Source organism: Oceanobacillus sp. FSL W8-0428, assembly GCF_038004405.1.
Lineage (GTDB): Bacteria > Bacillota > Bacilli > Bacillales > Amphibacillaceae > Oceanobacillus > Oceanobacillus sojae.
Map to the genome: position 1 here is coordinate 4,785,100 of NZ_JBBORB010000001.1, position 57,671 is coordinate 4,842,770.

At 36.6% G+C, this 57,671-nt stretch carries 54 protein-coding genes, 1 pseudogene and 1 riboswitch (2 of these 56 only partly in view); of the genes and pseudogenes, 7 read left to right on the forward strand and 48 right to left on the reverse strand.

Annotated features, from left to right (window positions below; genetic code table 11):
• Together MKY30_RS23030 and MKY30_RS23035 are read left to right on the forward strand one after the other, a co-directional pair.
• A protein-coding gene (locus MKY30_RS23030; RefSeq protein WP_147211617.1) for an amidase crosses the window boundary here: on the forward strand, positions 1–319 show its 3' portion. The gene continues 1,112 nt to the left of window position 1, outside the view; 319 of the gene's 1,431 nt are visible here — the last part of the coding sequence; the start codon falls outside the window, past its left edge; the stop codon is at positions 317–319.
• Between the two features lie 62 nt (positions 320–381).
• Positions 382–627 carry a hypothetical protein gene (locus MKY30_RS23035; RefSeq protein ID WP_147211618.1) on the forward strand — a complete coding sequence of 82 codons (246 nt, stop codon included), beginning with the start codon at positions 382–384 and terminating at the stop codon, positions 625–627.
• 75 nt (positions 628–702) lie between these two features.
• Here the strand turns inward: MKY30_RS23035 and MKY30_RS23040 are convergent, their stop codons facing one another.
• Complete coding sequence (locus MKY30_RS23040; protein ID WP_077602125.1) at positions 703–978, reverse strand: YutD family protein; 276 nt, start codon at positions 976–978, stop codon at positions 703–705.
• Positions 979–1,182: 204 nt separating this feature from the next.
• On the opposite strand from MKY30_RS23040, the gene MKY30_RS23045 reads away from it, so the two are divergent.
• Together MKY30_RS23045 and MKY30_RS23050 are read left to right on the forward strand one after the other, a co-directional pair.
• Complete coding sequence (locus MKY30_RS23045) at positions 1,183–1,728, forward strand: YhcN/YlaJ family sporulation lipoprotein (protein ID WP_341085486.1); 546 nt, start codon at positions 1,183–1,185, stop codon at positions 1,726–1,728.
• A 68-nt stretch (positions 1,729–1,796) separates the two neighbouring features.
• Positions 1,797–2,744: a M23 family metallopeptidase gene (locus MKY30_RS23050; protein ID WP_341085673.1), complete on the forward strand. Its 948-nt coding sequence runs from the start codon at positions 1,797–1,799 to the stop codon at positions 2,742–2,744.
• Between the two features lie 82 nt (positions 2,745–2,826).
• On the opposite strand, the gene MKY30_RS23055 is transcribed toward MKY30_RS23050, so the two are convergent.
• The 7 genes from MKY30_RS23055 to MKY30_RS23085 form a co-directional block, all read right to left on the reverse strand.
• Positions 2,827–2,928 carry a methionine/alanine import family NSS transporter small subunit gene (locus tag MKY30_RS23055; RefSeq protein WP_147211620.1) on the reverse strand — a complete coding sequence of 34 codons (102 nt, stop codon included), beginning with the start codon at positions 2,926–2,928 and terminating at the stop codon, positions 2,827–2,829.
• A 14-nt stretch (positions 2,929–2,942) separates the two neighbouring features.
• The gene (locus MKY30_RS23060) at positions 2,943–4,466 is read right to left on the reverse strand and encodes a sodium-dependent transporter (RefSeq protein WP_147211621.1); all 1,524 of its coding nucleotides are present in this window, start codon (positions 4,464–4,466) and stop codon (positions 2,943–2,945) included.
• 273 nt (positions 4,467–4,739) lie between these two features.
• The gene (locus tag MKY30_RS23065; protein ID WP_147211622.1) at positions 4,740–6,302 is read right to left on the reverse strand and encodes a Na+/H+ antiporter NhaC family protein; all 1,563 of its coding nucleotides are present in this window, start codon (positions 6,300–6,302) and stop codon (positions 4,740–4,742) included.
• Positions 6,303–6,540: 238 nt separating this feature from the next.
• Positions 6,541–6,716, reverse strand: a riboswitch (Lysine riboswitch).
• Between the two features lie 45 nt (positions 6,717–6,761).
• On the reverse strand, positions 6,762–7,553 hold the full coding sequence (gene yunB / locus MKY30_RS23070) for a sporulation protein YunB (RefSeq protein WP_246145195.1): 792 nt from the start codon (positions 7,551–7,553) through the stop codon (positions 6,762–6,764).
• A gap of 216 nt (positions 7,554–7,769) precedes the next feature.
• Positions 7,770–8,078 (reverse strand): YunC family protein, encoded by a 309-nt coding sequence (locus tag MKY30_RS23075; RefSeq protein WP_077602119.1) that lies wholly within the window; start codon positions 8,076–8,078, stop codon positions 7,770–7,772.
• Positions 8,079–8,160: 82 nt separating this feature from the next.
• Complete coding sequence (locus MKY30_RS23080; protein ID WP_147211623.1) at positions 8,161–9,555, reverse strand: bifunctional metallophosphatase/5'-nucleotidase; 1,395 nt, start codon at positions 9,553–9,555, stop codon at positions 8,161–8,163.
• A gap of 13 nt (positions 9,556–9,568) precedes the next feature.
• A complete protein-coding gene (locus tag MKY30_RS23085; protein ID WP_246145196.1) occupies positions 9,569–10,399 on the reverse strand; it encodes a sulfite exporter TauE/SafE family protein in 831 nt (276 codons plus the stop codon).
• A gap of 294 nt (positions 10,400–10,693) precedes the next feature.
• Here MKY30_RS23085 and MKY30_RS23090 point away from each other — a divergent pair, with 294 nt between their 5' ends.
• On the forward strand, positions 10,694–11,725 hold the full coding sequence (locus MKY30_RS23090; RefSeq protein ID WP_156988556.1) for an aldose epimerase family protein: 1,032 nt from the start codon (positions 10,694–10,696) through the stop codon (positions 11,723–11,725).
• A gap of 71 nt (positions 11,726–11,796) precedes the next feature.
• Here MKY30_RS23090 and MKY30_RS23095 read toward each other — a convergent pair whose 3' ends face one another.
• The 13 genes from MKY30_RS23095 to MKY30_RS23155 all read right to left on the reverse strand — a co-directional run bounded on the left by MKY30_RS23095 (position 11,797) and on the right by MKY30_RS23155 (position 29,090).
• Entirely contained in the window at positions 11,797–12,948 is a 1,152-nt protein-coding gene (locus MKY30_RS23095) for an ROK family transcriptional regulator (RefSeq protein ID WP_147211625.1), read from the reverse strand.
• A gap of 306 nt (positions 12,949–13,254) precedes the next feature.
• The gene (gene ebgA / locus MKY30_RS23100; RefSeq protein ID WP_341085490.1) at positions 13,255–16,335 is read right to left on the reverse strand and encodes a beta-galactosidase subunit alpha; all 3,081 of its coding nucleotides are present in this window, start codon (positions 16,333–16,335) and stop codon (positions 13,255–13,257) included.
• 48 nt (positions 16,336–16,383) lie between these two features.
• Positions 16,384–18,075 (reverse strand): amylo-alpha-1,6-glucosidase, encoded by a 1,692-nt coding sequence (locus MKY30_RS23105; protein WP_341085491.1) that lies wholly within the window; start codon positions 18,073–18,075, stop codon positions 16,384–16,386.
• Positions 18,076–18,204: 129 nt separating this feature from the next.
• A complete protein-coding gene (locus tag MKY30_RS23110; RefSeq protein ID WP_156988549.1) occupies positions 18,205–19,029 on the reverse strand; it encodes an ABC transporter permease subunit in 825 nt (274 codons plus the stop codon).
• Between the two features lies 1 nt (position 19,030).
• Positions 19,031–19,984: a carbohydrate ABC transporter permease gene (locus tag MKY30_RS23115; protein WP_147211629.1), complete on the reverse strand. Its 954-nt coding sequence runs from the start codon at positions 19,982–19,984 to the stop codon at positions 19,031–19,033.
• A 221-nt stretch (positions 19,985–20,205) separates the two neighbouring features.
• A complete protein-coding gene (locus MKY30_RS23120; RefSeq protein WP_341085494.1) occupies positions 20,206–21,618 on the reverse strand; it encodes an ABC transporter substrate-binding protein in 1,413 nt (470 codons plus the stop codon).
• A gap of 48 nt (positions 21,619–21,666) precedes the next feature.
• Complete coding sequence (gene gcvPB, locus MKY30_RS23125) at positions 21,667–23,244, reverse strand: aminomethyl-transferring glycine dehydrogenase subunit GcvPB (RefSeq protein WP_341085496.1); 1,578 nt, start codon at positions 23,242–23,244, stop codon at positions 21,667–21,669.
• 18 nt (positions 23,245–23,262) lie between these two features.
• Entirely contained in the window at positions 23,263–24,648 is a 1,386-nt protein-coding gene (gene gcvPA, locus MKY30_RS23130) for an aminomethyl-transferring glycine dehydrogenase subunit GcvPA (RefSeq protein WP_186813689.1), read from the reverse strand.
• Between the two features lie 19 nt (positions 24,649–24,667).
• Complete coding sequence (locus MKY30_RS23135) at positions 24,668–25,447, reverse strand: SDR family NAD(P)-dependent oxidoreductase (protein WP_339282544.1); 780 nt, start codon at positions 25,445–25,447, stop codon at positions 24,668–24,670.
• Positions 25,448–25,678: 231 nt separating this feature from the next.
• Positions 25,679–26,725: an SPFH domain-containing protein gene (locus MKY30_RS23140; RefSeq protein WP_339282545.1), complete on the reverse strand. Its 1,047-nt coding sequence runs from the start codon at positions 26,723–26,725 to the stop codon at positions 25,679–25,681.
• 36 nt (positions 26,726–26,761) lie between these two features.
• Positions 26,762–27,544, reverse strand: coding sequence for a TPM domain-containing protein (locus MKY30_RS23145; RefSeq protein WP_339282546.1), 783 nt, complete (start codon positions 27,542–27,544; stop codon positions 26,762–26,764).
• Positions 27,541–28,569 carry a TFIIB-type zinc ribbon-containing protein gene (locus MKY30_RS23150; protein WP_147211634.1) on the reverse strand — a complete coding sequence of 343 codons (1,029 nt, stop codon included), beginning with the start codon at positions 28,567–28,569 and terminating at the stop codon, positions 27,541–27,543. Before MKY30_RS23150 ends, MKY30_RS23145 begins: the two co-directional genes overlap by 4 nt.
• 11 nt (positions 28,570–28,580) lie before the next feature.
• Complete coding sequence (locus tag MKY30_RS23155) at positions 28,581–29,090, reverse strand: hypothetical protein (protein WP_147211635.1); 510 nt, start codon at positions 29,088–29,090, stop codon at positions 28,581–28,583.
• A 578-nt stretch (positions 29,091–29,668) separates the two neighbouring features.
• On the opposite strand from MKY30_RS23155, the gene MKY30_RS23160 reads away from it, so the two are divergent.
• Both MKY30_RS23160 and MKY30_RS23165 read left to right on the forward strand, forming a co-directional pair.
• Complete coding sequence (locus MKY30_RS23160; RefSeq protein WP_147211636.1) at positions 29,669–30,595, forward strand: C40 family peptidase; 927 nt, start codon at positions 29,669–29,671, stop codon at positions 30,593–30,595.
• Positions 30,596–30,811: 216 nt separating this feature from the next.
• Positions 30,812–31,360, forward strand: a complete 549-nt coding sequence (locus MKY30_RS23165; protein ID WP_156988608.1) for a GNAT family N-acetyltransferase — start codon at positions 30,812–30,814, stop codon at positions 31,358–31,360.
• Positions 31,361–31,397: 37 nt separating this feature from the next.
• On the opposite strand, the gene MKY30_RS23170 is transcribed toward MKY30_RS23165, so the two are convergent.
• From MKY30_RS23170 to MKY30_RS23300, 27 genes and pseudogenes are all read right to left on the reverse strand, one after another.
• The gene (locus MKY30_RS23170; protein ID WP_339282547.1) at positions 31,398–32,069 is read right to left on the reverse strand and encodes a Crp/Fnr family transcriptional regulator; all 672 of its coding nucleotides are present in this window, start codon (positions 32,067–32,069) and stop codon (positions 31,398–31,400) included.
• Between the two features lie 71 nt (positions 32,070–32,140).
• Positions 32,141–32,371, reverse strand: coding sequence for a heavy-metal-associated domain-containing protein (locus MKY30_RS23175; protein ID WP_147211638.1), 231 nt, complete (start codon positions 32,369–32,371; stop codon positions 32,141–32,143).
• Between the two features lie 31 nt (positions 32,372–32,402).
• Entirely contained in the window at positions 32,403–34,304 is a 1,902-nt protein-coding gene (locus MKY30_RS23180; protein ID WP_341085502.1) for a heavy metal translocating P-type ATPase, read from the reverse strand.
• A 398-nt stretch (positions 34,305–34,702) separates the two neighbouring features.
• Entirely contained in the window at positions 34,703–35,011 is a 309-nt protein-coding gene (locus MKY30_RS23185; protein WP_156988537.1) for a hypothetical protein, read from the reverse strand.
• A gap of 70 nt (positions 35,012–35,081) precedes the next feature.
• The gene (locus MKY30_RS23190) at positions 35,082–35,786 is read right to left on the reverse strand and encodes a hypothetical protein (RefSeq protein ID WP_147211641.1); all 705 of its coding nucleotides are present in this window, start codon (positions 35,784–35,786) and stop codon (positions 35,082–35,084) included.
• An 11-nt stretch (positions 35,787–35,797) separates the two neighbouring features.
• Entirely contained in the window at positions 35,798–36,631 is an 834-nt protein-coding gene (locus tag MKY30_RS23195; RefSeq protein WP_147211642.1) for an ABC transporter ATP-binding protein, read from the reverse strand.
• An 81-nt stretch (positions 36,632–36,712) separates the two neighbouring features.
• Entirely contained in the window at positions 36,713–37,435 is a 723-nt protein-coding gene (gene uppS / locus MKY30_RS23200; RefSeq protein WP_341085505.1) for a polyprenyl diphosphate synthase, read from the reverse strand.
• Positions 37,436–37,498: 63 nt separating this feature from the next.
• A pseudogene (locus MKY30_RS23205) lies at positions 37,499–38,250 on the reverse strand (phosphotransferase family protein).
• Between the two features lie 150 nt (positions 38,251–38,400).
• Positions 38,401–38,730 carry a helix-turn-helix domain-containing protein gene (locus tag MKY30_RS23210; RefSeq protein ID WP_147211645.1) on the reverse strand — a complete coding sequence of 110 codons (330 nt, stop codon included), beginning with the start codon at positions 38,728–38,730 and terminating at the stop codon, positions 38,401–38,403.
• 304 nt (positions 38,731–39,034) lie between these two features.
• Positions 39,035–39,217, reverse strand: a complete 183-nt coding sequence (locus MKY30_RS23215) for an anti-repressor SinI family protein (RefSeq protein WP_186813690.1) — start codon at positions 39,215–39,217, stop codon at positions 39,035–39,037.
• 272 nt (positions 39,218–39,489) lie between these two features.
• On the reverse strand, positions 39,490–40,098 hold the full coding sequence (locus MKY30_RS23220; protein WP_445667727.1) for a TetR/AcrR family transcriptional regulator: 609 nt from the start codon (positions 40,096–40,098) through the stop codon (positions 39,490–39,492).
• Positions 40,099–40,630: 532 nt separating this feature from the next.
• Positions 40,631–41,626 (reverse strand): metallophosphoesterase, encoded by a 996-nt coding sequence (locus tag MKY30_RS23225; RefSeq protein ID WP_339282551.1) that lies wholly within the window; start codon positions 41,624–41,626, stop codon positions 40,631–40,633.
• Between the two features lie 32 nt (positions 41,627–41,658).
• Complete coding sequence (locus tag MKY30_RS23230) at positions 41,659–43,452, reverse strand: ABC transporter ATP-binding protein (RefSeq protein WP_341085509.1); 1,794 nt, start codon at positions 43,450–43,452, stop codon at positions 41,659–41,661.
• Positions 43,453–43,464: 12 nt separating this feature from the next.
• A complete protein-coding gene (locus MKY30_RS23235; RefSeq protein WP_147211649.1) occupies positions 43,465–44,637 on the reverse strand; it encodes a nucleotidyltransferase domain-containing protein in 1,173 nt (390 codons plus the stop codon).
• 5 nt (positions 44,638–44,642) lie between these two features.
• Complete coding sequence (locus MKY30_RS23240) at positions 44,643–45,101, reverse strand: lasso peptide biosynthesis B2 protein (RefSeq protein WP_147211650.1); 459 nt, start codon at positions 45,099–45,101, stop codon at positions 44,643–44,645.
• A 15-nt stretch (positions 45,102–45,116) separates the two neighbouring features.
• Entirely contained in the window at positions 45,117–45,407 is a 291-nt protein-coding gene (locus tag MKY30_RS23245; RefSeq protein ID WP_147211651.1) for a lasso peptide biosynthesis PqqD family chaperone, read from the reverse strand.
• A gap of 17 nt (positions 45,408–45,424) precedes the next feature.
• Entirely contained in the window at positions 45,425–46,387 is a 963-nt protein-coding gene (locus tag MKY30_RS23250; protein ID WP_147211652.1) for an aldolase, read from the reverse strand.
• Between the two features lie 216 nt (positions 46,388–46,603).
• Positions 46,604–46,747, reverse strand: coding sequence for a paeninodin family lasso peptide (locus tag MKY30_RS23255; protein ID WP_147211653.1), 144 nt, complete (start codon positions 46,745–46,747; stop codon positions 46,604–46,606).
• Positions 46,701–48,683 (reverse strand): asparagine synthase-related protein, encoded by a 1,983-nt coding sequence (locus MKY30_RS23260; RefSeq protein WP_339282554.1) that lies wholly within the window; start codon positions 48,681–48,683, stop codon positions 46,701–46,703. The genes MKY30_RS23255 and MKY30_RS23260 overlap by 47 nt, the downstream gene beginning before the upstream one ends.
• Positions 48,684–48,944: 261 nt before the next feature.
• On the reverse strand, positions 48,945–49,574 hold the full coding sequence (locus tag MKY30_RS23265) for a hypothetical protein (protein WP_341085513.1): 630 nt from the start codon (positions 49,572–49,574) through the stop codon (positions 48,945–48,947).
• Between the two features lie 71 nt (positions 49,575–49,645).
• The gene (locus tag MKY30_RS23270; protein WP_341085515.1) at positions 49,646–50,611 is read right to left on the reverse strand and encodes a PIG-L deacetylase family protein; all 966 of its coding nucleotides are present in this window, start codon (positions 50,609–50,611) and stop codon (positions 49,646–49,648) included.
• A gap of 41 nt (positions 50,612–50,652) precedes the next feature.
• On the reverse strand, positions 50,653–51,786 hold the full coding sequence (locus MKY30_RS23275; RefSeq protein ID WP_341085517.1) for a GNAT family N-acetyltransferase: 1,134 nt from the start codon (positions 51,784–51,786) through the stop codon (positions 50,653–50,655).
• Between the two features lie 29 nt (positions 51,787–51,815).
• Positions 51,816–53,579: an ABC transporter ATP-binding protein gene (locus MKY30_RS23280; RefSeq protein WP_341085519.1), complete on the reverse strand. Its 1,764-nt coding sequence runs from the start codon at positions 53,577–53,579 to the stop codon at positions 51,816–51,818.
• Positions 53,580–53,630: 51 nt separating this feature from the next.
• On the reverse strand, positions 53,631–54,809 hold the full coding sequence (locus MKY30_RS23285; RefSeq protein WP_341085521.1) for a glycosyltransferase: 1,179 nt from the start codon (positions 54,807–54,809) through the stop codon (positions 53,631–53,633).
• Between the two features lie 37 nt (positions 54,810–54,846).
• Entirely contained in the window at positions 54,847–55,977 is a 1,131-nt protein-coding gene (locus tag MKY30_RS23290; RefSeq protein WP_147211660.1) for a glycosyltransferase, read from the reverse strand.
• Positions 55,978–56,010: 33 nt separating this feature from the next.
• Positions 56,011–57,201 carry a glycosyltransferase gene (locus MKY30_RS23295; RefSeq protein ID WP_341085523.1) on the reverse strand — a complete coding sequence of 397 codons (1,191 nt, stop codon included), beginning with the start codon at positions 57,199–57,201 and terminating at the stop codon, positions 56,011–56,013.
• 57 nt (positions 57,202–57,258) lie between these two features.
• Positions 57,259–57,671 carry the end of a polysaccharide pyruvyl transferase family protein gene (locus MKY30_RS23300; protein WP_341085525.1) on the reverse strand. 712 nt of this gene lie beyond the right edge of the window, so only the last 413 of its 1,125 coding nucleotides appear in the window; the start codon falls outside the window, past its right edge — the gene reads right to left on this strand; its stop codon occupies positions 57,259–57,261.

A 57,671-nucleotide genomic window follows, 5' to 3' on the forward strand; every position in this document is an offset into this window, starting at 1 on the left:
TGAACTGTTAAAGACATATTTAGATAAGCGCCTGCTGATTCTACCTGTTTATTATCAATCTGCGCTGGAGCATGGCCAGGTTTTTAAAGAAATCTTTTCTATCCGGAAAACATATTTGCAATATATGCCGTATACAGCATACGCAAATGTATGGGGACTTCCTTCACTTACTGTGCCTGTTGGTGAAGATGAGAAAAACATGCCGATAGGAGTACAGATAATCAGTGGGACTGGAAATGAAGACGCCATTTTCCGGCTTGGAAAATTACTTACTAAGCGTTTTCGCGGATATAAAATAGCTCCGGTGGAAGAACGGTAATTATTAGTAGGCGTTATTTCCCTCCATCTGTACAAAATGAAATTATAAGGAGGGAAATGAAGATGCCGAAAAAAGATTATCAAGAGCTCTCAACAGTTCAAAAACAGCATGATGCTTTAATTCCAGAGGAGTTTCCAGAAGGATCTTATGGATCAGATATTCGTGAAAATGATTTAGTTTCCGGAAAATCGACAGATTGGGAAGAAGGCCAGCAGCGGACCAGTGCATTTACCTATGCGGATAAAGAACAGCATAAAAAGCTGCAGAGAAGAGCGCCCGGGGCGCATCCATTAGGGAAAGAAGATTAACGTTTATTACGGTATAAAAAAAAGAAGTTCAAGAAGCCTTCTTATTCCATCATAAGAAGATATATTGAACTTCTTTTATTTCTGCACTTTTTTCAAAACAAAATAGGCACAGCCAAAATTGCAATATTCATACATATAATCCTGAAAACAGCTGATTTTAGCATCAATGGGGGCTTTGGCGTGATTATCATGATAAAACCCTTTTAGGCGCAGCTGTTCATAAGCCCAATCTCCGACAATAAAATCATATTTCGATAAAACCTCAGAATAACGTTCCTTGATAGCCTCTGCTTCAAAGCCATTTTTATTTTCTTCAATTAATTCATATGTTTTCCCATTTAATTCAATCATGAGAGGACACCTACATTCCTTTTCAATTATTCTTAGTTTATCACAGAAACAGTTAGAAAAACCAGAAAAAATTACCTGCATGAATTACGCTTCTTTTCTAAAACTAACATATAAAGAAAATCCAAAAAAAACGGCAGCAAAAGAAAATATGTCTGTTCTCTTTGCTCAACCGCGTTCAAAAAATCTTAGAAAGGATAAATGAATATGAACAAAGGAATAGGAATTATCGTATTAACTGTTTTTATGACACTTGCAGGCTGTGCAGCTGACCAAAACAATACAGAATCAGATCCATTAGATCCAAAAAACAGAAGGCCGGAGATGGAATCAAATACTAACTCGCCATCACGTGATCAGCTTGGTTTTGTCCGCTATACACAGGATGAATTTGAGCAGAATAATCAATCCGAACCAAAAGCAATTCATGTTGACAGAAATGAAATGGCTGATATGATTACCCGTATTTTACTACAAAACCCTGATTTTAAAGAAGTGGCGACATTGGTGACGGATGAAGAAGCTTTAATCGCATTTGAAGCATCTAATAATATTTCTAAACAGGAAGCTATTAAAAATGCAGAAAAAACAGCACTATCCATCCTTCCCGGCTACTATACAATTCATGCTTCTGACGACAAAAGCTTAATTCAAAATATTGAAACACTGCATTATTCCGTTATGGAGGATGACAACTTAGATATTGATCCATTGGTTCAGACAATCGTTGATTCCATGAAGAAAGACGACTAAAGAGAAATAAAATATCTATATTTTATAAGGAGGTGATTCATCTGGTTAGAATTCGCAATGTTACACTGATGATGCTTTGTTTCTTTTTTATTTTTCAAACAGCCTCTTTGGTACAAGCAGATCCAGAAAATCAAATATATACAGACAGAATGGCTTTATTTAAAAAAATAGAAACAATTACACAAGTCCCGTGGTACTATTTCGCAGCGATGGACAATTACGAGCGGAATACACTCCCTTCCACTGAAGAAGAAAAAGTTATTTCAATTCAATTCGATGAGACAGAATGGTTTGGTTTAGGAAACGCTGCTAAATCAACGGAACAGGATATTATAAAGCAATTCGGCGGAATTGGTAAGGACGGGAATGACGATAATCAAGCAGATTCTAATGATCCAGAAGACATCCTCTATACGATGGCAAATCACATTTTATCCTATGGCTTACAGGAGGATGATATAAAAATTGCAATTTGGGAGCATTATAAACGTGATTTAACTGTACAGACTATCATGAATACCGCAAAAGTGTTTCAAAAATTTGGTGATATTCATTTAACAAACCGGGCTTTCCCCCTGGATACGAATTATAATTACAGCTACCGAAGTACATGGGGAGACCGCCGTGGATTTGGCGGCTTACGAATTCATGAGGGTACAGATATTTTCGCTTCCTATGGGGTTCCGGTACGCTCAACAACGTATGGGGTTGTTGAAATGATGGGCTGGAACTTATATGGAGGCTGGCGTATCGGAATTCGTGACATTTATAATATTTATCATTACTATGCACATATGAGCGGATTTGACGAAGAGATAAAAGTTGGTCAGGTCGTGCAGCCTGGCGATATACTGGGCAGTGTCGGATCGACAGGTTACGGCCCGCCGGGGACATCCGGTAAATTTCCTCCGCATCTTCATTACGGCATGTATAAAGATAATGGGTACAGTGAATTTTCATTTGATCCCTATCCTTTTATTTCGAAATGGGAACGTATGGAGAAAAATAACAATTAAATTTGTATTGGCAATATGGTGTGTATCCCATTTTTAACGGAGTACACACCATATTTTAAATACAATAATAATTTTATAAAGCTTATCCTTTACCTTTTTGAACTGCATTCCAAATACTGGCTGCTAACCCTCCCCATATAATAACGATACCGATAATCATTACAATAATTGCTGAAGCACTCATAAGCATGTTACCTCCTATTTATCGTCGTAATCAGATAACGAATCATTGGATTTCCATTTCATTGATGCCAGAACAACTCCAAGCACTAATACACCGGCTACTACTGCCCAACCCGTATTATTTATAAAGGCATTGGAGTAGTTTTCATAATTCCCAGAGTCTGTGTCAAACTCTCTCATTAAATTCAGCTTAAACAGTCCAAACATCATATAACCCATTACAATCGGTGTAATAACAGCTATGCTGATCGTCCACCATGAACCAAGACGAATATCTGAAATTTCATTGGCATGATTTTTAAGCATATTGGTTTTACGAAGAATCCAGGCAATTAAGACTACTTCAACAAGACCGATCATGGCCACACCGAATTGATTAATAAAATAATCAATATTATCTAAGAAGTATAAGCCGCCTTTAGAAGCGTATAATAATGAAAGTAGTGCTGCAAGACCTCCACCAAAAAGAACAGCTTTCGATCTTGAAATTTTGAATTTATCTACCAATGCAGCTACATAAGTCTCAGTAATAGACATTAAGGATGTTATTCCGGCAAGAGTCAACGATATAAAGAATAGCGCCCCGAACAACCCGTTAAATGCCGGCAATTCATTAATAATAGCAGGGAATACAACAAACGCAAGCCCAACTCCTCCAGCTACAACTTCATCCACACTAACACCAGCTGAAGAGGCCATAAATCCTAATATTCCAAATACACCAATTCCAGCTAATAGCTCAAAACCGGAATTTCCAAACCCGACAATAAATGCGTTATTCGTAATATCTGATTTTTTAGGCAAATAACTTGAATAAGTAATCATAATTGCAAAAGCAATAGATAAACTAAAGAAAATTTGTCCATATGCTGCAATCCATACACTTGGTGACAAAATTTGACTGAAATCAGGTGTAAAAAACGCATTCAAGCCTTCCATTGCACCAGGTAAAGTGACTGCTCTAATTACAACAACAAGAAATACAATAAGAAGTAAAGGAATAAAAATACGGTTTGCAACCTCAATTCCTTTTTTAACACCTCGGAATAAGATTCCAAGTACTAACAGCCAGGTAATAATCAGCGGAATTAACACGCCTGGTACCAAGCCGCCTATTTGACCAGGAATTTCAGCTAACTGCAGATACTCTCCAAATAAAAAACCTTCTGTATCTGCTCCCCAAGTTTGATTAAAAGAAAAGATAGAGTAAGATATTGCCCAGGCAATAATCACTGAATAGTATGTTGAAATGACAAATGCGACAAGTACTGCCCACCATCCGATAAATTCTGTTTTCTTATTAATTCTTCGAAACGTTAAAGGGGCAGATCCACGATACTTTTGACCCATTGCAAATTCCATAATTAAAATAGGAATACCTGCTGTCAATAAAGCAAATAAATAAGGTATAAAGAATGCTCCGCCACCGTTCTCATAAGCAACTGCCGGAAAACGCCATATATTTCCTAAACCAATCGCTGATCCGACAGCAGCCATTATAAACCCGGCTCGTGTTCCCCATTGTGAACGATTTTCCATCCATGATAACCTCCTTTTTAATAAATAAATCATAATGAAAGCGCTTTTAAAATAGAATAATAACAAAAATCATTACTTTCAGACTATTCAATTGTATTATATCTCTTCCTCAACTTTTGTCAATATCCAATAATGGAAATTATAGTATTTAATTACAGAAAGATAAAAATCACATAAAAAAGCTCCTAGTACAAAAGCTTATGCAGAAATATTGTATGACAATAGAAGATATTCAAAAAGCTTGGAATACTAAAATGTATTCCAAGCCCTTCGTTAAGATGCCTTCTTTTTTCTCTGAATAAATAATATCTGTGTAAACCAGACAATCCCTATCAAGAGAATAACCGTCAAAGCTAAAGCAACCCAGGTTGAATGGGTAAGTCCGACAGCAAAGAAGCCGATTAAAGCTGTAAATGCTGCAATGAAAGCATACGGCAGCTGCGTAAGAACATGATCAATATGATGTGCACCTGCTCCAGTTGCAGATAAAACTGTTGTATCGGAAATCGGTGAACAATGATCTCCAAATACTGCTCCAGCAAGCACAGCCGCTAAGGCAGGTAAAAATAATTCCATATCTGTATTCGCCATAATTTCTGCCGCGATCGGAAGCATAATACCAAAAGTTCCCCATGATGATCCAGTCGCTAAAGCCATTAATCCGGCAATAATAAATAAGATTGCCGGCAGATAATCTGCTGAAATAGACGAGTTATTTACTAGGCCTGCTAAATAACTCCCTGTCCCTAATTCACCAATAATAGAACCGATCATCCAGGCAAGAATAAGAATATTAATTGCTGGAATCATTGTTTTAAAGCCTTCTACAAAAATTCTTCTCATATCTGAGCGAGGTTTTCTCTGCTTCATATGAAAAATAACTGAAGTAAGAACTGCTGTGACACCGCCAATAATTAAGGAAAGATTGACATCTGTATTTGCAAAAGCGTCTATGATGGATGCACTGCCTTCTGTTTCCCTTACCCCTGTTCCAATCATAGCAATCACCGTAACAATAAATAATACAATAATAGGAATAATTAGATGAAAAACTTTCCCGTCCCTATGCGGATCAAATACATCGCCTAAATCTCCCGATACTTGATTTCTTTTCGGATCAAGCAATTCTCCTTCTTCTCTTGCTCTTTTTTCATGTGTATACATTGGACCTATATCAAAATGAAAATACGCTACAATGAATACTAAAATAATTGAAGCAATAGCATAAAAGTTCAAAGGTATCATTTGTATAAATGCTTCAATCGGCTGAATTGTTGTAATACCATTTACTGCAAATAAACTGCCTAAAATACCAATAATATAGGCTCCCCAGCTTGATATTGGTGCTATTACTGTAACCGGAGCAGAACTGGAATCGATATAGTATGCCAGTTTTGCACGGGAAATATTTTGTCTGTCCGTCACAGGTCTCGCAATTTGTCCAACTGCTAAGCTGTTAAAATAATCGTCTATAAAAATAATCAATCCAATAACAGCAGTCATCAGCTCTGCACCGGTACGTGTCCTTACACGCTGCAGCATCCAGTCCCCAAAAGCTTTTGCTCCGCCGGATGCCTGCAAAAATGCAGTAAGCACCCCTAAGAAAAGGAGAAAACTAATTAATAATAGGTTCCCGGTTTCTATTGATCCATTTGCATAAAAAATAGTATAGAACACAGTCCATATTTCTTTTAATGTTGCCCCTATATGAAAATTACTTAATAATAATGCCCCTACTACAATCCCTGTTCCTATTGAGATAAGAACCTTTCTTGTTAACACCACTAATATCAGCATGACAATTGCAGGTATCAACGACCAAAATGTACCATCCATATTAAAACCTCCATCTATTTATTTCCCGGCTCAGGATAAATATCCCTGTGCTAGATTGACGACGCGCGGAGAATAAAAACAATTTAATAATCTCCTCCCGCGTTCACAACCGATTCGAAATAAGGAAACCAGACAAGGCAATTTCTGCAAAAAATGATGAAAATCTCCTTGTGAACGCAAAAAAACAATGATAGAAAATAACCTACCATTGTTTCACCAATTCACGTTATCCTCCATTTCGATCAGTAGTTCTCCATGTAAATTATTACATGACAGCATAGTACTTTTTCAGTAATATGCCAGCAATATAAAGTACGACCCCTTTATATACTTCGGCAAACTATCCTTTCTCCGGCAATCACAGTTGTCATTCTCCTGCCGGATACTTATATAATTTGCGCCTCTACCTCACCGATCTGATAAGGTTTTTATTCAACTAAACTGTACTATACTACATCTTTAATCCTTCTGCAAATCATCTTTCGGAATGGCAATATTCGGAACATTCCCATCTCCTCCATAAAAATCGGGTACTTTGCCCATAATTGCTCCTCCGTCCAAATAAAGTTCAGTATGTACTGTTCTTACTTCTGAAGTAAATGGCACAATAATCTGTACATCAGCTTCTACATTAATATACAAAGAGACCCAAGCTCCATTAATACCAAACTCTTCTTTTTTGTCTACAATATTCGTCCGTACAGCTCCGACAACCTCCATATTAATTGGGATTTTTGGGCCTAAATTAGCTAATACAGAATTCCCTGTTATTTGCCCTAAAGGAATCTCAATCAAAGTAGGATCTACTTGAGCCCTTCCTTCTGCACCACCCTCATAGTCATCTGGTTCATGCAGATTATGTTCAAATTCAAGCTGCTCTCCACGATTTACATAAGTAAAAAATTCTTCAACCCGGTCTGTAGCTACTCTGTTAACTTCACCGATGACTGCCGGGTTCCAGTTATATGTTACAAAATTTCCTTCATTATCATATGTGATTGTAACCATATCTTCAAATCCATAATCCTCTACATAATTAACAGCAGAATTAATCGCTCTTGTTGCAAATTCATCTGCTTTTCGTTTAGCAATATCAATAATAATCGGTTCAATTTTAACATTAATCAAGTAAAAGCTGAAACCAACCGCTGCAAAAAACAAGATAAATGTCAGCATCAGAATGGAGCGCCGGGATGGAGGCATTCTTCTTTTTCTTCTTGGCCGATATCGATACCGTTTTTTAAACCTCAACGAAACAACCCCCCTCCTTTATAATTTATGCATCTGTTGAAGTGAATTAGAACAATGTAAAGCGGATTAACATATACGCAATATTTTTTCTCATTCAGAATATTAGAAGAGGACACACAAACACCATTTCATGATATTGAAATATAAAAAACACTTCTTTCATTTCATACTAAAGCAGCATGAATAAAAGAAGTGTTTTCTTTGTCTTTAAACATATTATGATATTTTAAGCAGTGCTTCCTTTCCGGTCATTCCTACTTCCCAGCCATGCTCCTTAGAGGCATCTGTAATCTTTTGTAATGGCGCATTCAACAATTGATCAATGGTTCTTACTCCCATTGCGCGGCCGGCAATGACATTTCTTTCTTTCAGCTTAGGTATTTCATTGAAAATATCAACATCCAGTGCTGCACACATAATGTACCCTATATCATTACTAATCGTTAATAAGGTTGTTTTTGGCAGCTCAACACTTACTGCTGTAAAAATAATTCCATCCACCTCAAGAGGTTCTACCGTAATCATAAAAAAAGCCCCCCTCTGTTATTCTCTCGTGATAAGTGTATGCAGAGAAGGGGGATAACGTCACAAGTGGAAGTGACAGTGTCTAAGACTGCTTTACAGCATAGGCTAATAGATCACGTAAAAACTCTGGTACAAAATATTGTTTTTTCGCAGAACGGGCAATTTCCGGTAGCAGCTGGCCAAGGGTAAATACATCCGCAGTAGCAACATAGTAAGTTTTATCTGGATTAATCGGGTAACCATTTTCTGTATAAACCTGCTTTACATAAATATCACCATTACGATGAAAAGCTGTCTCTACCCTGATCCCAGAGAAAATCATTTTACCTAAAATTTCTCCCCGAAAGCCAAATCCTTTTAATTTCAGTTCTGTAAAAGAGGTAGAAAGCGATGCTCTGACTGTCTCTACAATTTCATCTCCTCTTAAATCAACAAGGACAGGATTAATCGGATGCGGACAAATCCGGTGAAGATCTCCTTTTGTAATTGCTCCAGCCGGCAGTGAATCTAATAATACCCCAGCATTCAGCATTGCGATATCTGCATTGGTCCATCTTTTGAGTACTTTTGTCAAAGATTGGATAATTGGCGTTTCTCCAAACCATTTTACCTCAAGAGGCTCTTCCACAACTGCTACTACCTGATCCAAATAATGATTTGCCTGCTGCAATAATTGCTGCAGATGCTCTTCAGTCTTCAAATCCTTTACGCTGTCTATTAAACTTACTGCATCCGCTTCTTTAGAGATAATCTGCTTCTTTTCATGATCCCAGATAACCTCTACTTCACCCATATAGTAACAATGCTTCCCAGCTGCAGTTATCAGGGTCTGATTTACCACTTCACCTTCTTCTAATAAGTGATGCGTATGTCCGCCAATAATAACATCAATATCCGGATATCTCCTCGAAATTTCCTGGTCCACTGAAATTCCTAAATGTGAAAGCAGAATAATCATATCTGTTTCTCTGGCTAATTCTTCTATATAGCTTTCAATAATGTCAAATTCATTTTCTACATTCCAGTCAAGCAGATTATAAAAAGCATTAAACGGAGCCGTTAAGCCTAATACTCCTATCCGTATACCGCTTTCTGTTGTAAATGTATGCGTACGTTTTAACCAAAATGGTGTAAACTCATCCATACTAAATAAATTACTGCACACAACTTGAAAATCCGCCTTATCATATAATTGATATAATTCTTGATGGGACAATGTGATACCCTCATTATTTCCAATCGTCACGATATCATAGCCTGCTTCATTTAATAACTCTACATTGGCCAGACCACTTGAGGCTTCTGTAATAGGATGGGACCGATCCACATGATCTCCTACATCCATCGTAAAGTAAGCTTCTTTATTTTGCTTTCTTAAGTCTTGCTTCTCTTTTAAAAATGCTGTTACTCTTGGCCACTGTTCAAAATTACTATGCAAATCGTTTGTATAGTAAAAATAAATTTTTTCTTCAGACATACTTCACCCGCCCCTAACCGATACCTTGTAAAATCATCCGAATTCCCATTATAATCAATAAGATTCTTAAAAACAGCTCCAATAACGAGCTTGAAATCTTTTGGTTTGTAAATGCACCCAGCTTACCGCCAATCCATGCTCCAGGAATGAAGAAAAGTACATAGGCCCACTCAATATTGCCGAGGGCAACATGCGTTATGCTTCCAAATAAGCTGACGAAAATAATCATAAACATAGAGGTAGCTGTTGCAATATGTGCAGGAAAACCAAATACAAGCAGCATAACTGGAACCATAATTGCTCCTCCGCCTATACCAAAAAAGCCTGACAGCATCCCGACAAAGAACGCAATGACAATAGCAGGTACTATTTGAATTTTATATGTATATATTTCTGCTCCTATTTTCGTCTGGCGTGATCCTTTTTCAGATTCATCTACTTTTCGCGGCTTAATTCCTTTTAACTGTCTGTAAAAAAGAATTGCGGCAATAATAATGATTAAAATACCAAAATAAATATAAAATGTATTTGCCTGAACAAATTGATTAAACCAGGCTCCGCACATACTCCCTGGAATACTGCCGATTAAAAACAGTCCGCCTGCTTTATAATCAATCCGTTTTGTCTTTGCAAAGGATAAAGCAGAAGATATACCTGTAAAAAACATAACCAGCAGCGACATTGCTACGACTGTTTGAGGTGTCACCCACTCAAAGCCTTCTATATTACCGCTGGCAAGGAATAGTAATGGAATTAATACGACTCCGCCTCCGAGTCCTGCCAGACTTCCAACAAACGCCGCCAGCATAGCGACAGCAAAACAAATAAGAATAACTAATACCACCAAGTACACCTTCTTTCTATATCTTTATAATATCATATTGTAGACTAGTTGAAAGTTAACAAACTTCATACTGGATGTATTGATTTTCATCCTGATAAAATAAACCATTTTTATGTAATTTTGGAAGTACACCTATTGCATCATTTATCTAATTTATGCTTATTCCCTATTGCCAAAGACGCCTTAAAAAGTTAGAATATTATCAATAAGTTAATTAATTAAATTAATTATTTTAGTTATTGTAATAAATTAGCTAAATAAATTGACGTTGCTTATCGAAAAGAAGGTGAAAGCATGGACATACATGTAAAAGAAGTTGTCAATGGATGGAAAGAATTCACATTAACAAATAACATCATTGAAATCAGCATACTCAATTATGGTGGGATTATCACAAGGCTGTCTACACCAGACCGAAGTGGGAATGCAGAAAATATTGTTTGGACTTTTAAAGATTATCATAACTATGAAAAAAACCCGTTGTATTTAGGAGCTTTAATTGGAAGGGTTGCCGGACGAATACCTGATGGCCAGTTCAAGATAAATCAGCAAGCTTATCAGTTGGAACAAAATGAAGGTACAAGTCATTTACACGGCGGATCAGGCGGCTTTCATCAAATTCTGTGGGATACGCAAATAAAAAAAACAGAATCAACAGCAGTATTACAATTAACAACAAAAGATATAGCATCTGCAGGCAGCTATCCAGGCTGTCTAAATGTATCTATTACCTATCGCCTTACCAGTAAAAATGAATTTTCTATACATTATCATGCTATCCCAGATGCAGCAACCACACTTTCATTAACAAACCACACTTATTTTAATTTAACTGGAAATATGAAAAATTCTATTTACCAGCATCATATCACCATGCCTGGCAGCACCATTTTAGAATTGGATAACAACTTATTACCATCAGGTCATCTCATCGATGTAACTGATACAGCATTTGATTTCCGTTCCGGGGCTTTACTGGGGAAGGGATTAAAATCCTTACCTGACATAAAACAATTAGCTCTGGCTGACGGCTATGATCATTACTTTGTATTTGAAAATAAAAAAAGTTATATCGATGTTTATGAACAATCAAGTGGGAGAACCTTATCTATAGAAACGAACCAGCCGGGCATGGTTATGTACACTGCTAATCAAGGCTCCCAAGGATATGTATTGGAGCATGGATCTTTGCCTGCTCATTATGGTGTTTGTTTTGAAACGGCAAATACACCATTAGCACTTTATCAAGACCGTCTTCCCTCTATGATTCTGCAGGCAGGAGAGCGTTATGATAAAACAACTACCTTCAGATTTGGCACAAGCTAGTCTTCTTATAATATAAGAAACAGGACATCTTATCTATAGAAAGAATGTCCTGTTTTACATCTTCAGTCTATTTAATTGAAAATCTCTACTAAAACAAGAGCTGTTGCCCCTAACAGCGCAGCATCCTTGCCTAATTTACTGACAACTACCTTTGTTTCTTTAGCTTCTGGTGTTAAAGCATGTTGAGCAATGGTTTTATGTACTGTCGGAAGAAGCATTTCCTCAGCATTCATTACACCACCACCAAGCACAATCAGCTTTGGATTAACCACATGAATGAGATTGGTTATTCCTATGCCTATAAGCTTTCCAGTCTCTTCAAAAACCTCTTTTAAAGATGTATTCCCATTCTGTACTGCTTCATATACATCCTTTCCAGAATCATAATACTCTTCACTTAATTTATTTGCTCTTCTTGCTATAGATGATCCAGAAATAAATGTCTGCAGACAGCCTTTATTCCCGCATTCACAAACCTCCCCATGTATATCAATCATCATATGGCCAATCTCACCGGCTATATCCTGCGCTCCATGATAAAGGCTTCCATCAACCACAAGACCAGAGCCGACACCATTTCCGATATTAACAGTCATCATACTGTCCTGCTCCCCGTATTCTCCAAACCATGATTCTCCCAGAGCCATTGCCCTTGCATCATTTTCAACATATACTTCCAGATTAAATTCTTTCTCTAATGTTTCTTTAATTGGTATGTTTTCTAACCCTAACGAAGGGGCAATTAAAGAAGTTCCTGTCTCTACCTGTACAACACCATGCATGGCAACACCGATACCAAGCACCTTTTCAGGCTGATGTATCTTTGATAAAATATCACGGATTCCAGTGGATAGTATATCTAAAAACCGCTCTTTAGACATATCCTTTGGAAATAGCGTGCTGATACGTTCATAGATTGTTCCAGATAAATCTGATAATATTACATCAACTCTGCTTGAACCGGAATCTACACCAATTATATAGAAATGATGATAATTGATTTCCAGCATTGTTGGTTTACGTCCGCCATTAGATTTTCCTAAATCTTTTTCCTTTACCAGACCTTCTTCTAATAATTCCTTTACAAAGCTGCTCACAGTTGGGGGGGTTAATTTTGATTCTTTTGCAATTTGTGCTCTGGAAATAGGACCATCTTTGCGAATTTTATTAAGCACTAATGATTTATTTACGGACTTCATTAATTTAAAGGTTCCTCGCTGCATATAAATTCCTCCACCGTGAAATGAAACTTCTTTTCTTCCTTCTTTTGTAGTTTTTCGTAGAATCTTAATCCGTCTAACTATGATTACGAGATTTTAATTTGTTATATTTTTATTATACTGTAATTACTCCTTCCAGGAATAATCATTTTCATTTATTGTTCAACAAAAAATGTTAATAACATGCTAAGTTTATTTGCATTATAGCATATTGTATCTGTTTTACATCACGAAACGTTTGTTAGTGCTTATACTTTTTCCTAAAAGAGGGTATTTATCAGAAAAGGGAGCACCAAGCCCCCTGGAACGCTATTTATCGATTATTTTTTCTTTTCCCTTCCATATATCCGTAATTTCCGATTGCTGATAGACTGACAGCTTCAGCTTTAATGTAAAAGGTTCAAATGTACAGCGGTATTTTTTCAATTGATTTTGTCCGCAAGAATTAGAGCCCAGCCCATTTTGCTTATAATCCAGATGTAAATGAATATAGTCACTTTTTTGTAAATCAATGGTATGTTTAGCTGTTTCTAAATCTTCTATATCATAAAAGCTTGCTCCAAAATCAAATTTTTCTTCAACTGCTGATGCCATAAAGGCAGTTCCCTGCTTGTCGGATAACCTCATCCAGGTCGTGTCTGTATGATTTCCATTTTCCTGTGGCTTTACGTAATTTGTGAACATGTCGTCTACTGTTGATTGATACACGCCAAATAGATTTGCCTGTTTAGAGTCGACATAGCTTTCCCCTTCACCGCGGCCATACCATTTCACATGCTCCATTTCTTTATTCAGCTGTAATTCCACACCGATTCTCGGAATCATTTCCGGAGCATTTTCTATCATGCCGGCTGGGGTTCCCTGTACTTGGAAGAGAACATCTCCGTTCCCAAATATTTTATAGCTGTATTCACATTGATAATACCAGGCTGAATTGGTTGTACCATTAACCGTTAAAACGCGGATATGAACATAGTTTTCTTCTTTGCTATAAGAGACCTCATCCACCATTTCGTGCCAGAGATGCATAAAATATTTTTCTTTATAATCATGCAGCAGATACATATCATTATCAATCGGTGCCCGCCAAAACTGCAATACCGGTCCCGATTGAATCAGCGATTTATTATCCTTTTTCCAAGACAGCATTTTTCCATTCACACGATCAAAAATGATTTCAAAATCATTACCGCGAACAACGAGTTCAAAGCTCTTTTCTTCCATGGAAATTACTTCTTTCGGTGATTTTGGCTGCACTTCTTTTTTTAATGGCATCAGAAACTGTGCATTTGCTAATTCATAACCTTCAGCAGCCCAAGATACATTTTTATCCGTTTTATAAGAAATATTTAGATAGTAATCAGAGCCAGGCTCTATATAAAAATCCAGATCATAATCTAATATAATATTTCTCTTCTGTCTGGCAGGAATGTCTGTTAATTGCTTACTTCCAGAGGTAATAATTTCATCTTCTTTTTGAATCGTATAATATAACACCAATTCCTGTAATGAAATAAAATCATATTTGTTTTCTACTTCCAGTATGCCTTTACCCAAATCGAGTGCTTGTGTATGAACGGGTTCAATAATCTTCTTATATTCTTTTAAAGCCGGAGATGGCCTCCGATCAGGCATAACAAGCCCATCGATACAAAAGTTCCCATTTGTCGGATCATCTTTAAAATCTCCGCCATAGCGATAGTAAACCGTTCCATTTTCATCCGTGCTTTCAATTCCATGATCACACCACTCCCAAATAAAGCCCCCTTGCAAATGATCATGTGCATAAATTAAGTCCTGATACTCTTTTAATCCCCCCGGGCCATTTCCCATCGCATGTCCATATTCACAGTGAATATGTGGTTTTTTCGTTGTTTCAATAATGTCTTCCATTGTTTTTCTCTTGCTATTTGGAGCTTCCAGCCAAGTATACATGGTGGAATAAACATCTGTTACTTCTGCTTCACGGTCCCCTTCATAATGAACCAGCCGCGTTGGGTCCTTTTCCCTGCAAACAGCTGCCAGCTTTCTAAAATTTTCACCAAAGCTGGATTCATTGCCAAGTGACCACATCAGGATACAAGGATGGTTTTTATCTCTTTCTATCATTCTGGCAACTCTATCCGCCATTACTTTTTGCCATACCGGGTCCTCAGCAATCCAATTATAACGATTTGTTAATTCAAACCCGTGGCACTCAATATCTGCTTCATCAATAACATACATTCCATACTTATCACATAGATCATAGAAATATGGTGCGTTTGGGTAATGAGCAGTGCGGACGGCATTAATATTGTGCTGCTTCATTAAAAGGATATCCTTTCTCATATCCTCCTCTGTAACAGCTCTGCCAGTTTTCGGGTGAAAGTCATGCCGGTTTACTCCTTTGAGTTTAATAGCCACCCCATTCACAGTAAACACATTCCCTTTTAATTCAATTTCACGAAAGCCTACTTGATTTGGGATAACCTCTATTAATTCTTCCCCTCGATAAACGAATAGAATAAGCTGGTACAGATAAGGATTCTCTGCGCTCCATAGAGTGATACCATCTATCGCTTCAGAAATGGAGAATGATTTCTCTGCCTCTTTTTCTCCCCGCAAAATTTGTTTTTTATTCCTGTCATATAATTCATAAACAAGCCTTAATGGACCTCTGTCTGTTCTTAATTCTCCTGAAAGCTTTAATTTGCCATCCTTATACTGGTTATTAAGATATGTATCTATCTTTATATCCTCTAATCCGCTGCAAGGCTGCGTATAAATTTCCACATCACGAAATATACCGCTCAACCACCACATATCCTGATCTTCTAAATATGTTCCATCAGACCATTGATAGACACGAACTGTAATATCGTTCTCTCCCTTATGCAGATAAGATGTAATATCAAATTCACTCGTTATTCTTGCCCCTTTACTATAGCCAACCTCTTTACCATTAACCCAAACATGAAAAGCCGAATCCACACCGTGAAAACGTAGAATAATATCTTGAGAAAACCATGCTTCCTCTATAATAAATTTCCGCTTATAAATCCCCGTTGGATTATCTGACGGTACATAAGGCGGTCTGATAGGGAAGTTATACCACAAATCAGAATAATGCATACTCCCATATCCGTTCATTTGCCAATTGCCCGGCACAACTAACTTCTCCCAGCTGCTGATATCATAATCTGGCTGCTCTATCCCCGTCTCTGCATATTCTGGTGCATTTAAAAATTGAAAATACCATGAGCCATTTAGACTTTTAAAATGATGGGGCCCTCTATTATTTCCTGCTATTGCAGCTTCCTTTGTCGGAAATGATTTAAAATAAGCTCTCGGCTTCCTGCGATTGATATCGGTTATTGATATATCTTCCCAAGTTTTATAATCGCGCATATTATTCTCTCCCTTACTTGTAATCGTAAGTTTCTTAACTATTTATTTTTAAACATATGCATTTGCTAAAATTAAAAAGACACTGGAGGTCCATGTAAAAGCCCTGTCTCTTAATCCTTCTCCTGTAATAGCATCAAAGTTTTCTGCCATTCCATTTTTATTCGCCATATTACAAAAGCGCTTAGAAAGCTCACTGGCAAAGCCCACTTCTCCAGCTCTATATAAGCCATCAATAATCAGCATCGTAGAAGGGGCCCAAATAGGTCCTCTCCAATAACCATCTGACTCATAATAAGTGCTTGATACACTTTCAGTAGCTAATCCATTATCTGTTAAAAACCTTGATTCATCCTTCAATCCCTCAACAAGGTTGTTTAAAATATCTTTTGGCAGCCGCTTTCCAAGTACAATTGGCATAAATAGCAATAAACTATCTCCAGTTTTCACCTGCTGATCAGCTACATATGCCGTAAAATAGTCTTCTTTCCAGAAGTAATCCAGAAATGCTTCTAACAAGCTTTCTTGTTTTTGCTTCCATACCTCAGCTTCATTATCTTTTTCGAGTCTGACAGCTATTTTTTCTAATGCTTCCATTTGTAAGACTAAGAAAGCACATAGATCCGGACTTTCTATAGGAATACCTTCACTAAAGACTGTACTATTATCCCAACCGCTATCGTTTCCATGATGATACTCAGGAAAACCATTCTTATTATAATCTCTGTATTTAAAATACCAGTTTGTCCATTTCGAAAGCGGGGTATAAATTTCTTCCAAATGATTATTTGATATACTTTCTGACCTATCCAGCATCCATAATACTGTCCAGCCGTGAATAGGCGGCTTTGTGCAATTCCAATAAGCGAATTCATCATTTATAAAATCTGGCAGCATCCCGGTGCTGTCTTGATTTTCAAAGAAAATCATCAGCTGATCCCAGGCTAATTCAGGCTGATGTTTTAACAATGCCATTGCATTAAAGCAATGATCCCAGCTCCAAATATTCGTCATCCAATTTTTCGACATATACATTGCAGGACGAATAAGCTTTCCTTCTTCTCTTACCATACTGGACCAGGTAATATATGCTGCTTGTTTTGTACCTTTCTCATATTCTTTAGGTGTTGACAATACCTTTTCTTGCCAAGATTGAAACGACTCTTTCACCTTTTTATGACAGACTTCAAAATCTTGTTCGAATTCTTTATTTTTATAAGTTATTGTAAATTCCTCTAAAATTCCATTCATTTTATTTGTTTTTGCCGATGGCAGGAAATCAATAATTACTTTTTCACAGCCATTTACATTCCATGGAGCATCAACTGTTAAATCCCCCTCCAAAACAGTCGTCATAAAGTTTATTTTCTTAGAGAAAACATTAATTTGCCAGCTCTTATCTGATCGTGAAAAAGCATTATCATAGGCATGTCTGACTAAAGTAAACCGAATACCTACATTTTCAGAGGAAAGACAAACATTATCTACATCCCCCATAACCAATTTTACCGAACCATGCTCGGAAACGAGCTCTAAGGAAGTTGGCTCCAGCACACTTTCAAATGGAACAACCTCATTCTCTGCCAATACATCTATTTTAAAAACAGCTCCGTCATTATCGTCTCCACCTCGGATATTCCTTAAATATAATCCTTCCTCTAAACCTTTTCTCTTCTTTAAATATGATACAGATAAAAAAGATCCATATCTGCTAAATGGAATGTTCTTTATATCAAAGGCCATTACCGTCCTCTCCTCCAATCATTTTGCTGATATCTAAACATTTTTGATTAGTAAGTAATAATAGAAAGACTTCACTTCCGGCTGATATAGGAAAATCAGTATTCTAATTACCGGTGAAAGCTTCTACCACTATTTCACAGAACCAGATATACCTTCAATAAAGTAGCGCTGCATCACAATAAATATTAAAATTACAGGTACTAAGGATATACTTGCTCCTGCTGCCATTCCTGTCCAATCCGTTTGGTATCTTCCCACAAATGAGAGCATTCCCACTGCAAGCGTTCTCAATTCTGGACTATTTAATGTTAGTACAAGCGGGACTAAGAATGAACTCCAAGTCCAGATAAATTGCATGATTGCTGCTGTAGCTATAACCGGCTTGGCAGTCGGCAGAACAATTTTTGCAAAGGTTCTAAAAAATCCAGCTCCATCAATAGCCGCAGAGTCTTCCACTTCTTGAGGCACCCTTGAGAAAAAGGCAGCAAATAATAATATAAATAAAATATGAGCACCACTTGATTCAGCTAATATTACACCAAATAAGGAATCGGATAGCCCAAGCATTTTCATTAATTCATAGAGTGGGATAATCGTATATCCGGATGGGATGAACATTAAAGCTACAACAACTGTAATAATAACTTTTCTTCCTGGGAACTTTACTCTGCCAAGAGCATATCCGGTTAAACAGCTAAGCGTGATGACAATTAATACTGTTGATAGTGTGATAATGACTGAGTTCAAAAAGTATCCTGAAAAGTTAGCTACTTCCCAAGCACGGATATAGTTATCCCAATGTATATTCTCTGGAAGCGGGTTGATTCCCGAGGTCAGAAATGTACTATTTGTTTTGAATGACGATGAAATCATCCATATAAACGGATAAATCCAAATAATCCCAAAAACTATTAAAAGGGTATGTGTCATAAACATAGCAGTGCGATTTTTCATTTTATTTAATCCCCCCACCAAGCGGTTTTCTCTTCTGACCACTTACTTTATAAACAACCCATCCCAGAATTAAACTGATGATAAATACAGTCAGTCCTAAAATAACTCCTGCCGCAGATGCGAATCCTACCTGCGATGGGCCATCTGGTGCAAATGCAAAACGGTAAATGTATAATTCAAGTGTCTCCGTCGCAAAATATGGACCACCTTCTGTCAGTGTTTTTACTAAATCAAAAACTCTCATGCTGCTGACAACTGTCAAAAGTAAGATCGTGGCACCAATTGGTTTAAGCAATGGCAGTGTTATGTATCGCAATGTCTGCCAGGATCCGGCACCATCGATTTTTGCCGCTTCATACACTTCTCTTGGTATCATCTGTAAGCCGGTCAGCCAATAAATCATTGTTATTCCAATTTCCTTCCATGAACCAATAATAATCAAAAGAATCATAGCCAAGACTGGATTAGACAACCATGAAATAGATTGATCAATTAGACCAATTGCTTTAAGAAACTCATTAAAGAACCCCTGTGTTCCGAAGATATTCTGCATAACAATCCCGATAATCGCCATTGTAGTAACCACTGGCAGGAAATAAACTGTCCGATATATGCCTCTTCCTTTTAAATTTGGATTATTTAATACTAGTGCCAGTATTAAAGCAATGGAAATCGAAACAACTGTAAATCCAGCTGTATAAACAAAGGTATTTCCAAATGCATTCCAAAAGCTTGATTCAGTAAGTATTCTCGTATAATTCTTCAGCCCAACAAAATTGGTTAATGGGCCAATTCCTGACCAATCATAAAAGGAATACACATAGCTCATAACGATTGGATAAAGTGAGAAACCAAAAAACACTATGATTTGGGGAAGTATAAAAATATAAGCCCAAATATATTTATTTCTATTATATTTACTAATTCCATTACTGCTTTTTATTTTCTTTGCCATGGAAGATTCTCCTATCTCGAAAGATTAAATGAGGTAAGCCTCTACATTGTAATGTCTTTTTTTGTAGAAGCCTCCCTCATTATTTCCATACCTTAAGTTCAAAACCATTATGATAAAATGACAATCAGCTCTGCGCTTTCCTTCCATTCATTTCATCTAATAGAGGATGTTCTGCATTAATATATATCCATAATAGAAATTTGTTCAGAGTAAGGTTTATTTTACTGATGATCTTCCTCTGTATACGGCTCATAAGGTACCCAATCAGGGAATTGGAAAACTTCCCGTGTCACACTTTCATGTGCCTCTAATGCATCATCAAAGGCTTTATTATAGGCAGATTCATAGGCCTCCAGCTCTCCTTCTAAATCAGATACCTGTCCTGTTAAATAACCCATTAGAATTTCTCCTGGCGATGAATCCGGTCCATTTTTCAGCACCTCTAATTGCACGTCCAGTGCCTCCGGGTTTACCGCGAGCGGATTAGGAACTTGAATACTCATTGTTGAAAAGATATCCTGAATATCCTCAATCTGTTCAAATGGAGCTTCTCCATCTACTAAATCAAATTCTTTAGCAATCGTTGCCTCTCCTACATTTACTAATTCTTCATACATATTATCCCTTAAAAATATTAAAAACTTCTCTACTTCATCCCAATGCTCGGTGTTATTAGATACAAACATACCATCATTACTGGACACGCCAAATTCACCATATTGCTTGCCGTCTGGATTTTTAGTAGGAAGCTGGACAACACCCCAGTCACTAAATTCATTCTCATCTTCCAGTAATTGACCAGTCCAGTTTCCGTCGATAAGGAATGCTGTTCTTCCTACTGCAAAATATTCTCTGGCAACTGTAGAATTTGTTTCTAATGTGAGCTGTGAGAGTGCATGTTCATCAAGCATTTCTTTAAGAAATTCAATTGTTTCAACATTACCTTCGTTATTAAAACTGTATTCGCCATTCACATAGTCCATTCTGCTCTCAGGAGAAAGCTCTGTAGCCATAAGCTGGACAAAAGCATCTACTAACCAGCCGGAAGTCCCACCGAATATCAAACCTTCTGTATTCCCGTCTGACTTTTCATATACTTCTTTTCCTACAGCAAGCAGTTCATCCCATGTTTCCGGAACAGTATCTATGCCTAAATCATCTAATACTGCTTTGTTGTAATACATCATATATGTTCCGCCTTTGAAAATCGGGAATAAGTAAATATTATCTCCAATTCTTGTATTTCCTTCGTCAAAAACACCTTCTGTATATTCTTCTTGTGCTTCCTCTGGAAATACACTGTTCAGCTCGTGAACCAAATCTAAATCTACCAGTTCATTCATTGAAAATGCATCCGTAATAAACATATCAGGTAAACTATTATCAGATATTGCCGCTTGATACTCTGCATCACTTGATTCTACATTTACATTATTCAATTCGATTTTAATATCTGGATTCTCTGCCTCAAATTCTTCAATTAATTTTGGAAAAAAAGTAGATCCAGACGCAAGATTATTCCATAATTCTAAAGTTACTTCATCGCTATCTCCATCAGCTTCCTCACTTTGACAAGCCGCTAATATCATCAATAAAAGAAAAGCGCTAAGCAGTACAACCAGCTTCCTTTTCATTTAAACCATCCTCTCATAAAATAGTTTCCTAATGAATGTCATACCTTTTTAAGTCTGTTTTTCTTTTGTATTCTTATACTTCTTCAAATAAGCCCTCCAGGTAATTGCCCAATGCTCCGGATCTTCAAAGTATTTATCCGTCGTAATTTTATGAATCGAACTGCAATGGGGTGCTGACTGTATAACCTCAGGAGATGTATACGCTTCATTGGATATATGAGTCAAGCTTCTAATATACTCGTCCAAATCCTCCTTTGAATAAGATTCTGTTGGTTCTAATGTAAATGGCTGCGGAACAACGTATGGATGATGACTTGTCCAATACTGATGGGCAAAGTCTGCCATTCTTCTTGAGATATCCTCTGTCGTAATGCCTGTATCCTGATACAATGGCTCCCAGCTGTAACGAACCTGTTCTAACCTGCCGCCTTCCGCATAAGGCACATCTACACCCTTTATTTCTTTTATTTTGCTGTATAAATAATTGTTATTAAGAACCGCTGTCTCAGCAACTGCTTTTAAACCATCAGGCCCCAGTGCACGAATCCATGCATATGCACGAATAATATTTTGAGCTACACCATAGTAAGAACGGACCTTGCCGATACTATGCTCTAAATTTGTGTTCAAAACATACTTTTCACCATGCTTCTCAATAATCGGCTTTGGTAAATATGGCTTCAACCTTTCGACGACACCGACAGCACCTGAGCCCGGCCCTCCACACGCATGCGGTGTAGAGAAGGTTTTATGAAGATTGAAGAAGCACATATCAAAACCTGCTTCCTTTGCCCGCGTAATCCCAAGCAGCCCATTTGCATTTGCCTGATCATAGTAGCAAATACCACCTGCATCATGGACAACCTTCGTAAATTTCTTGATTTTAGAATTATAGATTCCTGTATCCTCAGGATTTGCAACAACAAATCCGGCTGTTCTTTCAGAGACAGCATCTTTTAATTTTTCTAAATCCGGAAAGCCGTTTTCATCTGGATATAATGTGATTATCTTATATCCTTTTACTGCCGCAGTTGCCGCTTGTGAAGGATGCGAGAATATAGTGGTGATAATCTCATCCCTTTGTTCTCCTTCTCCATTTGCCTCATGGTATGCTCTTACCATGGATGCCATCATAAACAGTGCTTGGGTGCCCGACCCCGGCTGAAATGAAAAATAGTCCATTCCAGAAATTTCACGCAAATATAAATCTAGTTCATACGTTGCTTTCAAAGTGCCTTGAACTGTCTCTTCATCCTGCTTTGGATGAAGAGATCTTAACTTTTCCGAGGCAACAAGCTTTTCATTTACTACCGGGGAATACTTCATCGTACATGTTCCCTGACCAATTTCCACATTAAAAGCCGCTCCTAATGTTTCCTGTGACAGTCTAAGATAATGCCGAAGTACTCTGTTTTGAGAAATCTCCGGAAGCTCTGGTGCCCGGCTTCTCTTCAAATGACCTGGGAGCTTTGATACCCCGTCACCGATTGTAGATGCAATCTTCTCTTCTGTTCTTGGCGGTACAACGCCTCTTTCTCCTTTTTGATGAAGCTCGAATATGACTGGCTCATTCCACTTTGCCTGATGAAAATCTCTAACCTTCTTTTGGCTTTTAATCTCTTGCATATACTCACTTCCTTCCCTTTACAAAAATGAACGTAATTCCTTTGCTAATGCATCAATATCTGCTTTACTATGAACCTCTGTTACACAGAACAAGGCAGATTGCCCTAATTCCGGAAATTCTTCTGATAAATCAATACCGCCATAGATTCCTTTACTTAATAAATATTGATTAATTTCTGCCACTGTTTTTCCTGTCTCATTAAAATCGACAACAAATTCCTTAAAGCTTACATTGTTAAAGTAACTCGAGGTTATCTGTTCTATTTCATTAAGCTTCTTCATAGCATATTGGCTGCGCTGCATAATAGTCTGTCCCAGCTCGGCCATTCCCTCCGGCCCCATTAATGCAAGATAAACCCCAGCTGTAATAGCGCACATAGATGTTTGTGTTCCGACAGATTCTTTTCCTTTTTCCCGTTTTGCAAAAGAAGTTCTATCATAGAAAACATCTCCAAACCCGTATTCCCCTTCTTGACTCGTAGGAGTAATTCCAAATAATCTGGAAGGGAACTCTGAAATGTATTCAATCTCATCTCTTGTTGCAATAAAACCTGACTGTCCTCCGCCATAATTCATAGGGTTTCCTAAAGGCTGGAGCTCCCCGCAGATTATATCTGCACCATATTGAGCAGGCGATTCCAGTACACCTAATGAGATTGGATCAACACCAACAATCGTAATAACATCTGAGCTTTTAGCAATCCTGCTTATTTCTTCTCCTTGAGTTTCTAAAAATCCCAGATAACTTGGGTTTTCAAAATATATTGCTGCTGTCTGTCCTGAAATATTGTTCTTGAGATCGGTTAAATCTAATTCCCCTGTCGCTTCCTGATAGTCAATAAGCTTTATCTCTATATCCGGTGAACAGTAATTCCAAATAATTTTTAATCGCTCTGGTGCAATCGTTTTAGGTACAAGTGCTTCTCTCTTCTTTGTTAATCTGGACGCCATTCTGATAGCAGTTGCTGCTGCCTGTCCCCAGTCAAATGTCGGGACATTTACAACATCTACACAAAGTAATTCCGCCAGCAGGCTCTGGTATTCAAATAGCACCTGGAATCTTCCATGATCTTCATACTCATCTCCAGCGTATGCCGTTACAAATTCTGCTCTGGAAGCTATTTCATCACATACAGCCGGGATAAAATGCTGCCAGCATCCTCCTCCTAAAAAGCTGATTACTTCATTTGTTCCTTTGTTTTCCTGTAGTAAATTTCCGACTTCTCTTTTCAGCTCAAATTCGTTCAGAGCTTCCGGGATGTTTAATTTGCCGGTATATCTTAATTCATCCGGTATCGTCTGATACAATTCTTCAATACTTTCTATGCCAATTTCTTTAAGCATCTGCGTCTTTATTTCCGAGTTTGTATTTGGTAAATAAGGGTGTGTTATTGTTTTAGTCATTGTTTATCATCCTCCTTTATCACGCTAATCCTCCACCATCCACTACTAAAGTTGTTCCAGTAACCCATTCTGATAAATCACTTGCTAAAAATAAAACACCTTTTGCAATATCCTCCGGTGTACCAATTCTGCTCAATGGCCTGTCTTTACCTGAATCCTCTAAAAACTTTCCTTCTTCTTCATTCAGTTGTTTTGCCTCTCCTCTTAAAAGCGGTGTATCTGTATCCCCCGGGCAAATACTGTTTACTCTGATATTGTCACTGCCGTGGTCGATAGCCATTGCTTTTGTCAGGTTAACTACACCTGCCTTTGATGCACAATAAGAAACAGCGTTATCTCCTCCCTTTAGACCCCATCCAGAGCCTGTATTAATAATTGTGCCACCACCGCTCTCTTTCATAATCGGTATGACTTGTTTCGATAAAAGGAATATGCTCTTTAAAGAAACATCCATGACTAAATCCCATTCCTCTTCCGAATGCTCCAGCAAATTTTTACGCTTGATTACACCTGCATTATTAAAGAGAATATCTATTTTATTGAAATCGCTTACAACTTTTTGAATAACTTCTTTTATATTTGTTTCAGAAGTGACATCACAAGTGATAAATACTGCACTTCCTCCACTATGTATAATTTCTTCTGCTGCTGCCTTCCCATTTTGTGCATTAATATCTAACAGAATTACCTTACATCCTAATTGAGCGAATAATTTAGATGTGGCTAAACCAATTCCTGAGGCTGCTCCTGTAATAACTGCAACCTTGCCTTTCATTCCAATCAAGCTCTCGAAATTCATACTCTGTCCTCCTTCTAAAAGTTTCTTAATTAATTAAATTAACAATATAGTAGCATAGTAATTTATTTTATGTCAATAGAATTTCTGATATTTTTTGAAAATTCCCATTTAATTAAAAACGTACTATTCTTATTAAATTAGTCCTTTTAACGATGGCTAGTGAAATAAAAAAAGATACCATCTAATTAAGATGATACCTCCATTTTCTGATTTTCCAGTTGTTGTTCGTCTTTAAACCAGCTTATACCCACAATTTCCGCAAAAATTCATTCCTTGTGTTTTACTTCCACAGTTCGGACAGAAATTTGGAATGGATCCACTTGATTCATTACCTGAGGATTCCTGTTGATTCTGAGGCTGCTGATTTTGCTGTTGACTCTGATTTTGATTTTGTTGACCGCTTTGATTTTGCTGCTGTTGATTTGCTGACTTTTGCTCATTGCTGCCATTCATCATTTCTTTTGCCATCTGCATCCCCATCATCATACCGGCCATATCCGTTGCTGAATTACCGCCATTTGATTTCCCGGAAGAAATCGCATCTGTCATTGCTACGTCTTTATAACGGCCCATGTCACCAATCATGCCATGTGATGCTGTTTTAGTAATCATATCCTGAATTTCTTTCGGATAATTAAAGCTGATTATATTGAAGCCATTAATCTCAAAACCGTCCTTGTTTACCTGCATATCCAAATCTTCTTTGATTCCCTCACCAATTTCAAAGGAATTTGCCTGAAGATTAAACATATCCTTACCTTCTTTGGTAATCCACTTCATCAGTAATTGATCCAGAATCGCTGTGATTCTTAGACGGATATCCTCGACAAGGTAGCTGTCCTTAACTCCTGCAATATTATCAATCAGTTTCACATAATCTTTTACCGTAAATTGAAAGGTTCCGTTGGCTCGGATCGGCATCCCGCCAGGCAGCTGCGGTGAAGGAATATTTATGGCATTTTTTGTACCCCATTTTACAGTAAACTGTTTCGTGTTTACAAACAGCACTTCCACACGCATTCCACTGTTAAATCCAAATTTAAATCCTTTCAATGTAGATAGAAAAGGAATGATATCTGACTCTATTTCGTATTCTCCCTCATCTTTAAAAACACCTTCAATTTTTCCCTGGTTAAAAAAGATAGCATCCTGACCGGGGTGAATAATTAATTTACTCCCTTTTTTAATTTCCCTGTTATTCCATTTCCAGAAAATCATATCATCTCGAAACTCTTCCCATTCTACAACATTTGCTAACTGACCTCTAAAAAAACCCATTATTTAGATCATCCTTTCTATATAGCCTTCTATAAGTTAAAATTTACCGCGTGCTCCAGAATGTGAATGACCTCCTCTTGTCATTCCACCTCCGCCACCTCCGCGGCCACCTCCAGTGTTTTTCTGAATTTTTGTTTTCGTAACGGTTTGACGCAAGTATCTATCTGACTTGTTTTTCACGCGTGAATTATTTGCATCAAGATACGTGCTTGCATTAGTTGTTACACGTCCACCCATATTAAAAATCATTGAGCCGACCACAGCTGCCCCAATTATAACAGCAACCAATAAATGAAACCATGTCTGAAGTAAAAAACCATCTGGATTTACCAATGGGCTAACTCCCATATATTTATCTACTTTTTCAAAATATAATAAGCTCGCATCATAATAATCATTTGCTGATAAATCTGGAATGATCTGATCTACGATTTGCTGTCCACGATCACTATCTATATATTTTTCCCCTTCATAAAAACCCGCTACATATATGTCGCGATTTCCCGGCCCCTTAGAAAAATCGAGGCCTAAAATAACAGTATCTCCATGATTCCCATCATATCCGGGTCCTTGCGCATCATAGAAATCCTCGATATACGGTTCAATATCTATTCCATCCTGCTCGCCCTTCGTCAAAATAAGAATATCAATCTCATTCTCTTCACTATACTCAGCTGCTCTCTGCTCCAGGTCGGTCCTCTCATTATCGGTAAATATATTTGCATCATCGTAAATATACTGCTTCTCTGCAAAAACTCCAGGAATAATAAATAAAGATATTAGTAAAAGAAAACTGGCTGTGATTATATACTTTCTCATAAAATATCACCGCCCAGCATAATAGCTATTGTTTTGAATAAAACAAATGATCCGCCGGCAATGCCAGAAAACCAGAGTGCAGCCTTTGAATAGCTCAGCGGCGGCTTACCGACAATTTTCCCTGTCTGTCCGTTCATCGCAAATGTATGCTCCTGTTTATCAAAATCATAATAAACCATCCAAACCGGTAAGAGCACATAATAGCTGTTTGCTTTCTTTGTACGGATATTCTTCTGTTCATAATTTACAGAGGTGTAGCCCCGTACAGTTGAACCTATATAAGTATCCAAAAATCCTCTGATTTTTGCTTTTACCCGATCAAACAGCTCATCATCGGTATAATTATATTTTTCTGCTAAATAACCAGCTAAATAAGGTGTTTTAAAGCCTTCCAGCTTGTTGTAGTCATAAGGCTCTAATTTATCCATCAGCTCATCATCCATTTTTTCTGATGCATCCACAGGAACCTTTAAATAACTGATATCAATATCCCGGTGTACCCGATAATACTTTGTCTCTGTATAACGGTAATCTCCGCGCCGGTATGTACGCACCTTGGTTCCTGTTGCCTTCACCTCTACATCATTATCCAGGTCATACATCCAAAACGGGACGTACATTCCGGTAATATTTTTGACGCGGTCAGCTGTCATAAAGCCCTTTGGTGTCAGCCTGCCATTTTTACACCATTTTTTAAATGCCTGCATCGCTTCCTCTTTGCTGATGGTAAATGGTATAACTTTAGCAGGGGCCAGCTCACCGGATAATCGATCAGCAAGAACCACTCCTGCACCGCAAAAGCTGCATGATGTCGCTGTTGTATCTGCATCTGTCAAGACAACAGCTCCACAGTTTTCACAATGATATTCTTTCGCCTCATCTTCTTCAAAAGACTGCGTAATATTTACATCATCAAATGTATCAATATGCTCCTCATGACCACAGCTATCGCAAGCCAAGTGACCAGATGCACTGTCAAATCCCATATCCGCCCCACAATTAGGACATTTATAATGTACTAACATCCGTCTTCACCTCATTTTTCTGATCGCAATTCAAGCAGTGCCTCTGCCTCAGCAAGCTCAAACTGAATTTTTTCTTCTTCTTTTGCAGTATATTTTATTATATCCGCTTCATTTTCTTTAGCCGTAGTTTCTCTCTGCATTGCGTCGAGCCGGTCAAAGGTTTCATTAAACGTCTGGCTCATCCGCTCATAGCTTTGCTTGAAAGGAACCATCTGAGCTTCTAAATCATAGTTTTGCTTTTGCAATTTTTCAATCTCTTGGAGTGCCGCTTCTCTTTGTATTTGAAAACGGCTTTTTTCATTAGGTTGTTCTGTTCTTTCTTCATACTTTGCAAATTTATCTGCAAGGCTCTGTTTTTCTATAATTTCTTCATTTATTCTTGTTATATTTACTTGAATTGTATCTATTTTGGCACGCATTTCCCGCATTATCCTATCCATTTCTTTTTTACTTTTCTGTAAGTTTTGCCTGCTTTTCTTTGCTTCTCGTTCAGATGAATAAAAGCCTCTAAAAAAACCCATTCTGAATCATCCCTTTCTTCCGAGCTTATGTATTTGTACGTTTGAATATAATAAAAGGTTTCATCGGTATTTTCATTTTGCAGACCAGTTACCAGCAAATAACTCTTGTAATCTGGCTAATTACCTTAAAGGATACCGTATTTTCTTCAGGATTTCTAATTATCTTTGAAAAAAGAGAGATTTATTTTACAGGATTGTAATAAAAATAGCTTTTCGACATGAAAATGAAATGAAAAAACAGTGAATTTCTCTGAAAATATTGATGTAGACAATATCGAAACGTGTCTAATCCTGTAATATATTTTAATAATTTGTTATCGTTCCTTAAAAATATGGACACCTTCTTGTGATGTCTCTATGTTAACTTGTACATAGTGAAAAAAAATAAACGCTCACCTAACAGCTTAATGAGCGGTCAAGATGTTCATGTCCATTACTCTAGTTATCAATCAATTCGTATTTCTCTCTGACTAGTAGCAGGAGTTTTACGGACAAGCACATCATGATGGAATGAAATCTTCTACATAGGTTTCTATTTTTCAACAAAATTATAGTAAAAATTTTAAGGAGGAATTCTTTTGGCACCATCGAATCTTAACGCAAAAAAGTATGTAATTTCTACTGCATTTGCAGCAACTCTAGCTCTTACTCCAGTGGTAGGATCCAGCGTATTAGCTAATGCAGGAGAAGGATCTTCTGAGGGAGATATCACCTACGAAGAAAGTAACCTCCCAAATATTAATGCAGAACAATCTTCTGAGACAGAAACTCCGTCTGCAACAGTTAATTCTTCTCTTATTCAACAAGGTGATTCAGGTTCAGGAGTAGAAGAATTACAAAGTTCATTACAAAATCTTGGTTACTCTTCCAGCAATGTAGATGGTATCTTTGGTGAACTTACTGCACAAGACGTAAGAAATTTCCAATCTGATCAAGGATTGCAGGTAGATGGTATTGTAGGACCAGCTACTTCTGAAGCATTAGGAAATCCTGTTGAGGCAGCTCCAGAAGCGCCAAGCTCTGAAGAAGCTTCTGAACCGGAAGCAGATGAAGGTGAGCTTGTAATTGAGGAAGTAGATAATTCTGACGACTCTAGTGAAACAGAAGCACCTGCTACAGCCAGCGGGGCAAATATTGTAGCTGCAGCAGAAAGTGCACTAGGAATTCCTTATCAATTCGGAGCATACACACCAGGAGACCCAAATCCTTCTGCATTAGACAGCAGTGGATTAATCAACTATACATTTGAACAAGTGGGTATCAGTGTTTCCCGTACACACGCTGGAATGTGGGCAAATGACGGAGTGCATGTAGATTCTCCAAGCCCTGGCGATGTTGTTTTCTTCGAAGGAACTTACGATACAGCCGGTGCATCTCATAGCGGAATCTACATTGGTAATAATCAAATGATTCACGCAAGCAGCGGAAGCGGTCAAATGGTTGTTGCAGATATGAGCATTGATTACTGGCAAGACCATTATCTTGGAGCTAAATCTTTTCAATAATAATTTTTAAAACAGGCGTAAGCAGTTACGCTTGTTTTTTTATGTCCACATTTCTAACCATTTTTTGTTATAATCAATGTAATTCAATCTAAAGGAGCTGATTTAAAATGAAACAGGTTATACAGGTGATTGGAAAGTAAAGATATTTTCCCTTTTCAATCATTTTTCATAGAAAAAATCAAACAAAAATGAAGTGAAAAGGAGATTCATCATTTGATGTATACAGATAATAACCTTACGATTCGCACTATTAAAAAAGAAGATTTACCACGTTTGTGGGAACTGATTTTTAAAAATGAAAAACCGGAATGGAAAAAATGGGACGCCCCTTATTTCCCACATCAGACAAAACCGTTAGAAGCCTTTTTGTCAGAGCAAGAAGTTTGGTTAGCTTCCGAAAATTGCTGGATTGTAGAAGTTGACGGTCAGGTTCGGGGAACAGTTTCTTATTACTGGGAGCACGAGCCTTCATCCTGGCTGGAAATGGGTATTGTATTACATGAAGCAGAATCCTGGGGGAAGAGCATCGGCACACGAGCTTTGAGATTATGGATTAATCATCTCTTTAACCATTTACCCCTCGTACGTGTCGGTTTAACTACCTGGTCCGGCAACCAGCGGATGATTCGAGTAGCGGAAAAACTCGGGATGCAGATGGAAGCACGGATTCGGAAGGTCCGGTATTACAATGGAGAATATTATGATTCTATCCGTATGGGGATGCTGCGCGAGGAATGGGAACAGCAATATTACAGTAATTATTAATCTAAAAAAGACAGGTCTTTTACGAGACCTGTCTTTTTTAGATTAATAATAAACGGTTCTCCAATTCCTTTTTATCATGAAGTTTTATTTTATTTCTATTCCTTTTAATAAGTCCTTCTTGTTCCAGCCATTTTAATTTTCGGGAAACTGTTTCTGGTGTTGTTCCCAAGAAAGAAGCTAATTCTTTCATTTTCATTGGAATTTCTACTTGCGCTGATTCAGTGGTTTTATATAAATCAAGGAGATACGTCATTAAGCGTTCTTCCACTTTTTCCATCATTAAAAATCGGGTTTGCTGTTCTGCCTCCATCATTTTTTGGGCATTGATTTCTAACAGCTTCAAACTTAATTGCGGATACTGCAATAATATTTTTTGAAAATCCTCCTGTGTTAACAAGCAGACTTCTGTTTGTTGCAATGCTTCAGCAAATAGATTTTCATTTCGGGCTCCTAACAGCAAACCTTCCCCTTCATAGCCACTGGGTCCGACAACTCTTAATAATTGCTCGCGGCCAGCTGCTGAAAGTTGATATACCTTCATATTTCCACGTGCAACCACAACTAATTTCGGGTCTCCATCGGGTGTAATAATCTGCTCTCCTTTTTCAAAAATACGATGATTTACCAGCGGATTAATCAACCTTTGATCTTCTAAATTCAAATGATGAAAAAGTGGTACTGCGGCTACACATAAATGCTCTTGGTTCATCGTAAGCCCTCCGTTTCAAAATCCGGCTTTATTTAAGAAATTGAATAAAGCTGAGAATCTATCTTCTTTTCTCAATTATATGCCTGTACTTTTGTATTTTCTACTGTATAACCCAGATTTTCAATAACTCCTGTTAATTTGTCAGCACTTGTTTCCTTATTATCAATTTCCGCTTTTACCTTGCTGGCATTAAATAGTACATTAACCTTTTTAACACCCTGCTGCTTCCGAACAGCACTTTCAATTTTTTGGATACATGATGGACAAGTTAGGCTTTCTAATTGAATTATTACTTTTTCCATGAATAACCCCTTCTTTCTTTTATTTATATTTTTATTGTGCTTCTAATTTTTCATTTAGTACTTGATAGCTATCAAGTTTTTCAAATTTTGTACGATAACGTAATAGACGCATCCCATTGATAACAACTGCTAAGATGCTTAATTCATGTACCAGCATACCGCTGGCCATGTAAATATATCCGAAAACTAATCCGATAAGCAGAAAAATCACTGTACCCACAGCAATAATGATATTTTCTTTCATATTTGCTACTGTTTTCTTTGCTAAACCAAAGGCGTGAATTAATTTTTTAAAATTAGAATGTATTAAAACAATATCAGAGGTGTCCACCGCTACGTCCGTGCCATTTCCCATTGCAATTCCTACATCTGCTAAAGCGATAGAAGGACTATCATTCACACCATCACCGACAAAAGCTACCGTTCTTCCTTTATCTTGAAGCCGTTTCATAAAGCTGGATTTATCTTCTGGAAGGAAGTCACCATGGATCTCCGTTATTCCCAATTCATTTCCCACCATCTCTGCTGTTGTCTGATTATCTCCTGTCAACATTACAAAATACTTTATTCCCATTTGTTTTAATATCCGCAGCGTTCCTTTTGCATCTGGACGAACTTGGTCTTTAACACCAATTAACAATGCCAGCTGATTATTAATTGCTGCAAACACCGTAGAATTTCCTGATTGTTGGAGGCAGAGTAAGTCCTGTTCTGCTTGACTGTTTACTAAAACAGCATGATTCTCCATTAATGTTTGATTACCAATTATTATTTTCTGTGCATCGATTTGTGCAATAATTCCCTGTCCTTTCACAACTTCTGTTTTATTAATTTTTGCATATCTGGTTTCCCTCACATAGTCTAATATTGCTTGTCCCAACGGGTGCTCTGATTCTCTTTCCACACTGGCAGTCAGCCAAAGCGCTTCTTGTATATCATCCGTATATGCTTTCACTTCAGAAACTGCCGGCTTGCCATTGGTTAATGTCCCTGTTTTATCAAATATCATTGTATCTACTTTACTAACTGCGTTCATCAATTCACCGTTCTTTATTAAAATGCCATTCTTTGCTCCATTTCCAATTCCGGCAACGTTAGAAACAGGTACACCAATAACCAATGCTCCTGGACATCCTAAAATCAAAATCGTGATTGCCAAGTGGATATTCTGAAAAAGAAAACCGACGATAAACGCAAGCAGCAATACAATCGGCGTGTAGTACTTTGCAAAACGGTCAATAAATCGTTCCGCTTTAGATTTATTATCCTGTGCTTCTTCAACAAGTTCAATAATTTTTCCAAAAGTCGTGTCTTCCCCTATTTTCTCAGCTTCTATCTTCAACGTACCATTTTCTAAAATTGTACCGGCAAACACTTTCTCTCCGATTGCTTTGCCAGTTACCCTGGATTCTCCTGTCACGCTCGCTTCATTGATATAGCCATCCCCTTCTCGAATAGCACCATCTACAGGGATTTGTGCTCCCGTTTTAACAAGAAGCAAATCTCCTTTATTTACTTCCTCAATAGGAATTTCTTCTATGTCAGCTTTATCGATCCGTAAAGCACTGGCAGGTGCCATTTTTATGAGTTCCTGAATGGCTGAACGTGTTCTCTCTAGTGTCTTTTGTTCCAATAAACCTCCAAATAAAAACAGAAAGATAACAATAGCTGATTCACTGAACTCACCAATGATAAACGCTCCAGATACAGCAATAGATACCAACAATTCAATACTGATTATTTTTACTTTTAGTGCTTGATACGCTTGGATAAATATCGAAGGAATACCAATAACGGAAGCCATTATCATTGCAAGTGAATATCCTAAATCCCAATCAAATGAAAATTTAAAAATAAACCCTAGAACAATCAAAACACCGCCGATAAGTACAAAGGTATACTTATGTTTTATAAATAATTTCTGCAACTTCATTTTCTTTCCCTCCTCTCTGTTCACACTGTTATTTTATAATGAGGGAAAAAGAAAATAATTGATGACTATCAAGATATGAAAAAACACTCTCGAAAATGGTGATTTATTTCAAATAAAAAAAAGCACCTCGAAAGGTACTTTTTATTCAATATATTCCAGAATAATTCTTAAACAAAAGCTTGTTCTTCGTTTTTTAATAACAGTTCCTTTTAGCTGATTAATATATACAGAAAAAAGAATTTGTATTAAAACAATACTCTATTTTGCGGGAATTTTTGGTGAGATAAATAATCACAAATGTTTCCTGTAAGGCGAGTAATCGCAGCTCCAGCCCAACCTACCGAAAGATATCATAAATAGTTCATTAATCATCATATAGCTGCTTTTTGCGCGCCCTCTTATAAAACACCTTTTGTTACTCTTGCTAATACTTTGTTAAGCAAACCTAAACAACAAAATAGTACGGCAACTACAATTACAAAAAATATGGCAGAACGGAGAAAAGTAAATGGGATAAAGCTGACAAGCCAGTTTCCAACATAATAAATAAGTACAAATACAATCGCAACTGTTATCAAATACGAAATAAGCACGCCGAATACTTGAACATAATTAAGTTTTGAATACGTTTCTTTAAGTTCTTTTCTGTTTTTCCAAAAATTAAAAACTAATAAAACAGTACACAAAACAGAAAGTACACCAGCCAAGAATCTCCACCTCTATTTCTATGTTGTAAATCTTCTGCTGCTTATCAAACTATGCTAATAGCATCATTTATTACCGTCTTCTATTTGCCAATATTAGAAACAACAGCAGAATAATTCCAGCATAAATCATAATCCATAAAAATGGAAGATAGGATATACCGGACAAACTTTCTCCCTTCCATTGAATCAGTGGCCGTTGTGTAATTGTTGCTGGGGGTAAAAGCCAGACAATGTATTTAAACGATGCAGGTAAAATATTCTCAATACCGGGTGCAGCAATAGACAAAATAATAGTCAGCACTAAACCTCCATAAGCGTTGATAGCACTTTCCATCATCATCTTACTAAAAAATCCGGCAACACCAATTCCCAGAACAGCTAAGAGAAGATGATTTACAAAGGATATGAAACCAACGGCAGGAGATACAGAATCAGAAAACATATTAAAAATAATGGGATAGAGAAATGCAAATACAGTTAACAGAGCGGCAATCAGTGCAACAGTCAACAATTTTGCCAGATAATACCGATAGCTGCTTCCCAAATGCAAAATCATCAGCTGTCTTTGTACAGGTGAATCCAGGGATAGAACACTCAAACACAGCCAGGCGGAAATCACAAATAAAAATAATGCCGTAATCGCATAACTATCAATAATTGGATTTGGCTTGTATGTATAAAACACCAGGATTAACACAAAAAAAGTGGAAATTGGCGGAAAATATTTATGGGAACGTACATAGTCATGCAAACTATATTGAATTACATCTTTCAAAAAATCTCTCCTTAGTTATTAACATCTGTGCTGTTAACAGATTCGATACTTCCTCCAGATTTAAGAACTCTCATTAAAATTTGATTACTATTTTTAGAGCTTACATATAGTAATAATCTATCTTCTCTTTTTTCACTATATAATACTTCCTTCCATTCCTCTACATCGCTATCTATGAAGCCTTTTGTCTCAATCAGCTTCATACCTTGTTTTTCCGTCAGCATTTCTTCTGCCAGGCGGCCATCTCTTATGTAATAGGTTTGATCCACAATCCCCTCAAATATAGAAGCTTCATGATAGGTCAACAATACCGTTGTCTTCTGCTCCTTCAATTCGCTGATGATAGAAAGTAATTCCTGCTGCGCTGATATATCCAATCCAGATAACGGCTCATCCAGAATTAATAGTTCCGGCTGCTGAAGAATTGCTTGAATAATCCCGACTTTTTGGATATTCCCCTTGGATAACTCATTAATTCTTCGATTACTCCATTTATCTAATTGAAAACGACGCAGTAATAATGAAATACGCTGTTCCAGAATAGCTTCTGGGATACCATTTATCTTTCCGATATAGTGCAAATACTCATCCGGTGTAAAACGGAGATATTTGGGAAACCTTTCCGGCACATAACCAGTCCGCATGTTCTTAAAAGCATATAAAATCTTCCCTGAATCCGGCCGTTCTATCCCTGCTGCAATCCGTAAAAAGGTGCTTTTACCGCTTCCATTCTCCCCCAGTATGGCAATAACCTGTTTTTCTTTTATGTGAAGGGAAACATCATATAAAACTTTCTTCTTTCCATATTTCTTGTTAATATTTTTTAGTTCTGCAAGCTGCTTCATGCAATACTCCTTGTTGTGTCATTTCATCATATCTCTGTATAACACTTGGAAAATATATTTTCATATACTAACGGAAGCTGGTTATACTTTTTGCTTCATCAAATAGCTGTTATAATCCTGAAAAGCCACAGCCAGATTTTCAACCTTAAAATCCGGCCAGAATGTTTTATCCGCCCATAAATAGGCATTATGTATCTGCCAAAGCAGGAAATTACTAATTCTGCGTTCTCCGGCAGTACGAATCAAAATATCAATATCAGACTGCTCCTGTGTATCTAAATAATGATTAAAATTTTCTACATTAAGCGACTGAATGATTGTATTATCTTCTTGTGACGCATCGTTAATTCTTTTTATAGCCCGAATAATTTCAGACCTTGCTCCATAATTTAGAGCTATATTACAAACCATACCATCATTATCTTTGGTCAACAAAATAGTTTTGTTTATTTCCTCTATTAATTTTTCCGGTAATCCATTCAAATCACCAATATGAAGGAAACGTATATTATTTTCTATCGCTTCCTGTCTCCACTCAAGCAAAAATTTCACAAATAACTGCATTAAATAATTTACTTCTTTGATTGGGCGCTTCCAATTTTCAGTGGAAAATCCATAGAGAGATAAATATTTTACGCCTGCTTTCTTACATTCAATAGTCATCTCCTTCACAGTATTCACACCTGCAAGATGACCGGCACTGCGCGGCAATCCCCGTTTTTTTGCCCATCGTCCATTTCCATCACAAATCATTGCTACATGCTTTGGTATATAGTCCAAATTCATCCAATAATCTGTATTCATTGATCCGCATCTCCTTAAGTAAAACATTTATACATCTTTTTAAGCAAAATTATTTTATTTCCATTATAAACGATAGCTGTTAATAATTTCTATCCATTGGGCTGTATTCTCTGTTGACACTTGTTCTGATAACCTCGCTCCGGCAATTATTGGGGTCCACCGCAAAATCTCCTCTTTGGACAATCCGCTCTTCTCACAGTAAATCTGAAGATAGCTGTCAGCCAATTCAGTAAAATGCTGACTATATAAAAGATATGTCCTGCATACATCGGCCCGGATGTCTCCGGCACTGGAGTCAACCCAGTCAATGATATACATCTTTCCGTCTGCTGAAATCAAATTAAACAGATGAAAATCTCCGTGACAAAGTCTGTTTTCAAAAGTTATCGTGTCCAGTCTTCGCAATAGATCGTTTTTATATTTTTCTGTTAAACTGACAGCCGCCTTAATCTGCCGGCAAAACTTATCATACATTAACTCCGAAGCATCTAAATTGGAAATCACCCGATGTATCTTTTGCTGGATATCCACGGAAACAGCCAGGTAATATTCGCTTGTTCTTTATTACTTAAATACAAGTCTCCTAGAGTGCTTCCTTTAATATATTCCATCATAATAGCTTGTTTCCCCTGAAACTCACTAACATCGAAGACCTTCGGAACAGGAAGACCTGCTGAATTGGCAAACCTTTGTTTCCCCGCTTCCATCTCAGCTTCTGTATCAGGCAAATAATCATTGAAAACCTTTACAATTTTATTGTTATGAAGATATATTTCAGCAGTATTCCCTTTTGCTATTAGAGCATTTGTACTCATTTCTTTCTTCTCCCTTGCCGATTCTTTTATCGTTCAGTTTCTATGTTTGATGCAGGTCATTTCATCAAGATATCACGTTGTTGTTTTATTAAAATTTAAGTCCATATAATCAAAAAAACCGTAAAGCACGTTGCTAAACGGTTAGGTGACTTATTTATCTTGTTCTCGCCGCCATTTATTAAATTCCAGATATTCTTTAAATTGTTCTTTTGAAACTCCGGATTCCATTGCTTCTTTTACAATTTTCATCCACTCACTATCTAACTCCGTTTCAACTACCGTATTATTATCATTTATTAAATCGTTTACAGAAACATCCAACACTTGACTGATTTTCTCGATAAACTGGATGGAAGGGTTTGATTGAAGGTTTCGCTCAATTGAGCTTAAATAGGATTTCGCTACTCCTGCTTTTTCAGCAAGCTCAGAAAGTGACATCCTCTTTTCTTTTCGCAATTGTTTTATTTTTTCACCAATCAAGTTTTTCACCTCTTTCTCTGCAAATTATATCATAACTTTGGTGAAGAGTTCTATTATTATTTTGAGGATGTATAGAAAGTTAATTCTTAGTGAGGATTTAAGTATAATTATGGTATTTTACGCCTTCATAATTAGAAATAAAAGTATAATAATTAGACTGGAGAGAAATCAATTGTATATTTAAATTGTAATTTTACAAGAAAATGCACCTTGCAAATTGATATTCAATATTGCTTAGGTATCTTTATTTTACCACATTTTGCTAAAGGTGCATTTTTTAAAAGCTCTATAAATAAAATCCAAATCAAACGTTAGATTTTTCTCTTATATGATTCAGAAATTTGCGGACTTCCTCAAGTGACAGGCCTAATTTTTTTGCTTCTTTTATTAATGTAATCCATTCTCGATCAAATACAACATTTTCAATTTTCTTTTTCACAACCCCGCCCCCATCATTAATATAGATAATATGGTTACTACCAGTCATTCATGCTGCTTAAAGATTTTTCTACTTATCAAACAGGGTAAAAATATTAAAAATAATTAAAATGAAATATTCCGAAATTTTATTTTGAGTTATTATCACAAAGGCAACAAAGATATGAATGGTAGTTGCCACCCATATTAATGACTAATTTCAATTATTAATGAAATGATGAAGCATACGTCAAATGAATCTAACATTTCACCTCCCTTCTTCAAATTGATTAACATACCAGTAGATTTATTTTTAGAACAATGTGTCTGTAAATTTTAATTCTATTTATATCCCCTTATCATGCCATATAACAAGAATTGGACAATTTCCTTAGCAAGTGCTTCCGGTTCTTTTAATCCTGTAAATAATTGCGTTTTTGTCAGATGCTCTATCATACCTACCAGACTTTCCGAAACAAACTTCATATCAAGGTGAAGATGAAAATAGCCGATTTCTTTCTCATAAAGAAGGTTATCTTTTATTTGATTTGCCATTTTTTCTTTGATCTCATCAGCTTCTGCCGACATATAAAAACCAATGATTGTTAAGTACATATTTTCTGCAAAAAATTTTAAAATAGCACTTAATCCTTCTGCAATACGATCTTCTAAAGAATGTTCATCAATTCCAGGACTAAGCCTGCTTTTTGTTGTCAAATCGGTTAGCTTAATTCGAAATGAATCAAGTATTTCCTGGAAAATTGCCTGCTTACTTTGAAAATATAAATAAAAACTTGGCTGTGTTAGACCAGCTTTTTCAACGATTGTGCTTACCTTTGTTTCATGATAACCATTATTGGCAAATTCCTCTTTAGCAATAGTAAGAAATAATTCCCTGCTTTTTGTTCCATCTGCTCCTTTTTTTCTTCCTCTTTGATTCAAGAAAAACACCTGCTTCAGTCAATATTAAATATATTACTCATTAGTAATATTATTCATTAGTATTATAATAGAATGAAATTTATATAGTCAAGGGATAATGATCACAAAAAGCTTTTCATCCCTGTCATTACAAGTCTACAATTTTTTTAACAGATAACATAAAATAATAAGTGATATTGATAACTATATTTCCTCCACTCTTTTTGTTTTAAAAGGCGGAATAGAAACTCCCCAAGATTACCTATAAACATAAATACACAAGCCTATTTTACTATATATTTAGCGCGAATCGCTTGACTTGTTTTGTCTTTAGCACACTAGTTTTGTCATATAAGAAAATTCAAATTATGACATGTTTTTCACTTATTCAAACGACTTTTTGTGAAGTAAATGACTATAACCACAGCCCCATTCATCAAATTGGGCTTCATTTTACTATAAATCTGCATTATTCATTGAAACAGAATCTGTGAATAATAAAGAATAAAATCAAAAAGTAAGTCGAATTTCCAGCTGAATTTTTTACAATTAAATCCTTGCTTTATTGCCTATTAGCTGTCCCTTTCAAGATAACAAGATTAATTTCAGGAGTATTAAACAACCGGAATTTCATAAAAGATACCGCACCGCTGCTACCGAGACCTGCACTAACATATTGCTTGGTGTCAGCGTATTCCCATAACCCTTTTATACGATCTTGCGGTGGAAATAAGCTGTTTGGTTCATACCAGGGCTCTGGAATGAAGGGAGCACCAATAAAAGGTAAACGAATCTGTCCCCCATGATAATGTCCTGCCATAATCAAATCATAATCTGTCCATTTTAAATCAGGATTAGCTTGAATATGGTCGATTCGAATATCAGGAATCGGATAATGGTTCAATGCAATAAGAATGTCCGATTCACTTCGGTTATCGAGCACTGTTAACTCTTCCCACAGCTCTTCCTGTTGCAGAAGATAGCTTTCTTCATTAATATAGTCCGGCTTTAAAATTCCTTGTACGCTTCCCATATATTGCGGATCTTTTAAGATAGATAATTCAAAATGAACAAAATGAACATTTTTCCCATTGGTCGAAATCGAGTGGATAGACTCTAATAAATGAACACCTCGTTCTTCCATTCCTTGGGTGAAATCACTCTTTTCTACTTTTCTTCCAACCTGATAATTTGCCGGATCTGTATTCCCTGGTACATATAATGCATTTTCTTTATTATCAATTCCTTCAATTAATGTGTAAAAGCTGTCGTAGTTGGTGCTTTCTACGTCATCAAGCATATCGCCTGTAAAAACAATGACGTCATAGGCTATTGAATTGATTGATTCTATCAGTTTTTTCTGGTTTTCACCAAATTGCTTTTCATGCAGATCACTAACCTGAAGAATACGAAATCCTTCCAGCTGCTTCGGTAGATGGTCAATTATGATTTCCTGTCTTGTGATGATAAACCGATTATTGTCCCAAATAGTATATATAAGAATTACAAGAAATATTAAAAATACGGACAGAAGAATCCTTTTTCTTATTTTTCTCACAGTTTATCGCTCTCCAATATATGGGCTCTCTCTTATCTCATTGCTTCTATCTGATTACTCAAAAGATGACTGAACATACTTTTCTTCTCTTTAGAAAGCTCGATAAAGCCTCCCTGTTGAATAATCTTTCCTTCTTCCAGTACAACGACCTGATCGGCATTTTGAATCGTTGATAGACGATGTGCAATAACGATAATCGTCATCTTACCTTTCAGCCTTTCCAGTGCAGCCTGAATTTTGGACTCATTCGCTGTATCTAAAGCGCTGGTTGCTTCATCTAAAACAAGAATGGATGGTTTTCTTAATATAGCCCGTGCTAATACGAGACGCTGTCGTTCACCGCCAGATAACTTAATTCCTCGATCACCAATAATGGTATCTAGTCCATCAGGAAGTTTCTTTACAAAATCTATAGCCGACGAGAATTCCAAGGCTTCCCATAGTTCTTCCTCTGTCACATTTGTTTTTACTATTTCCAGGTTTTCTCTAATACTTGTATTGAAAAGAAATGGCTCCTGTGGTACATAGCTGATAGATTTTCTCCAGGCTGAGATATTATTGTACGAAAGCGAAACGCCATCAATTAGAATTTTTCCATTCTCCGGCTGGTTCAGTCCCAATAACAAATCAATTAATGTGCTTTTTCCTGCTCCAGAGCGCCCTACAAATGCTGTCATTTTATTGGGCGGGATAACCAGATTAATATTGGTTAAAGCACAATCAGCATTTTCATTATAGCGAAAATAGATTTGATCACATTGAATAGCTTTTTTCATTTTAATTGAGGTATTTTTTAAACTTTCATCCGTATTAAACTCTTTGGCATTTCTACATTCATCCTGTAAAGTAATTACTGCTCTGAAAGAAGGAATTGTTGCTGCGATTTGTTCCATCGATGACTGGATTCCTGCAACTCCCGGCCACAGCCGTGAAAATATAATGATAATCAGCAGAAGCTGTGCAGCCTGTGCATGAAACATCATTATTGCAAAATAGATAAAAACAGCGATTAAAATAGCAGAAGCCATTTTATAATATAATTGTGATGTTGATTTTAATTTTATATACTCCACTTGTTCATTTTCCATTTCTTTTGTGATTAGCCCAAACCAGTCTAATCTTGATTTTTCCAATGTATTACTTTTGATATCTTTTATCCCATTCATATGATCAGTAATCCCGCTGATATATTCCTTAGATAATTCATAATTCCTGTTTCCTAAAGTCAATGACCTTTTTAGAAATTTACGGTTAAAAAGAATAAGAACAGATCCACATAGGAGTACAAATGTTGTAATTACAGGAGAAAGAATAAATGCCAGCCCTATCTGAATAAAAGTGAAGACAATAGATGATATAAATTGTAATACTGAATATACACCTACACTGGAACGTGCAATTTCTGATGTTAAAATATTAATAAAATCGGACTTTCTATTTCTAATGAAAACCTGCCAGTTAGAATACAGTAACAATTTATATGTTTCCACACGCATATATCTTAAAAATCCCTGCTGTAACCTGTTGTTTTTCACATTAAGCTGTCGCTTTACAATATTTTGTCCAACGGCAATCATGATAAAAATGGCTAATATAATCGGCAGACCAGCAGCTGCTGGAATATCTGCCATAAAATCAAATATACTTAATATCGGTATTCTTACTGCTCCCATATCAACAATGCCGCTCATACTGATCAATGGGACAAGTAATAGAATCGCTGCACTATCTAGTAAACCGATGCCGGCCATTGCAAATAAATTAATATAGACGATCTTCCCCGAATAACGATAGATTTGCTTCAAAAAATATATAATGGATTTCATCTCTATGTCTCCTTATGATAATACATGCTTCTTTCTTTTTCGCCATACCCAGAGAAATGGACGAAGCGGAAAATAGAGAAAATGGAGCGTTTTTGGTAACGGTAAGGTTTTCATATCATCCGGATATGGATACAGCAAACTTAAAGTAAAAAGAATCCTCTGCTCCGTCGACATTAAGCCCGTTAAATACTTTTTATGATACTTCACTACATTTTCAGGTAATGGTAACGTATATATATTAATCATGGATTCCAAATAAAAAATTGATTTTGCTGCTAGTCTTTTCGAACGGCTGTTCACTAAATATTGCTGCATCTCATTAGAAAGCTTTCTATTAAATAATTCAGACACAAGTATCATACCTTGTCCTCCCACCTGAAGATAACCAAAGCGTTTTAGCCGATTATATATCCTGTTCCAGTTTAATTCTTTATCCATTAATTGATGAATATCAAATAACCATCGTAAGCGCGACCATCCATGCTGTGCCCCATGCATATTAAGATATAAATAGAGATCCTCATTGCTTAGCATATAGACCTCATTACCCGGAATTGTGCTCTGCTTTCTTCTTTCCCATAATTCATTAAAATTCGGCTCTTTCGCCGGACCGGTATTCAATCTCCAATGAATTTCTATCGTGATTTTCTTTTGCGGATGATAATAGTTAACATGACGATGTCTCCACTTCCATTCATTTAATTCTTTATTTATTTCATATTCCTTTTCATAGCCTTGAGCTAATAGCAGATGCTCCGCCTCATCAAGTTTTTCTATCGGAATAAGAACATCCAGATCCCTGGACGTACGAAGGGAGATATCACCGTACAACGCTTGAGCAAGTACTGGCCCTTTTAAAAAAAGAAGCCGAATGTGATTGTCTGAAAACAGCTTACTGATCTTTTGCATCTCTGAGCCTAAGAAAAGCATTTTCATTGTATTTCTTCTATAAAGCCAGGAAAACCTTTCTAAAACGAAGGGAGGAACAATACCTTCCTTTACCTTTTTCAATTTCGGATAAAGTACCGGATAAATACGGTGATGAATTGCCAAATCAATGAAAGTTTCCCAATTAATATCTGTGAAAGTTTCCCATTCTTCCAGATGATTATTCCTTAATAATTCGATCATTAGCTGTAATTCTTCAGGTATATTACGAAGGTCCAATTGATGTCTATTTTCCATTTATTTCACCTTTTATCCTTTGTATCTATTTTCTTTGCAAACTTGCTGACAACCGTAAACCGTTCTGCTCCTTCTAATCCCGTTACAAAGAATGGACCACTGCGCAACCATGCATGAGCAATTAATTTTCCATCCTCATCTTTTGCTATTCCTAAGTAAAGTGTACTTTCTATGTCCCGCTTTTCTAACATTTTCAATGCAGCTATGCCCTTGACAAGACACTCACTCTCCCAAAATGTATACTTGCTCATAATATGGATAGCCTGCGATATCCCCATCAATGTCTTTTTATATTCTGGGTTTAAATCTGTTGAGGTTTCTTTCATTTTTTCCCCTAATGAAGGTGCTATTTTCGAAAAGGACATTGCTTTAATAAGACGGGCAAAAGCAAGATAAATATATGCTTCAAATAGAAGGTGCCTCATTTTCTTATTTAAAGATAGAAATAATATCATCCTTCTCATCCCGCTCCCCCTTTTTTAAGCAAACTCTATTTTTACCAAACCTTCTTCTGATAAACGGTCTATAAATCTGAGTACCTGCTCCCTGCATTCATGCTCTCCCACATCATATTCCTTAACTAATGATTGAATCAGGTCTTGTATAGAAATAGGCTTTTTCATACAATCCCAAATCACTCCACCTGTTTCACCAAGATTGTAGTACTTTCCATTTTCAATACTTAACATGACCTTTTCCCCGTCCATATCGCTGACAATAAGTCCCTCTAATTGACTTACAATATCACTGTTTGAAATCGTTTTATTCATATTACTATCTCTCCCTTTCAATAGATTGTTGCTGCTTTTTCATTATTTACATTCCTATCCTTCGCAATTAAGCTTAAAATGTTATCTACTAATTCATTGACTGTGAATCGGGAGACAGGACGTATGATTCGATAAAAATCAAGGTTGTTCGCCAGATTAGCAGAAAATGCGAAGTGCCAATCCATTAATCCGGAACGATTTATCATAAAATTACGGTAGGTATTATGAAACAGGACAGGGAAACGTGCTAATTTTTGGATGGATACTATTTCAATATCATTTTGATTAGCTTTGCTTAAAACAAAAATTCCGGCTAAAGGTATTGATCTATCAACAAAATGGTCATTAACCGGTATATTAAATTTTGTTTCTCTATTATAGATTGGTTTAAATTGATCTGATTCTATGCCAAATCGATCTAAGCTCTCCTGCCATAACTTTTGCTGTGGATATGAAGGTATAGCGAGCGGAATATTATCTTCAGATAGTGTCACCGCCATGATATCGTCTGTCAGTAAATGAAAGCCGCGGCTTAAAAATGCGGAAGCAAGCGTTGATTTCCCTGCACCAGAATCGCCCACAATAGCATAGGCTTTTCCATTTATGACAATGCAACTTCCATGTATCGGCATTATTTTTCTTTGCATGAGCAGAACACCTAAACATGTTCCAAGCAAGTAAAGCCTGATTTGATTATTGTTTGAACCCTCAATCGGTGAGACTGAAATAGCTCTTCCATCTTCAATCATATAAATGGCCGCACCTGGAACTTTAATCATACAAAGTTTCTTTTTTATGTAGTAATAAGCATCTGGTTCGGCAAGCTTTGACCATAAGGAAGATAAATTGGTTTCTATTATAGTTAAATCAGCTTCATCAAAATTCTTGCGACTGACAGGTATTAATTCTGGTAATGGGAAATCACTTAAAATATTTAATCCAAATGCTTTATAGGAATGAATTTTTGGGATTTCAAACATCTATTAATCACCCTCTTTTTATAATAAACAGACTATTTCAGACAAGTGGAGTACATGAACTAAGAAAAAATGAGCCCTTATACAAACGGGACGGTATAAGGGCAATAATCTACCGACTTCAACTATTCGAAGAGCACTGCGATTCAGGTTTAAGTATCTATCTTTGGTTGAAGACCATATTGATCTTGTAAAATTCTCTCATTTGGAATGTGCAGCTTAACTTATGTCTTCTCCCGGATTAGGATCCGGTTTGTTATATCTGCCAATAAAAAATCCATCCCAGGAATCGCCTTTAAAGCTTGCCATTGTCTCTTTAATATCCAATAATTCCAATTTGGGCTCTTTCCATTGCTTTTTCATTTGTATCACCTCCTTCAAGGTAAAATGTTTTCAGAAATCGATAAACGATGATACTGCGCATTAGCATCCTCAGCTCAGGCTTAAAAGCAAGATCACCCTTTGGCTTTTCCATAGCAGATGACAGGGCATTTCTAATAGAATCTGTATTCAAATATTGTGCTGTATCCTTGTCTTTTAACAGCTCTTTCACCTCATTAATAAAGTCTGTCCAGCAGGGTATCATGCGGTGAAGCCAATCTGCTGCCTGGACACCGTACTTTGTCTGGTTTAACCGTACTTTATCAGGCAAATATCCTTTTGTTGCATTTCTGATTAATGCCCGATCCATTCCGTTATTAATAAATTGTTCTAACGGCAGGGACATACAATAATTAATCACCCGGATATCATTTGTCGGATCACGCATTAGTGTCCCATATTGCAGGGATAGCTTTGAAAATGCTATTCCATTTGAATTCCATATAAATTCATTATCAATAAGATAGTTTCTTTGATTTAAAATGTTGAGATCAGTAAGTCCATCTGCTCCCATTCCATATCTCTGAAGTTTTTCAAACACATTCATTTTATTAGCAAAATCAGGATTCACAAGCATTGGAAAAGAATTATCATCTTCCCTGTTTAAAAACGGAAATGCCTGTTTACTTATAAGTGATAACAGCTTTTTTCTGCCTATCCCGATGTTTCTGCTATAAGGCTTAAGCTCACGGGCAAAATGAAACCACTTCATTCTCTTTAATAAGTGTCCATAATATTCCATTGCCGGTCCCCAGGATATTGTAAAATTCCCTCTGGCACCGCTTAACAAAACTCCGACATTATCCTTGGCTGCCTGTTCAAAAATCCCCTTCATCCAGAATGAATTCTCAAAGAATTTATAAGGCGATTCGATAATTTCCAGCCATTCATCCATATCATTGTATGGATTCTTACTTTCCAGGCTTAAATAATGATCTTCAATATTCCCTACATAATCAATCGTAGCATGGATGTATGGACGTTCATCCGGGTAATAGTTTCCTGGTGTATAGTCAATAAAATCTGCTGCCGGGATTGAGCTGTAGGTATGTAATTTTTTGTTCTGGCTTTGTAATGTTTTTGCAGCAAAACTGACAACAGAACCTGAATCAAGTCCGCCGCTCAGCTGAGAACCGACAGATTTAAATGTACGTAATCTCGAATCAACCGATTTCTGGAATATATCACGAAAAGCCTCCACATATTCATCATCTTGTTTGAATCTGATTTTGTCATTAAATGACAGCACCTGATATTTAGAAAGCTTCACCTTCCCTTCTATCACAGTAATCATATGTGATGGGGGAACTTGCAGGATATTTCTAACAACCGTTCTTGATACATCAATTGCGTCTATAAAGGTCGAAATCGCTAAATACTCAGCCAGCCATTCCTCATTTAATTGTCTGTTAACATAGGGCAGCTTTAACAGCGGCTCCATAACTGTACAAAATGCAAATCGCTGATCATCAGAAAAATAGTAGAGTGACCTTGAACCGGAAAAATCTCTCGCTCCAAACAGCTTTTGGTTTTTTTCATCCCAAACCATAAAAGCAAAGTCGCCAACCAAATATTTTGGAGACTCCTCGCCCCATTTCGCGTAAGCAATCAATATTAATTGGCTATCCGGCATTCCTTTTCTTTCTTCACGCTGAACTCCTAATTTATCAAATAATTCCTCCCGATTATCGATGATTGCGTCTGATGTAATTGCCAGTTGTCTATCATCATAGAAAGGAAGCTGTTCATTAATTGATTCGGGTGTAACCCACTGTGCATGACAGCCTAAGAACACATTTTTATTGTTCCAGATTTGCACTTGATCAGCCGGAAACTTTCTTAATGCCAGCATCATCTGCCGCCCAAATTGTTGCGGAACAGCACTATTCACGTGATAAATTCCAGCAATTGCACTCATCATATCTTCTCCAATATATAGGATTAGCTTATTGTTCTTATTAAAGAACAATAAAATTTTAAAAAACTAAATCCCACTTTTGAATTAAAGCAGTTTATTTAGTTATTCATTTAAAAAGGGATAATAAATTTTCGTTCTATATAAAGAACATATACTATTTTACATAATAATTCAATACTTATTTCTAATTTTTTGATAATTAGTTACCTCTAATAGACTTCTTCCTAATAAAGTCCTGTAAAAATGAAGTAGAGGGAATACTCATCTATTGATAAAGTGACTGTATTTTTTTACCTTAACGAGTCCATCACAAACAGAGATAGTATGTGACGGGGGAACTTGTATTATATTTTTATAAATTGTTGACGAAGGATTAATAGAATCACTCCCATCCGGGCTGCCCAGGAAGAAGTCTGCAATCCAAACTTCATTGAAGCTCTTATCTACAAATGGCAATAATAGCAGCGGCTGTATTAATGTGCAAAAGGCAAAATGCTTTTGGTCATGAAAGTAATAAATGGGTCTGGTGCCCGAATAATCTCTCGCGCCAAAAAGTTTTTGTTCTTTACCATCCCAAATCATAAAAGCAAAATCACCAACTAAATATCTCGGTAATTCTTCTCCCCATTTTTGATAGGCAAGCAAGATTAACTCGTTGTCCCGCAGACTTGCTCTCTTGAGACGATTAATTTCTAAGCTGTCAAATAGTTCATTACGATTAGCTACTTCTGTATCTGCAGTAATTGCCAGTAATCTCGCGTTATAACAATTAGGTAAATCTTCTTCAACCGACTCGCAGATCATCCGCGTAGAGTGGCAACCGAGAAAAATATTTTTCTGCTGCCATAGCACAGCATCATCTACAAGGAATTTTTGTAATTCCTTCATCATTATATATATATGATTTCCTTGTACCGATTCATTATTAAACTGATAGATTCCAACGATAGCACCCAGAGAAATCACCTCCCATTCATCAATTTTTTCATTTTATTTTTTGAATGATAAAGCTTGCCGTGAACAGTGGACTCATTAATTTGTAAATGTTTTATAAATTTAGAGAACTGGGTAATTAATGGCCGGATGCTTGCTTCCTGGAAATTGGAGTACGCTAATAGTTCTTTTTCTAAATCATCCAAGTCCGCTTTCCGGATGGCTTCTCCCATTAAATAATATTTAGCAACATCCTGAGATTTATGACATGCCAGCATTTGCTTTTTTAGCTTGTACTGAGCACCTGAGAGCTTCATTAGAGTTTCTTCTGTCTCCGTTGATTTACAATTTCTAAAACGAATATCCTCCGTACCAAGAGGCTGCAGCTGATTATATTCCGCCCACTCATAAACATTAGAAAAGTCCAGCTTCTTACAAACTGATTTTACAACATAGCTTGTTATGTCATGATCATTGTGTCCACCCTCCATACAGTGAACATATACTTTTTTAGGCTGATATTTTTCCATTAAAAAAAGAACATCCTTCGCTATTTCATTTAAGTAGCGATGTGTTCCTGCATCGGGAAATCCAAGACAATACACATTTTCTTCTGGGATATTTAATAATGATAACCCCTGTAAACCCTCTCTATATCTTTCCTCCGCTCTATCCTTTGAAAACGCCTCAGGCATCCGCCAGCTTTCACCAATTAACCCGGAACCATTGGTCACATACGTTACGACAGCGTTCTCTCTCTTTTCCTGATGACTATATAAAATTGAAGACAAACCCAAAACCTCATCATCCGGATGCGCAGCAAAAACAAGTATATCTGCTTCCTGTTTTATATTATCCTGGAATTCTCTTCCCAGCATTTTTTTGGGATATCTGTACAGTCCCCGTGTGTATTCGATAAGCTTAATCATTCTTTCTTCACCAATGGTCCGCTTCATTCCCTGAAAAACCAGGCTCTTCAACCTAACAGCAGCCAAAATAATCTTCATCCTCTCTCTAATCTTTATTGATGTACACCTTATGAATTTGCTCTGATTAAAATCCTTTCAGCACTTTTCCGTAGATATATATGAAAAAAACGGGATTTATTAATTTGAAACAAGAAAGTGAAAAATCCTGATCTTAAAGTCGTATTTGTGAAGGTGTATTCTACATTATGTTTATTGACCGCCCCCCAATTGTACTTATAGGCTTCTTCCCCTTTTAAAAAATCGAAATACTGACATCCTTCTTTACTTGCATCAAGAATAAGATGATATATTAACAACTGACCTATCGAGTACTTTCCAAATTCCGTATCAAAGCTTGGAATATAAAAATAGAATCTGTTTCCATCGTTCATGCCGAAGTGTACTGCAATAATTTGCTTATTTATTTCTAAATAGGAAAGATGTAATAACTCATTTTGAAAGAGTTTTTTTGCTGTTAACAGTGCATATTCCTTCTCTTTCTGATTATTGTATTTGCTGGGAGTTTTCGTACCATTCCATCTTCTCTTATGCAGCTCAAATAGCGTATTCATCACAGGTTCTACATCTATTTCTCTTAATACTTTCTTATAAAGGTATTCTCCTTTTTGCCTGATTAATTTTCTTTGTTTAAAAAGGATTTTCTTTACGTACTTTTGATTTACCCCGGACTTCGTCTGGTCCATATTACGTTCAAGCATGATGTAAGGGGAATCTACCGTTTTTATTTTTTCTATCATTTTAAAACCATCCGGTAACTGAGTAGAAAAGACTTTATTATAAATAGAATCCCCGGGTAAGTCCGACCATACTATACAATTCCAATTTTTCCTGTCCTCTGTAAGCTTTTTCATCACCAGGTTAGTGATTTCCCTCATATCATATTTGCTAGAAATAATCGGCACTAAATAATCAGCCATTCCTAATCCAATCGGCCGGATTACAGTAAAGCCCCAGGTTGCTTTATAACTGTAAAGAGGGATAATCGCAATAGTATTCATTCCTTCCTTTACTTCTATAATATAAGGATCTACCATTTGGCAGCTTTTTTTATATCTCCACCAGTTTTTCATCCATGCTCTATCCTGGAAAATATTATATTCATGAATTCCCTCACTAAAATTACTACATGCAGAAAATAATCTTTCAACTGCATCCTCATCTTTATGCAGAATAACATCCACTTTGCTATCCTCCTTCTAAAGGTTCTACGTTACATAATGGATTGGTTCAGCTTATTATTTACTGATACTAATCTGCCATTATTTATCCTGTAGACAATGTCACAATTTTCAATAGTACTTAATCTGTGTGCTATGATAATTAGCGTCTTATTCCCCTTCAGTTTATTAAAAGCACTCATAATTTCTTTCTCCGTTTTGTTGTCTAATGCAGAGGTTGCTTCGTCCATAAACAATATCTCGGGATCATGATATAACGATCTGGCAATGCCAACTCGCTGGCGCTGTCCGCCCGACAGCATGACACCCCTTTCTCCAACCGGTGTATCAAGCTTATTGGGAAGCTCTTCAACAAACTGTTTTAACTGTGCCTGCTCCAAAGCACGCCAAACCTCTTCATCTTTAATCTGATCATCATTTAACCCAAAAGCAACATTCCGGCGGATAGAATCATCGGAAAGAAAAATAGCCTGCGGAATATATCCGATTTTCTTTTGCCATAAAGACCGCTGTTCAAATAAATTTACACCATCAACCAGAATGCTTCCCTTTTCGGGCGGGAACAAGCCTAGTATAATATCAACAATCGTTGTTTTACCGGCTCCTGATTCTCCGACAAAGGCAACTGATTTACCGATGGGAATCGATAAAGTAACATCCTGTACAGCGTATTTATTTTGATTGGGGTACTTGAAAGACACCTCATCCATCTGGATTGAATTGTGAAATATTTTTTCTCCACGTATTATTTCCGTACTGTTCTTACCAGATGCCAAAACGTCTTTATCCATAAATAAATCATCGTAAACGACATGCAAGGCCGGCATACTATACCGCATAATTATAATCAATGAAACAACACGGTTGATGGAAGGCATCAGCCGAAATGCGGCCATAGCAAATAATGCCATGGTTGAGATAAAATGAGATAGATTCGCTCCCTGGAGAATAATGATTAGTGCTGTGATCAGAACAATCGCGACAAGCATCGTTTCGATAAAATATCTAGGAACCACTTCCAGCATTTTTAAGTACTTCGTATTATTGGCTTGAATTTGACTCTGATTTGTATACTCTCTGATAAAAAAACGCTCTTTCCCGGAAACCTTTACTTCTTTACTGGCACCCAGTCCCTGATTGACCCATTGTATCATTTTCCCGGTTACTTCCTGATGCTCTTCCCCAAGCTGGCTGATTTTTTTCCGGTAGCTTATAAAAAAAAGGCAAACACTCCCGCCTAGTAAAACAGCTGCGGCTAAAGTTGCCAAAGGGGCTGTTACTACTAATAATACTGCAATAAACAGGATGACCAGCACCTCTGTCAGTAATTGAAAGCCAGAAATCATGATTCCATTAAAGATTTTTGCTACTTCTTCATTGACATTTCTCAATAGATCAGCTGTGTTTCTCTGTAAGTGAAAGGTATAGGGCTTTGTTAAATATGCCTGAAATAAATCCCTGGACAACCTTACTTTTTGATTCAATGTCACCTTAATTTGAGTGTAATTAAAAAATAGTAAGTATACATTTTTAATCACAAATACTGCTAATAATATAATTACAGCAAATATGATAAAAGCATTTACCGTCTGGAAGTTAAGCCAGCCGTATACATTTGCAAGGACAGGCTGCTCCTGAATCACATTTGGATTTACTACCATACCGACAAAGGGAACAATTACTCCTATGCTGATTGTTTCAAATACTGCTGCTGCAATCATCATAAAAAGCAGCACAATAAGCTTCTGTTTCTCTTTTCTTGAAAAAAGCCGCAGTAATTTATGGACGCTATTCACCAATTTACTCACCTTTTATTTTAGAAGTTTTTTTGAGACATATGAAAGAATTTATGGAGCATTCTCCACCATTTTATAGAGCCTTTCCATCTCTTTTGTTGTATCCACTACCTGCTGTGACAGGTTGCTGCTGAATTTTTCTCTTAATCTTTTATCATTTAATAGTCGCAGGATAGCATGATAAATCTCTTCCTTCTCGAAATTTACGATTAACCCTGTTTCTCCTTGGCTTATTTGTTCAGCTGCACCAGTATTTGTTGTAATAATGGGTTTTCGTAATATCCTTGCTTCTGCCACAGTGAGGGCATAGGATTCATGCCGGGATGGTTGTATATAAATATCACAATCCTTTATATACGGATAGGGATTTTTTACCGTACCAAGTAACAGGAGGTTATTTTCTAGTTGGTATTCCTTTATCATTGTCTCGATTTTCTCTCTTAGAATCCCTTCGCCTATTAAGTACCAGCGGACATGATATCCTTTTAACAATAATTTTGATAAAATTTCCGGAATCATATCCTGCCCTTTTTCTACTGACAGCCTGCCCACTGTCAGAAGGCGAATGCCTTTAAACCTATCGCTATAACTTTCTTCCGCTTTTGATAAAGTCTCCAGTTTATCTCTTTCGATAACATTATAAAATGGAAATGTTTTATCTTTCAGATTCGGAAATATATCAATGAATTTCGTCATAGCATATTTAGAAACACAGAAGATACAATCGAACCTACTATAGAACCTCTCTCCCTGTTTTCGCAAAGCTTCTTCAAAATAGGAAACATCACAATGAATCCAGACAGCCTTCTGTTTTGCTTTTATATTATTCATGACATAAACGTCGGGAAATGTTACCGGACTATGGTAAGCTATAGCAATGTCGTACACTGTTTCATCTCTTGGCACCATCCTGGAGTAGTACCTGTTTTGCTTATAATTAGACACTGTGTGCTGTATCAATTTCGTATAAAATCCTGTTTTAACCGCTGTAATAATGTCCCCTTTTTTTGTATATTTCCACATTTTCTCCAATGCTGTTTCCCTTGCTCCAAATATATTTTCTACATGCACAAACTCCGGGATTTCCTCATAAAGCTCACCCTCCTCCGACATCAGCTTTACAGTCACATCGTAATCTTTCAGCTGCATGCTATTCAGCATAGCAATTAAAGCCTTTTCGATTCCACCCATTATCATTCTTTGTGTTACAAATAATACTTTTTTGCGCACTTTTTTTCTCACCTCACTAAAAAGCCTTTTCGAAGGGCTATATGCTAATTTCAATTTTGTTTCTTAATTTTTTGCTCATTACATGAATGATTTCCTGATATATCTCCCATGCATCAGCTTCTACAACAACACCCATTTTCAATCCCTCCATTTGTTCATGAGCACCTGTAAAATTAGTCGTAATAATCGGCTTGTTAAAGACCTTCGCCTCTCCTAAAGTGATACAGAATCCTTCATGTCGGGATGGCTGAACATAAATATCACATTGTTTTAAAAAGGGGTAAGGATTTGGATGTGCTCCTAATAAGATAAATTCTCTTTCAACTTGATACTTTTTAATAAGAAATTCATATGCAGACCTGCTGTTACCTTCTCCAACACAGTACCATCTGACTTTATATCCCTTTTCTCTCAGCTTTGCTAATACTGGAATAACAAGATCCTGTCCTTTTTCTTTACTTAATCGTCCGATAGTTAATATTCTTATGCCATCAAACTCATCATTAAAGCCATCCCCTTCATCCGCCATTTGTAAAATTAACTCAGAAGAGATTTTATTAGGACAGGAATCTATGTTACTTTGTAATTCAGGCAGTATATGAACTAAACGGTCTTTTCCCTCATTTGACACCGTATAGATTCTGTCAAACTCAGGATACAATCTTTTGGCAAATGGCAGATCAAACCCGACCTTCGTCACATCAAAATGAATCCATTGCAGTTTTTTTTCAGCACTTATTTTATGAATAACAAAATAGCTTATGAGATCCATCGGACCTGCATAAGCTATAGCTACATCATATTTATTTTTTATATCCGCAGTATTCCTTAATATATATTTAAAGAAAATACTTTTATTTTTCAGGATTCGGGACAATCCATATGTCAGCGAGAAATTTATTACCCTGATAAGCCGGCCTTTTTTTATAAGATTCCATATAGTCCATCTGGGGGGATTCGTCACCATTCCTTTTATCTCAGGATATTCATGCACGTATTCCACGTTGACATGATCTGGAATTGCATTCAAAAATCCACCATATTTCTCCAGCATTAGAATCGTAATATCATATTTATGTTCAGGTATTTCTGCTATCCTATTAAGCAGTGCCTTTTCCGTGCCGCCAATATTCATATTGATCAGCATAAATAGCATTTTCTTCTTCATACTGCTACCCTCTTTCTACAGGCGCATATTATGTTATCCAATAAATTGATAGAACTTCTCGATTTCCTCAGTATTCCCCTTCTTTTCCTGCTTCAGATAATGTATGATACTTTGTCTAAGCTCCGGCTCATTGATTAATCTTAATATCCCTTCTGCAACAGCTTCCGGATTCATATCAACAACAAGCCCATTTTTTTCATGAATCATTTGATTATAGACTGCATCAAACCTTGTTGTTACAACAGGCGTATTTAGCATTCTTGCTTCAGCAATAGCAAGACCGAATCCTTCAAATCTGGAGGTCTGCACATACATATCAGCATGCTCAATAAACGGATACGGATTTGCCTCAACCCCTAATAAAATAAAGTGCTGTTCTAGTTGATGTCTTTTTATATCCTCCTTTATTTTTTCTTTTAGAGGTCCTTTTCCTAAAACATACCACTTAAAATGAATTCTTTTTTCTTTCAGTATTTTGCATACCTGAAGAGCAATATCATAACCTTTTTGAGCAGATAATCGACCGATGGTTAAAATCCTGATTCCATGAAAAGAATCCTGATAATTATTTCCTGCCTCCGCCATTTGGAAAATAAGCCGAGGATTATTGATATCGTACATTACCTCTATTTTATCTGCATAATAAGGAAAGCGTTCTAATAAATCTTTTTCAGCTGTTCTTGATACAGCTATCATTTTGTGATAGTGATTATAATATTTCTTTTGGAATGCTATATCTTCCTCATCTATTATGTATGTAGCATTAACCCAGGCAAGCTTTTTCTCTGCTTTCACTTTTTCTGCTACATAATAAGTAGGAACCCCTTGCGCATAGCTGATGGCTACATCGTACTTTTTATTATTGTTTTCGATTACTTTTGATGCGCTTTTCCAGTAAAGAATAGCCCGTTTCGTATTATGATAGTCCTTTTTGTATATTGCGATAGAGTATCTGATTCTTGAAAAAAACATTTGAACTGCTTTTTTTGACAGGACATGTTGCATAGAATGTTTTATAGTTCGATTTGTAAAGGTTGTATAGCTCAATGGTGGAAGTACATTTACTTGTTTTGGCACTATTTTTTCTAAAATATTTCCAAAAGAAAATAGTTGTAGATCTACATTGAATTTTGAATAATCCAGCATGGATAATAGAGATACTAAGCTCTTCTCTGCCCCGGCAATATCTAATGAGTCAATCACAAATAAAATATCCTTTTTCATTATTATTTTCACCCCCTGCTTTGTTTCTGCATGTCACTTCATTTTATCTATTCCCGTTTAAGGATCTCTCACTTCTCTAGGATGTAACACATTCTCTAAATACAGTTTAGATTGCGCAATTTTCCCGTTAAGAATGAATTCACTTTCCTTATAGTCTATTGGATTTAATAAATCTTTCATTTTATAATGTGGATGTATTAGCCTTGATTCTAAATTCAAATCCTCCAGAAGATCCCTCATTCTCGTGTTGATAGATTCTTTTCTGTTCACAATGGCAAAATTTTTCTGATACAGTACTGAAAATACTGCCGCATGAAATGAGTTGGAAATAATAAAGGCTGCATCTCTCACAAGTGAAATAAATACCTCCGGGCCCACGTGTCGAAAATATTTATCAGCATAATTTATCTTTCCTGGATTAATGCTGTATATTTTCAAGTTCTTCTCTTTTGAAATCTTTACTGCAATCT

Coding starts and splice junctions, on each gene's coding strand:
- MKY30_RS23035 (WP_147211618.1), top strand. CDS start 382: ATGCCGAAAAAAGATTATCAAGAGCTCTCAACAGTTCAAAAACAGCAT.
- MKY30_RS23040 (WP_077602125.1), bottom strand. CDS start 978: ATGATTGAATTAAATGGGAAAACATATGAATTAATTGAAGAAAATAAA.
- MKY30_RS23045 (WP_341085486.1), top strand. CDS start 1,183: ATGAACAAAGGAATAGGAATTATCGTATTAACTGTTTTTATGACACTT.
- MKY30_RS23050 (WP_341085673.1), top strand. CDS start 1,797: ATGATGCTTTGTTTCTTTTTTATTTTTCAAACAGCCTCTTTGGTACAA.
- MKY30_RS23055 (WP_147211620.1), bottom strand. CDS start 2,928: ATGAGTGCTTCAGCAATTATTGTAATGATTATCGGTATCGTTATTATA.
- MKY30_RS23060 (WP_147211621.1), bottom strand. CDS start 4,466: ATGGAAAATCGTTCACAATGGGGAACACGAGCCGGGTTTATAATGGCT.
- MKY30_RS23065 (WP_147211622.1), bottom strand. CDS start 6,302: ATGGATGGTACATTTTGGTCGTTGATACCTGCAATTGTCATGCTGATA.
- MKY30_RS23075 (WP_077602119.1), bottom strand. CDS start 8,078: ATGATTACGGTAGAACCTCTTGAGGTGGATGGAATTATTTTTACAGCA.
- MKY30_RS23080 (WP_147211623.1), bottom strand. CDS start 9,555: ATGTCTGAAGAAAAAATTTATTTTTACTATACAAACGATTTGCATAGT.
- MKY30_RS23090 (WP_156988556.1), top strand. CDS start 10,694: ATGGACATACATGTAAAAGAAGTTGTCAATGGATGGAAAGAATTCACA.
- MKY30_RS23095 (WP_147211625.1), bottom strand. CDS start 12,948: ATGCAGCGAGGAACCTTTAAATTAATGAAGTCCGTAAATAAATCATTA.
- ebgA (WP_341085490.1), bottom strand. CDS start 16,335: ATGCGCGATTATAAAACTTGGGAAGATATATCAATAACCGATATCAAT.
- MKY30_RS23105 (WP_341085491.1), bottom strand. CDS start 18,075: ATGGCCTTTGATATAAAGAACATTCCATTTAGCAGATATGGATCTTTT.
- MKY30_RS23110 (WP_156988549.1), bottom strand. CDS start 19,029: ATGAAAAATCGCACTGCTATGTTTATGACACATACCCTTTTAATAGTT.
- MKY30_RS23115 (WP_147211629.1), bottom strand. CDS start 19,984: ATGGCAAAGAAAATAAAAAGCAGTAATGGAATTAGTAAATATAATAGA.
- MKY30_RS23120 (WP_341085494.1), bottom strand. CDS start 21,618: ATGAAAAGGAAGCTGGTTGTACTGCTTAGCGCTTTTCTTTTATTGATG.
- gcvPB (WP_341085496.1), bottom strand. CDS start 23,244: ATGCAAGAGATTAAAAGCCAAAAGAAGGTTAGAGATTTTCATCAGGCA.
- gcvPA (WP_186813689.1), bottom strand. CDS start 24,648: ATGACTAAAACAATAACACACCCTTATTTACCAAATACAAACTCGGAA.
- MKY30_RS23135 (WP_339282544.1), bottom strand. CDS start 25,447: ATGAATTTCGAGAGCTTGATTGGAATGAAAGGCAAGGTTGCAGTTATT.
- MKY30_RS23140 (WP_339282545.1), bottom strand. CDS start 26,725: ATGGGTTTTTTTAGAGGTCAGTTAGCAAATGTTGTAGAATGGGAAGAG.
- MKY30_RS23145 (WP_339282546.1), bottom strand. CDS start 27,544: ATGAGAAAGTATATAATCACAGCCAGTTTTCTTTTACTAATATCTTTA.
- MKY30_RS23150 (WP_147211634.1), bottom strand. CDS start 28,569: ATGTTAGTACATTATAAATGTCCTAATTGTGGGGCGGATATGGGATTT.
- MKY30_RS23155 (WP_147211635.1), bottom strand. CDS start 29,090: ATGGGTTTTTTTAGAGGCTTTTATTCATCTGAACGAGAAGCAAAGAAA.
- MKY30_RS23165 (WP_156988608.1), top strand. CDS start 30,812: ATGTATACAGATAATAACCTTACGATTCGCACTATTAAAAAAGAAGAT.
- MKY30_RS23170 (WP_339282547.1), bottom strand. CDS start 32,069: ATGAACCAAGAGCATTTATGTGTAGCCGCAGTACCACTTTTTCATCAT.
- MKY30_RS23175 (WP_147211638.1), bottom strand. CDS start 32,371: ATGGAAAAAGTAATAATTCAATTAGAAAGCCTAACTTGTCCATCATGT.
- MKY30_RS23180 (WP_341085502.1), bottom strand. CDS start 34,304: ATGAAGTTGCAGAAATTATTTATAAAACATAAGTATACCTTTGTACTT.
- MKY30_RS23195 (WP_147211642.1), bottom strand. CDS start 36,631: ATGAAGCAGCTTGCAGAACTAAAAAATATTAACAAGAAATATGGAAAG.
- uppS (WP_341085505.1), bottom strand. CDS start 37,435: ATGAATACAGATTATTGGATGAATTTGGACTATATACCAAAGCATGTA.
- MKY30_RS23215 (WP_186813690.1), bottom strand. CDS start 39,217: ATGACTGGTAGTAACCATATTATCTATATTAATGATGGGGGCGGGGTT.
- MKY30_RS23230 (WP_341085509.1), bottom strand. CDS start 43,452: ATGAAATCCATTATATATTTTTTGAAGCAAATCTATCGTTATTCGGGG.
- MKY30_RS23235 (WP_147211649.1), bottom strand. CDS start 44,637: ATGGAAAATAGACATCAATTGGACCTTCGTAATATACCTGAAGAATTA.
- MKY30_RS23240 (WP_147211650.1), bottom strand. CDS start 45,101: ATGAGAAGGATGATATTATTTCTATCTTTAAATAAGAAAATGAGGCAC.
- MKY30_RS23245 (WP_147211651.1), bottom strand. CDS start 45,407: ATGAATAAAACGATTTCAAACAGTGATATTGTAAGTCAATTAGAGGGA.
- MKY30_RS23250 (WP_147211652.1), bottom strand. CDS start 46,387: ATGTTTGAAATCCCAAAAATTCATTCCTATAAAGCATTTGGATTAAAT.
- MKY30_RS23255 (WP_147211653.1), bottom strand. CDS start 46,747: ATGAAAAAGCAATGGAAAGAGCCCAAATTGGAATTATTGGATATTAAA.
- MKY30_RS23260 (WP_339282554.1), bottom strand. CDS start 48,683: ATGAGTGCAATTGCTGGAATTTATCACGTGAATAGTGCTGTTCCGCAA.
- MKY30_RS23265 (WP_341085513.1), bottom strand. CDS start 49,574: ATGATGAAGGAATTACAAAAATTCCTTGTAGATGATGCTGTGCTATGG.
- MKY30_RS23290 (WP_147211660.1), bottom strand. CDS start 55,977: ATGAAGAAGAAAATGCTATTTATGCTGATCAATATGAATATTGGCGGC.
- MKY30_RS23295 (WP_341085523.1), bottom strand. CDS start 57,201: ATGAAAAAGGATATTTTATTTGTGATTGACTCATTAGATATTGCCGGG.